Origin of the sequence: Arthrobacter sp. MYb227 (assembly GCF_002975435.1) — a bacterium.
Taxonomy (GTDB): domain Bacteria; phylum Actinomycetota; class Actinomycetes; order Actinomycetales; family Micrococcaceae; genus Paeniglutamicibacter.
The window spans coordinates 1-57,671 of the sequence record NZ_PCPT01000001.1 but is presented as its reverse complement, the minus strand read 5'-3'; the positions used below and the strand labels follow the sequence as shown (position 1 = coordinate 57,671).

Sequence of the window (57,671 nt, the reverse complement as noted above, 5' to 3'; positions counted from 1 at the left end):
TATCTTCCTTGGCGCTGGACGTCCAAGTATTGGAGATTTAGGCATCAATACACTGAGCGCTGCCCAAAGATTCCGGCTTGATCCCATCGATGGAGAGTCCGTACAGATTCTTGGCGTCGACACACTTACTCACCTTGAACCACTGCCGGCAACGCTGCCCTGAACGCAGCCACGGTATTTGAAAGGGATAACTCATGTTTACAGGAATTATTAGCGGCATGGGCCGCATCGAATCGGTAGCTCCATCCCCAGAAAAAGATTCGGTAGTGCTAGAAATTAGTGCACCAAACCATACCGAAAATCTCGATTTGGGTGGCTCGATAGCCATTAACGGTGTGTGCCTGACAGCGACGAGCATCACTGGGGATGTACTGTCCCTAGATGTTATGGGTGAAACGCTGCGCCACACGACCATTGGTGAACTTGCCGTCGGGGAATCAATTAACCTTGAGCGATGTGTCCAAGCCGGCGGGCGTCTTGACGGTCACGTGGTCCAGGGCCACGTGGACGGAGTTGGCACACTCATCGAGCACGAATCACTTGGAGATTGGGATCGATTCAGGTTCTCGATTCCCTATGATCTAGCTAAATACGTGGCCAAGAAGGGCTCCATAGCTATCGATGGTATTTCCCTGACCATTACCGAGGTCTCCGCGGCAACCGAAGAAAACCAATGGTTCGAGGTGGGGATCATTCCAACCACGCTGCGCGAAACTACCCTTGGGCAACGCATCGTGGGTAGCCACGTCAACCTCGAAGTTGATGTTATGGCCAAATATGCCGAACGACTCGGCTCATTCAACCCAACAGTTTCCAACGAAGAAAAGGCAGTCTAGCGATGAGCAACGAAACTATTCGCCTGGATTCAATTGCAGAAGCCATTGCGGCGATGGCCGCGGGCAAGGCAGTTGTCGTCGTCGACGACGCCGACCGTGAAAATGAGGGCGATATTATCTTCGCCGCCGAATTTGCCACACCGGAACTCATGGGCTGGACCATTAGACACAGCTCAGGTGTTGTCTGTGTACCAATGACCGGTGAGCGCGCCGATGCCATGGGGCTGCCCCCCATGGTTGAAGACAATCAGGATGCCAAGGGAACCGCCTACACGGTCTCCTGCGATGCCGCCCACGGAGTGAGCACCGGCATTAGTGCCGCCGACCGTGCGCTTACCTCTCGCGTCCTAGCCGATCCGACTTCCACAGCCTCGGCTATCAACCGTCCCGGACATATTTTCCCGCTACGCTCGGTTGATGGGGGAGTGCTTGTGCGCCGCGGACATACGGAGGCAAGCGTTGATCTCTGTGTTGCCGCGGGACTCGAACCCGTTGGTGTGATTGCAGAACTAGTTCATGATGATGGCTCGATGATGCGTTTGCCTGCACTACGTGAGTTCGCCGACCTGTGGCAGATCCCCTTGGTCAGTATTGAAGACTTGGCCGCCTGGCGCGCCTCGAGCGATGCCGAACCAGTCATCACCACCAAGGCCGCAGCAGTTCAGTCTGGGCCCGAGGTCAGGGTTCCTACCCCCTACGGTGAATTCACCGTCAGGGCATGGACCGAACGCTCCACCGGGGTAGAACACCTCAGCCTGAGCGCCAACGGACCCGATGGCGCCATGCCCGGTGAACCCCTAGTGCGCGTGCACTCCGAATGCCTGACCGGGGACGTCTTTGGGTCTTACCGTTGCGACTGCGGCGAACAACTTACCGCAGGGCTACAGGCAATCAACGAATACGGCGGTGTGCTGATCTACCTGCGCGGTCATGAAGGCCGGGGGATTGGTCTTGCCAATAAAATCCGCGCCTATGCCTTACAAGATGGTGGTGCCAATACGGTTGCCGCCAACGAACAACTCGGACTGCCGGTGGATGCCCGCAACTATGATGCCGCAGCAGCCATCTTGGATGCGCTTGGGTTCAACCACATCCGTTTGATCACCAACAACCCGCTGAAAGAACAATGGCTCGCCGAAGCCGGAATAAATGTCAGCGAACGCGTGCCCACCAGAGTTGCGGCACGTCCGGAAAACCTTGAATACCTACGTACTAAGCAGGAGCTGTTGCACCATTCGCTGCAGCTTCCCTCCACCACAACACCAGGAGTTGAATCATGAGCGGACACGGCGCACCCATCATTGGCGCAGAAGAACTTGTTGCAGCGGGCAAGGCTGGCATTCGTGCGGTAATCGTTGCCGCAAGCTGGCACACCCAGATCATGGACGGGCTTATTGACGGAGCCCTGCGTGCTGCACGCGATGCAGGGATCGCCGAACCAGAGCTGGTTCGTGTGCCGGGGACCTTTGAGCTGCCGGTGGCTGCCGCCCGATTGGCACCAGAATTCGATACGGTCATCGCACTGGGCGTTGTCATTCGTGGTGGAACCCCACACTTTGACTATGTCTGCCAGGGAGCCACACTAGGACTGACTGACGTTTCGGTACGCACCGGGGTTCCTGTTGGTTTTGGCGTGTTGACCTGTGACACCGAAGAGCAGGCAATTGCCCGTGCGGGTCTTGAAGGTTCTATCGAAGACAAGGGCTACGAAGCCATGAGCGCGGGACTGCAGACCGCAACGGTACTTGTGCGTCGCTAAAGAGCTGAGATTCTTCTGGCCATGATGAGATGCAAGAATCTGGGTACTACGAAGCACCACACGTAAGTATTGTGGCCTAACGGTCGCGGGGAGCGATATAAGCTCTCCGCGACCGTTCCACGTTAACGTTACCGAGTACGATGCGCCTCACAATTCTGTGTCATATGAAATTGCACTGATGGTCATAAAGTTGAATCCTTGCGCCGAACGGGGAAGTATCCGGCAGTAGTGACTTAATCAGCAAGCAGCTAGCGAAGCTAAAGACGTAAGGAACACGGCAGTGAATAACCAGATCCCAGTGGCCCACGAAGTCGCATTTGAAACGGCTGAGCTTCGTGACTTCACGGTTCAATGCATGAGCGCGGTAGGGGCTAACCAAACCGACGCCCACTACATGGCAGATCAGCTACTTTCGGCCGAAATTGGTGGCCACGCCTCCCACGGCTTACGTAAACTTCCCGAGTATATCGATCGTGCCCTTGAGGGCAACGTCAACCCGGCAGCCACGGCAACCATCGAGAAAGACACCGGCGCCTTACTGGCAATGAATGGAAACCGCACCCATGGTCACTTTGCCCTGCGCGATGCCACGGCGCTGGCAGTGCAGCGTGCCAAAGCTCACGGCGTTAGTGCGGTAAGCGTGCGTGATAGCGATTTCGCCGGACGCTTCGCACCATTTTGTGAAGAAGCCGCGGAAGCCGGGGTCGTGACCTTGATCTTTGGAAACAATAACGGCTCGCTTCAGTCGATGTTGCCACCGGGTGGTACTCAGCCACGCCTTTCCACAAATCCAATTGCCGCTGGGGTGCCGCGCGCCCAAGCACCACATATGGTCATTGACTTTGCCACCAGCCAGGTAGCTTCCTCACGCCTGCACTTTGATCGGGAAGGTGGGAATGAAACTCCCGGTGACTGGGTAGGCGCAGACGGGCATCTCAAACCCTTTGGTGGGTTCAAGGGCTTTGGCCTCGCGTTGTTAGTGGAAGCTCTCGGTGGAGCGTTGTCAGGATCGGACACCGTCTCGGCACGAGAAAGCAAACAAGCCCAAGGAACGCTGATTATTGCCCTTGATGTTGCTCAGGTGCGTGACCTCAACGATTACACGGCGCAGGTTGAAGAGTTTATTGAGCATGTGAAGAACACTGAATTAGAGCCAGGGGCCAGCCCGGTGCGTGCCCCGGGAGAAAACACCCCCACCGCTGCACAGTTAGCATCCGTAAAATCGATAAATCTCCGCGAGTCCACCGCGCAGAACCTCGAACGGATTGCCCAGAAGTTAGGTCTTGTGGCTCCACAAGCGTTGTGATCGTTACCGGTGTGTGGTCGCGTAATTCCTACCTCGACCACATGCCGGCGCCTTACCTAGCCTGCATCGGCAGAATGCTTAGGATTCCGCGCCGAGCCAACGCACTAGACGTGACGCCGCGTAATCGTCCTTTTCTTGCGAAATGGCCGCGGTTGGGGCATCGAAAATTCCGTAGGGGCGCTGTCCGGTAATAAAAGTAACGTCGAATCGTGCGACACGCTGCGCATCGAATCCCACATAGCAAATGCCGTTGCCGTTGTACTCAACACCCGTCGGAGTCCCGTTGAGGTGTGCGGTGATCCTTTCCACCACCACCCGGCCCTGGCCTTCGGCGAAGATTCCGGCCTTCGGGGTGCCCACACTCGTGACATCCCCGATGGCGTAGACCTGCGGATAGTTGGTTTCCAGGCCTAGCGGATCGACAGGAATCCAACCATCAGATGCCATGCCCGAATTCGCAACAACCTCGGGAACCACATGTGTGGGCACGCCAAGAAAAAGATCAAAGGGAAAGACCTGACCATCGGCACAAACTACCTCTCGGGTTTCTGGGTCCAGCCTCTCGATACTGTGCTTGGGAAACCAGCGAATTCCACGGGTCGCAAAGGCTTCCAAAAGGGCTTGGGAACCTTCGTGCAAGGGCGGAACAGGGGTTGGAAGAGGCATAACCAACGAAATTTCTGATTCCTTACGGATCCCACGAGATTCCAAATAGTCGTGAAGCATAAGAGCTGTTTCGCTGGGAGCAGGCGGGCATTTAAACGGAGTACCGGTAACTCCAATGACTATGCGCCCGCCGGTGAAATTTTCTAGCGCGGTCTGGGCGGCTACGGCCCCGGCATAGCTGTAGTACTCGTAGCCTGATTCAACGAGACCCGGTGTTGCCGAAGGATCCAGGTCTGCGCCCAAAGCAACCACCAAGAAATCTGCCTCAAAAGTACCCACGTCGGTTGTGACGCGCTTGGCTACCGGATCAATTACTTCGATGCTTGCCCGTACGACGCGCACACCGGGCTTCTCAAGTGTGCCGTAACCATGTTTGATTGCGGACTTGGTACGTTTTCCAAACATGAAATCAAGCTTTGAGAAGCCAAAGACAAAATGCTCGTTGCGTTCGATGAGCGTGATTTCAATGTTTGAACCAAAACGTTCCGAGAGCCCGGCCGTGACTTCGAGCCCGCCGAAGCCAGCTCCCAACACCAAAACGCGCGTGGACATGCAATCAACTCCGTCGGAGGTGTCGAGGGATCATCTGTCTTTGACGCTACGACCGGCCAGAAGCTTGGTCAAGAGTGCTGTAGCTTCTGGCTAGTGTCCCCGGGGGCGTGGCCACCAAAATTCGAGCTGGATATTATCGGGGTCGCGGAAAACCAGCGCCGAACCATGAGCGGTGTCCTCGGCTGGTGAATGCGTCACGTTGAGGGAACTGAGGTGTTTTTCCCACTCATCAAGCTCGGCACGCTCAGCAACGCCGAAGCCAATGTGATCGAGTCCCACATTCCGATCATCAAATACCGTGATGGGGAGTGCTGTGTGCTGGTTCAGGCCAATGATCAACCCGGTTTCGCGATGCACGAGCACCACCATGATTCGGTTATCTAGATCCACACGCAGAGCACGTCTGAGTCCAAGGGCATCGCAATACCACTGGGAGCTTGCCTCAACGTCGGAGACGGATCAATCAATATGCGATGGCAAGCCGAAGCTGGGCATTGAAACCTCCTAGGGTCTATTTTCCTGAGCATAGCCCCGTACATCATCGCCAGGGAAGGGTCGGCTAGCTGGCGACCGCAACCGCAACTACGCGGAAAGTAGCCGGGCTGTGGCAGCTAGCGCGCCGTGGCCTGGTCGCGCGATTGGTGGCTCGACTCGACCAAGCCCATCGCCGATCAGGCGTGGCACCACATGAAGATGCGCATGAAATATAGATTGCTCGGCGGCGGCGCCATTGGACATCTCCAAGCTGATCCCATCGCAGGGTAGCTCGGAGGATTTCAGCTTATTGGCAACCTGCTGCGCAAGATTAAACATTGCGGCACTGGTTTGTTCGTCCATTGAGTGCAAGTCTCTATGGTGTGCGCGCGGTACGACCAAGGTGTGTCCGGGATTTAGCGGCCGTGCGTCAAGAAAGGCAACACACAACTTGTTTGCTGCAATGACGAAACCTGTCACTCGGCCGGCAATAATCTGGCAAAAAATGCAGTCTTCATCCATGCTCATGAGCCTAATCGCAGATTAAGAGGTTTCTGGGGCAACAAATACCCGCAGTTAGTCATGGTTGCGTCATCTTTGGCGCTGGGCGCGAGTCCTTCGTCACATTGCGGGGGTGGTTGTGAGTCGGATGGGTACACCGGGCTAGTCTGTTTATGTGAAAACTTTTGACACCCTCTTCGCCGAGCTTTCCGAGAAAGCCAAGGCCCGCCCCGAAGGTTCGCGTACAGTCGCCGAACTGGACTCGGGCGTCCATGGCATCGGAAAAAAGGTAGTCGAGGAAGCCGCCGAAGTGTGGATGGCTGCCGAATACGAAAGCAATGAAGCAGCAGCGGAAGAAATCTCCCAGCTGCTCTACCACCTTCAGGTGATGATGATCGCCAAGGGGCTAACTCTGCAGGACGTTTACAAGCATCTCTAGCCGCCGCTTTCGGGATCGATTTTTCCATTTCTTTGATCCCCATGCAGCGGCGGCCAACAAGCCACAATTTGTTGTCCTCATGCCGTAATACCCCCCCCAGAGTCTGAAACGAGAAACGCCTTATGTTGCGAGTAGCACTTCCCAATAAGGGAGCCCTTTCCGAAATCGCCTCGACCATGTTGCTGGAGGCCGGATACGTCCAGCGCCGCGACAGCCGTGAACTGGTCATGGTCGATCCGGATAATGATGTTGAATTCTTCTACCTGCGTCCACGCGATATTGCCGTGTACGTCGGCGGCGGCATCCTCGATGTTGGCATCACCGGACGCGATCTTTACCTCGATGCTGAGGTCAACGATCATGTAGATGAGGTCCTGCCGCTGGGAATCGGCAACGCAACCTTCCGCTTCGCCGGCCCCGCAGGTTCCTTCACCCACCAGGATGAGCTCAATGGCAAGCGCATTGCCACCAGCTACGACGCACTGCTGCGCAGCTACCTGAAAGAAAACAACATTGACGCATCGGTGGTCCGCCTCGATGGCGCCGTCGAATCCTCGGTACGCCTGGGCGTTGCCGACGCGATTGCCGATGTTGTTGAAACCGGTAACACGCTCAAGGCCGCGGGCATGGAAGTCTTTGGCGATCCCATCTTGAAGTCCGAGGCAGTACTTATTGGCCGTACCGGAACCAATCCGGCGGGCCTTGAGGTGCTCAAGCGCCGCCTGATGGGTGTGCTGGTGGCCCGCCGCTATGTCATGCTCGACTACGACGTGCGCCGTGACCAAGCCGATGAAGCCTGCCGCCTGACTCCGGGCTTGGAATCCCCAACCGTTTCCCCATTGCAGGACTCGGATTGGGTTGCGGTACGTGCCATGGTGAAGAAAAACCAGACAAACAACATCATGGATGAGCTCTACGACCTCGGTGCCCGTGCCATCTTGGTCAGCCAGATCCACGCCTGCCGCATCTAACTTTCCGTCCCCTGACGCATAGCGCAGTACACCTCGAAGATTCACAGATCTTCATTACTTTTCCAGGAGTTGATCCTTCATGACTGTTGCGATCCGAGTGATCCCTTGCCTTGATGTTGATGCCGGACGAGTCGTGAAGGGTGTGAACTTCGAGGGGCTGCGCGATGCGGGAGACCCGGTAGAGCTGGCCAAGCGTTACAACGCCGCCGGTGCAGATGAAATCACCTTCCTCGACGTCACTGCCTCTTCGGGCAACCGTGAAACCACCTATGACGTAGTTGCCAAAACTGCCGAAGAGATCTTCATCCCACTCACCGTCGGTGGCGGCGTGCGTGCCGTTGAGGACGTTGACCGGCTGCTGCGTGCCGGGGCCGATAAGGCCTCGATCAACACCGCAGCGGTTGACCGCCCCGAGGTTATTAACGAAATTACCGCGCGTTTCGGCTCGCAGGTCTTGGTGCTTTCGCTTGATGCACGCCGTACCGATAACCCGGATGTGGCTTCGGGTTTTGAGGTCACCACCCATGGTGGCCGCACGGGTACCGGACGTTGCGCCGTTGCCTGGGCCAAGGAAGCTGCCGAGCGTGGTGTGGGAGAAATCCTGCTGAACTCGATAGACGCAGATGGTACCAAGGACGGCTTTGATCTTGAAATGATCCGCGCCGTACGTGCCGAGGTCAGCGTTCCGCTGATTGCCTCCGGTGGCGCCGGGGGACCGGAGCACTTCCCACCGGCCATCGAAGCTGGCGCTAATGCTGTACTTGCCGCATCGATCTTCCACTTTGGCCCAGATGACATGATCAAGCAGGTCAAGGACGCGATCCGTGAAGCAGGATTCCCGGTTCGCTAAGCCCAACGCCCTGGATGAAACCATGTCCAGGGGATGGCGGGCACTTAGTGAACAACCCGTTGATGGTGGGGTAGCCCGCTTCTCGCACGGTGTCACCAAACGTGCAAATTCAGTACTTCCACTTTCTGAACCGTCGGACGTCCTTGGCACACTCGTAGAAGTTGAAAATCTCTATGAGGCCCGTGGGCTGCCGACGGTTTTTCAGATTAGTGACGATTCATTGCCGCAGAACCTAGATAAAGTTTTAGCGGCGCGTGGATATCTTGCCGACTCTCCAACCCTGGTTCAATATTTGGCCTTGGATGGAGAGGCCCACGATGAAGATGATGATCAACGACTGATTTTCTCGAACCAACCAAGCCCAGCGTGGTTGGAAACCTTTTGGAACGTTGAGGGTCCACGCCTCGCCGCAGAACAATCGATAAGCGTACAAATTCTCACAAACACTGAAGCAATCTACGCTTCACTCATCCATGAAAACATCGTGGTAGCCGTGGCGCGGCTCGCTTTAGTTGGTGAGCTTGGTGGAATTTATTGTGTTGTGACCCGCGAGCATTTTAGGTCTCGTGGATATGCGCGAGCCCTGCTACTTGGCCTGATCAAGGAAGCGGCTCGCCACAAGCTCTCTGGGCTTTGGCTACAGGTCACCGCGTTAAATGACGTTGCCCGCGGACTTTATGAATCCCTCGGCTTTGAAACCGTTTCTCGGTATCACTACCGCGTGCAACCGCGGCAAGACTCCTGAATGAACCATTATTTCCTCGAGGCAGCCCTTTGCGGTGCCGTACTTGCTTGACCTTTGAAGCCAGCTAGGAGTATTTCTAGACCGTACTCAAAGGTCTTCCAGGCCCTATCCTGCACGGCCAGCCCTGCTTCAAGTGCGGTATTCAGGGCCGCGGAGTTTTCCTCGGTTGACGCCCAAACCTGCGCGGGCGCCGCGGCATCGAGTGCCGAGCCCAGCACGAATGAGTCAAGCACCGTGATGGCGGCCAGCGAGTCAACTGCGTCGAACCCGCCGGTAGCGAAAGCCTCTGCCAAATGGTCGTATACCCGCAAGGTACCGCGGTCGCGGACCGTGTGGGCGGTAAATAACGGAATGAGCTTTGGGTGCTTGGCGTAGGAACGCATATAGCCCTTGGCAATTAGCCGTAGTGTGTTGACCCAATCCCCGTCTGCCTGCGGTAGCTGAATCTCACCCATGGCTCGACCACGCATCATTTCAATGATGTCGTCCTTGGATGTGACGTGATTGTAAAGCGATGAAGGGCTCACGGACATGGCCTTGGCTAGGGCGGGAATTGTGAATTCGCCGTGCTTGTCCACTAGTGCAAGTGCCGCATCTGCGATAGCGGGGGCCGAGAGCTTGGGGCTGAGTGGGCGAGCCATGGCGGGTATTGTGCTCCTGCGTGCGTTGGGATTTTGACATATCAATTCTAACGAATCAAATTCGTTTAACCCCTTGCGCCACGTGAGCTGAACCACCATAATTAAACGAACGACATTCATTTAATGTGATGGCCCTCTCCACTCCTCGAAATTTTTCCCGGAGTATCCGGAGGAATCGTCGCCCACCAAGCATTTGCAGGAGAAATACCATGAGCTGGAACATGCCCGCCGAGACCTCGGCCCAGAAACGCGTCTGGATGGCATTCCCCCATGAGGGCTATGCCCTGGGGGAAACCGCGGAGCAGGCCCACGCCGCACGGCAAACCTGGGCCAACGTCGCCCATGCCGTTGCGGAGTTTGCCCCGGTCATCATGGTTGTAGACCCGGCAGATTCTCAGGCAGCTAAGTATCTCGATGAACGCATTGAGATCCGCACGGCGGAACTCAATGATGCTTGGATGCGCGATATCGGGCCCACCTTCGTCACTAATGATGCAGGCGAACTCGCAGCCGTTGACTGGATCTTCAACGGTTGGGGAGCCCAAGACTGGGCGGAATGGGACAAGGACGCGAAGGTAGGCGCCGCGGTAGCCGACTGGGCAGGCGTCCCACGTATTTCCTCCGCCCTAGTCAACGAGGGCGGTGCCATCCACGTCGATGGTGAAGGCACCGTGCTGGCCACCGAATCGGTCCAGCTGGATCCGGGACGCAACCCCGGAATCACCAAGGTAGAAGTCGAGGCCGAATTCGCCCGCACGCTGGGAGCTACCAAGGTGCACTGGCTGCCACGCGGTCTGGCCCGCGACACCGAGGAGTTCGGTACCCGCGGACACGTCGACATCGTCGCCACAATTTCCTCCCCGGGAACCGTACTCATCCATTCCCAGCAAAATCCCGAGCACCCGGACTATGAAATCTCCAAGGAGCTGATCTCCACCTTCCGCGGTGCCACCGATGCCAAGGGACGCGAGTTCACGCTCATCGAGGTTCCTGCACCCACCGTCCTGCGCGATTCGGAAGGCTTTGTCGACTATAGCTACATCAATCATCTGGTTATCAACGGCGGCGTGGTTGCCTGCACTTTCGATGACCCGAACGATGAAAAAGCGCTCGCGCTGCTGGAGCAGGCCTACCTCGGACGCAAGGTCGTGGGCGTCGATGCCCGCGAACTGTACGCCCGTGGTGGCGGAATCCACTGCATCACTCAGCAAGAACCAGTAGCCGGAAAGCAACAGTCATGAGTCTTTCAACGGCACGGCGCCCCAAGGCGCCGGTACCCGCCTCGGATTCGGGACTGATCCGCTCCAAGGGTCTGGCCGCCGGTCAGCTCGGACTCTTCGCGGCGGTCATGATCGGTATTTCTACCATCGCGCCGGCTTACGTTTTGACGTCTTCGATTGGTCCCACGGTTCAAGCCATTGGCACCCAGCTGCCGGCCATCTTCATTATCGGGTTCATTCCCATGTTCCTGGTGGCCCTTGCCTACCGCGAACTAAACGCCGATACCCCGGACTCGGGTACGACCTTCACCTGGGTCTCCCAGGCCTTCGGTCCGGTGCTGGGTTGGCTGGGTGGCTGGGGACTCTTGGCGGCAAACATCATTGTGCTCTCCAACCTCGCCGGGGTCGCGGTTGACTTCTTCTATCTCTTCTTGGCCCAGGCCACCGGAAACCCCGCACTGGCCGAGCTTTCGGCACACAAGGGCATCAATATCCTGACCTGCCTCGTGTTCGTTGGCGCTGCGGTATTCATTGCCTGCCGCGGACTGACCACCACCCGCATGGTGCAATACGTACTTGTCGGCTTCCAATTGGCGGTGCTGGCCTGGTTCACCATCGGAGCCATGTCCAAAGCTTCGGCGCAACCAGGACACTTGGCCTTCGACGCCTCATGGTTCAACCCCATGCATATTGATTCGTTCTCCGCCTTTGCCGTGGGCCTGAGCCTTTCGATCTTTGCCTTCTGGGGCTGGGACGTATGCCTGACCATGAACGAGGAAACCAAAAACGGTGAGAAAACCTCCGGTCGTGCCGCGGCGTTGACAGCTATTGGTGTTCTTGCCATTTACCTGATCGGTTCCATTGCCATGGTCATGTTTGCCGGCATTGGCGAGACCGGGCTGGGGTTGCGCAACCCGGAGAACGCAGAAAATGTGTTCACCTCAATTGCAGCTCCGGTGATGGGTCCGTTCGCGATTCTGCTCTCGCTGGCTGTGCTTTCCTCCTGTGCCGCGTCGCTACAGTCCACCATGATCTCCCCGGCCCGTTCACTGCTTGCCATTGCCCACCACGGTGCATTGCCCAAGCGCTTTGCCTCGATCAACAAATTCAAGTCCCCGGCCTTTGCCACGATAGTTGCCGGTGGTGTGTCGGCCGGTTTCTACGCGTTGATGCGTGTGCTGAGCAATAACGTTCTTAATGACACGATTTTGGCGCTGGGCATGATGATCTGCTTCTACTATGGGCTCACCGCCCTGGCTTGTGTCTGGTATTTCCGGCACACCGCGCTGGACTCCGTGCGCAACTTCATGTTGCGCCTGCTCGCTCCACTGCTCGGTGGCATCGCGTTGGTTGCAGTGTTCATTCAGACCTCAATTGATTCCTGGGACCCGGCCTATGGCTCGGGGTCCGAGATTTTTGGAATCGGACTGGTCTTTGTCATCGGAGTTGGCATTATTGCCCTCGGTGCATTGTTCCTGATCGGGGCCGTGGTACGCAGACCCGAGTTCTTCCTCGGGCGCAGCCTGCCACGTCGGGCCGCGACTTCGACCAAGGACCGGGCCTGACCGGCATTCGGATTAACCGAAGCAACACATCTATTCGCGTCGGGTTGCTCGCTCATCCCCTGGGCAAAGGGCAACCCGACGAATCAAGAAAGCATTAGAAAACCCTCATGAAACGACAGTTCACCATCCACGAGGCCTCAATCGAAGACACCCTCGGTGCCTTGGAAAACGGGGACGTGACGGCCGTCGAGTTGGTGGCCGCACATCTGGCTCGCATCGGGCGCTTCGACAGATCCTCGGTGCGACTCAATGCCGTAGCGGTGCTCAACCCCAAGGTCTTCACCGAGGCTGCCGCCTCCGATGCTAGGCGCCGGGCCGGTACCGCCGGGGCACTGGAAGGAATTCCCTACACCGTCAAGGACAGCTACATGGCTCGTGGCATGAGTGTGGCTTCTGGCTCTCCGGCGTTCAAAGATCTGATAGCTCAAGATGATGCCTTCACGGTGGGGCGCATCCGGGACGCCGGGGGAGTGTTGCTGGGTAAAACCAATATGCCGCCCATGGCAGATGGCGGCATGCAACGCGGAATTTATGGCCGTGCAGAAAGCCCCTACAACACGGACTACTTGGCCGCTGCCTATGCCTCGGGCTCCTCCAATGGCTCGGCGGTAGCCACCGCATCCAGCATGGGTGTCTTTGGCATGGGCGAAGAAACGGTGTCTTCCGGTCGCAGCCCGGCCTCCAATAATGGACTGTGTGCCTATACGCCATCGCGCGGTGTTATATCTATTCGGGGAAACTGGCCGCTGTTCCCCACCCGCGATGTGGTGGTGCCACACACCCGTTCCATGGATGACATGTTCGCACTGCTCGATGTCATAGTCGCAGATGACCCGGAAACCAGCGGGGACTTCTGGCGAAACCAGCAAGTGGTGAAACTGCCCGTGGCTTCCGCGGTGCGCCCGGCCAGCTACGCGGAACTTGCCGATCCGCACTCATTGCGAGGCAAACGTTTTGGAGTACCACGGATGTACCTGGGCCAAGACTCCAACTTCCCGATTCAGGTGCGCGAATCCATCCTTAAACTTTGGGTTGCGGCACGTAAACGGCTCGAATCCTTGGGTGCCCAGGTCATCGAAGTTGATCTGCCGATGATTGAAAAATATGAGGGTGATACCCCCGGTGGTGAACAGCTCGCCTCATTGGGGGTGCTTCCAGAGGGGTGGATGGATACCGAATTCAACGAAATTCTCGCTCACGGTTGGGACACCTTTCTGCGGACGAATAATGATCCGCTTCTCAACCAGTTGGCAGATGTTGACCACCTACAGATTTTTCCCGCACCCGCAGGATCCTTACCAGACCGCTATGAGGAGGTCGAGGACTACGAAAATCGCTACCGCGATGTGGTTGCCATGGCCAAGACCGGGCTGCCACCGGTGGAGGAGCTACCGGGCTTTGCCGATGGACTCAAAACCTTAGAAACGTTGCGTAAGGAACTTTTCGAAGAATGGCTTGAATCCTTAGGTCTAGACGGAATCGTCTTCCCGGCCAATGCAGATGTTGCGGCACAGGACTCTGATATCAGCCAAGACTCCGCGGACCGCGCCTGGGCCAATGGGGTGTTCTTCTCCAATGGCAACTACGCGCTACGCCACTTTGGTATTCCGACAATTACCGTTGCCATGGGAACCATGGAAGATATTGGCATGCCGGTGGGCCTAACCATTGCCGGGCCCGCCTATGAGGACAATGAAATTCTGTCCTATGGCTATGCATTTGAAGCTGCCAGTTCGCTGCGTACAACCCCGCCGCTGGCTCCAACGCTGGTATCGGATTGCTTGCCACACGAAGAGGCCCCGTTGATGGACACCGCGAGTCATCTTGAAAACAAAGACCCCAAGGTCACCATTGATGTGAGGTCCGTTCTCGCGAACCAAAACGAGGGTGCGCGCGTGGTTCAGCTTTCGGGAACCATTCATGGCCGGGAGGAACTGCAGATCTTCTTGAGTGTTAATGGGGAAAGGGTGTTCGTACACCGTGAGCGCACCCAGTGGAACGCAGAGGTTGTTTTGCCAGCGGAGGTGCAACCGGCGGAATTTGGCTCGAATCCCGTCACGAGTTCGCTGGCCGTGATTCATGTGCGGAGCCTTGATGGACTGACAGCCGGGGCGTTTACCGAATTCTAGGAAATGCTTTGTTCAAGCGCATTGATACCTGAACTCGCGATGCCAGTGTGCCACAGTTGAAAGCTACACGTACGCTGCGCTCTCTGGTTGAATGAGCGTATGGCGGACTGGGAAGATCTCGCAAATGAAGAACTGCGTGCCATCGGCGACTTGTCGGTTGGTAAGACCATCTGGCAAATTGCAGATACGCAGTTGCGTCCGGATGCAGACGACGAGATCGAAGGCCCGCTGGATGGGGACATTGATTCTAGATTTAGACGCTGTATCTGGGTCTCTGAACTGCCCGAATATCTATCGTTCGATCTGGATGGTGACGATCAGCGTGGCCCTGCGGCTCGTGACTATTGTTTGGTCTATCGCGCGCTTACGCTCGATGAGCAGATCAGACATGGGTTGGAACCTGGATTTGTAAAACGTCGGGTTGTTCCAAATGCGGAAATGCGGCGTCTCCTTATGCGCAATGGGCTTAGTCGATGAGACCAAGGTCCCGGCCAACCTCTTCACTAGGGTGGATTTTGCCTACAGATCCTGCGGTATTCATGGCCGATACGCTTTCTAGGGCAGCAGCCAGCACCGCAGCTTCCACGCGTGCGTTGGCCAAGGGGGTTAATAGTGCTACCAGCCTGCCCTGGCGGGTGATAAGTGCCGGTTCACCTGACTCGTTGATCTCCCTGATGACCTGGGCAGTGTTTTGGTTCAGCTCGCGCATGCTGTATGTATGCGAACTTGCTACGTGGGCTAGGGGAGACATGGCTACTTCTTCCTCGTGTTCGACCTGACGCATTGTTAATGCATGAGGCTAACACGTGTAGTACATGCGTAGTACATGTTTCAACTAAAGAAATCACGTGGATATTCCAGAAGTGACCGAAACACCAACCTCGCAACTCGATTATTTTGAACTCAAGACCGAAAGTCTTGCCGGAACCCTGAAATGGCTTGTGGCCTCCACCGGTGCCCTTGCCGTGGCAGTTATTGCGGGGCCGCAATTGACATCAATACAGGACCTGCGGCTCTGGGCTGCACTGATTGCGATACTTGGTGCCGTCGTGGCGCTTAGCGCCGTGGGGATCGTGCTGTTTGGGGCTGCCCGAGTACTTGCCCTGGATGCGCCCACGGTCACCGAATTATCTAACCTTGAATTGGATCTCGGCCTATTGCAAACAAATGAACTCGCAGCCACGGAGAACATTGGTGCTGAGGCGCCAATGCTGAAATGGGTGTACGAACGGCGCACCCAGCTACGAGGGGAATCCAGAAGCATCACGGAGCTGTATACCGATGAATTCGTTGGAAGTTCACTTGCACTTGCGGCCCTAGAACGGAAGCAACCATTTGCCCTAGCTGGTCGGAAACTGCAACCAAGTGAGCCCTCGGACATTGCCTGGGTTAAGGCCAAACGTGCTCAAGGCATTGCGTACATCCAGCAACTCGAGTCAGCGGTTGCCTACCGGCAGCGGCTTGAGGTGTACCAACGTTTGGTCAAACGTATCCGAGGGTTATCGATTTGGTTCGTGGCAGGGATCTTTGTCTTTGCGCTGGCTCCGGTGTTGGGATCGGCGCCAAAGAGTGCAGAGTTCACACCCGGTGCCCGCCCGAATTCATGTTATTGATGCCCAGGTCGCCGGGCTTCCGGCAGGCTGTCCCGAGATATTGAAGGGGCAGATTGTTGGTGGGTCACTGCAGTATCCCGTGGTGGTCACCGATCCTGTGGGAACGTGCCCGGCGTTACGCCTTGCGGATCATCACGAGGCATTGATCGTTGTACCCGAGACAGCCCCGCGGCACGGTACATCAAAGTAATGGGCAGCTATTAAGGTGCGGAAGCGCTTACCTGGATGCCTCGAGAATTGCGATTGCCTCGTGAGCGCCCTCAAATGTCACCAAAGCCTCGTTGCGGCGCCCGGAGGCATGCAACAATAATTCGCCAGGCCGGCCCGTAATGGCCACGGAGGTCGGGGCCTTGCGCACCACATGTCGGCGTCCATCCGGACGCACAAGAATGATGCCAACACTGGTGCCACGGTAATAAAGCGAGGCACGTCGAATGAGGTCATTCCATAACAGTTCTTCATACGCGGCATCCAACGCCCGAGGTACCCAACGATCGGTTGCCCGACGCACATCCTCGGTATGAATGAAAAACTCGGAAAGATTCGCCGCATGCTCAACACGCTGTAGCGCAAAGGGGGAACGCTTAGGCGGACCGGCAAGAAATTCATGGACGAGAACCGCATAATCGTTCTTGTTCAAGGCGCGTTCTGCGCGTTGTTCAAGGACCGATTCCATCTTGCCGGTCAAAGGTTTGAAAACGATACCGGCGGCGAGCAGCGAATGCTCACGCAATACAAGGTGTGCAGCTAAATGGCGAGTCTGCCATCCGGCGCACAATGTTGGGGCCACCGGCCCTGCAGCGAGCAGGACTTCGGCCAATACTTCACGCGAGGCTGGGACGAAATGCATCACTATGAAACTAACACGTTCTGCTGCTCTTGTGTCCGATTGAAACAGTGCATACTGCTCGGCGTGTGCCGAATCATGACGCGTAGGTCCGCTGCATGAATCGCGTACAACGAATTAACGGTCCGTGGCACTAGACTTGGGGGTGATGTCGCAGAACCCAGCCTTCGCCACGCCAGTCACAGTAGATGGCAAATTGTCCGCAGAAATTTCCGCAGCCCTGAAAAAGGACGACTCGGGATTAGTCGCTGCCATTATTCAGCAGCATGGAACCTTGGAGGTTCTCATGCTCGGATGGATGGATGAAGAAGCTCTGCGCCGTACCCTCACCACCGGCCGCGTCACATTCTGGTCCCGCTCACGCAATGAGTATTGGCGTAAGGGAGATACCTCCGGACATTCACAGCTGGTTCGCTCGGTAGCCCTAGACTGCGATGGCGATGCGCTACTGGTGGTAGTAGACCAGATTGGTGCCGCCTGCCACACCGGAGCCCACACCTGCTTTGATGGACGCGAAATCCCGGCCGTTGTTGGCCGCCGCGTTTCCTGACCCAACATCGATTTCTTTTACGCAAGGAATATTAGTCACTTATGCAAGCTCTCGGTGAACTAACACCTACCCGCGAACAATTTCGCGCCCTAGCAGCCGATCGCCGCGTCATCCCGGTTAGCATGCGTGTCCTAGCGGATTCGCTAACGCCCATCTCGATTTATCGTCGGCTTGCTAACGGCCGCCCGGGCACTTTTCTGATGGAATCGGCTGCGGCCGGGGGAGTCTGGAGCCGCTACTCGTTTATTGGCACCAACTCACCGGCAACGCTCACCACCCGCGAGGGGCAAGCACATTGGCTGGGAAACCCACCGATTGGCATGCCCACCGAAGGTAACCCGGTAGAGGTATTGCGTGACACAGTACGAGCGCTACGCACCGAACCTCTCGGGGATCTTCCGCCGCTGACCAGTGGCATGGTCGGGTTCATTGGCTGGGAAGCGGTTCGGCACTGGGAAAAACTCCCCAATCCACCCGCCGATGATCTGCACTTACCCGAACTTGCCATGAACCTCGTGGGCGACATGGCGGTACATGACAACACCGACGGCACGCTGACACTTATTGCCAACGCAATTAACTTCAACGGAACCACCGACGGTGTTGACGGCGCTTATGATCACGCAGTTGAGCGCGTGAGCAAGATGCTCACAGCGCTCACCGAAGCCGCCGAAACCCCAGTTTCGGTACTCTCCGGCACCGATGTCCCGACCGATGAACTCATGAATGCCGTCACCCATTCATGGGATGAAAACTCATACCGTCAAGCGGTCTTGCGCGGCAAAGAAGCCATCGTCGATGGCGAGGTATTCCAGGTAGTTATTTCACGCCGCTTTGAACTTGAATCCCATGCAGACCCGCTTGATGTGTACAGGATCCTGCGGGCCACCAACCCCAGCCCCTACATGTACTTGTTCAATCTCGAAGACACCCACGGTAAGTCATACTCAATCGTTGGCTCCTCACCTGAGGCACTCGTTACCGTCAACGATAACCACGTAGTAACCCACCCGATTGCTGGCTCACGACCACGCGGGGCAAACTACGAGGACGACCAGCAGCATGAAAAAGACCTGCTCAATGACGAAAAAGAACGCGCCGAGCACCTGATGCTCGTTGACCTATCACGCAATGACCTCTCCAAGGTCTGTGTTCCTGGTTCGGTAGAGGTCACCCAGTTCATGGAGGTCGAACGCTTCAGCCACATCATGCACTTGGTTTCCAACGTGGTTGGCAAGCTCACCCCGGGAACCGACGGCTATGACGTGCTTGCCGCAACATTCCCCGCAGGGACACTCTCGGGTGCACCTAAACCACGTGCGCTGCGCTTGCTTGATGAACTAGAACCGCACCGCCGTGGCATTTACGGCGGGGTAGTCGGTTACCTTGATTTCACCGGGGACATGGACATGGCAATAGCCATCCGTTCGGCACTGCTCAAAGGCAATCGCGCCTACGTTCAGGCCGGCGGAGGCATTGTCAACGATTCTGATCTTGATGACGAAGCTCTTGAAACCATCAATAAGTCGGCAGCGCCCCTGCGTGCCGTCTGGGCTGCTGGCACCATGAAAAAAGCCGGCGAGGAAAGCTAAAACTTATGAGCACCACACAAACCCCGATCTGGGGCACCAAACGCATGGTCATGCTCCTGGGCGTGATTGGAGGAGTGCTGGGTCTTGCCACCAGTACCCGAATCTGGATCACTGTCCAACCTGAAGTTGGCTCCGTGAAGATCCCGCTGATTGAGGTCGCCGGTGCAGATGCCTCGGCAGCCATTGCAGCACTATCGATCGTTGCACTTGCTGGTTCGCTCGCCGCGCTGATAGCTGGACCTGTAGCCCGCTACATTATTGCCGGAATCCTATTGATTGTCGGTGGGGGAATCGTGGCCTCGGCAATCTCGGTGCTCGCCGATCCGGTTGCGGCGGCAACCACTAAGGTTGGTGAAGCCACGGGCCTCAGCGCCGCCGGCGGTGACTATGAGGTTTCCTTCTGGCCATACGTAACAATTCTTGCCGGGATCATCCTGGTAGCCAACGCCCTGATCTTGGCAATTGCTTCACGTACCTGGAAGAGCAGTAAGAAGTACACCCGGGATGCCGCGGCAACTCCGGGCGATGAGGATTCACTGACCCCCAAGGGTCAGATAGATGAGATCACCGGCTGGGACTCACTCTCCCGCGGCGATGATCCCACCTAAAACGCGCCTTGGCGAGCAATATGGCACGCCACAGCGTTAAAGAATGGCAGAATAGACAGAAGTTATTCGTCGGGAGAATTCCCGATTGGCACTAGGTGAGTAGGAGTATCCCACCATGGCTAACACCAACACCCAGATCGACCCGATGCACGCAGAAGAAATCGGTCACGGCAACTCGATTGCAGCATGGACCCTCGTCGGCATTTCGCTGATCGGCTTCATCATCGGTGGCATTTCCTTTGCCGCGCACAACCCAACCATGGTTTACATCTCCTCGGGCATCGTCGTGCTCGGTCTGATCTCAGGCTGGGTTATGAAGAAGGCCGGTTACGGCGTCGGCGGTTCCAAGTCGGGTTCCGCACACTAGTCGTGAGCGTACTTGAGGATATTATTGCGGGCGTTCGGATTGATCTGGACGCCCGCCGTTCCATCTGTGGCCAGGCCCAGATTGAAGCTGACGCGGCTGCCGCACCTGCGGCCTTAGACGCCTTTGCCGCCTTGGGCGGCAAAGCCATCCAAACCCAGCGTGATGGGATCATGCGGGTCATTTCCGAAGTTAAACGCAAATCTCCCTCCAAGGGTGCTCTTGCCGATATCCCGGAACCCGCAGAACTTGCGGCCGCCTACGCAGCAGGTGGTGCCTCGGTCATCTCGGTACTCACCGAAGAACGCCGTTTTGGCGGATCGCTTGCCGACTTTGATGCTGTACGTGCTGCGGTTGACATTCCCTTGCTGCGCAAGGACTTCACAGTTGACGCGTACCAGATCTATGAGGCACGCGCTCACGGAGCGGACCTCATCCTGCTCATCGTTGCGGCCCTTGATGATGCCCAAATGCGTGAATTCCTCGAACTCACCCATGCTCTTGGCATGAACGCCCTGGTTGAAACGCACACCGAGGAAGAAATTACGCGCGCGATCAACCTTGGCGCCAAGATCATCGGCGTGAACGTGCGAAACCTCAAGACCCTTGAGGTGGACCGCAACAACTTTGCCAACCTCGCAGATCTGATTCCGCACGATGCCATCATCATCGCCGAATCCGGCGTACGTGGAGTTGACGACGTTCAGCACTATGCCTCCCACGGAGCCGACGCCATCTTGGTAGGCGAAGCCCTGGTGAAGGACAACGATCCACGTGCTGCCATTGAACAGTTCATTAGCGCAGGAACCGCCGCTAAACCGGCACGCTCCGGCGACTAAACTATTTTCCCCTCAGACCTCCTCAGCTAGATAAGGATGCCCCCAGATGAACCCGACTACAGGTGAACCGGCCGACGGTTCCCAGCAGCCCGTGCCAACTCCGGGGGAATCCCTGCGGCACGCCCCTGGCCCCTACTTTGGGGACTACGGGGGACGCTGGATGCCCGAATCGTTGATCGCCGCCATGGACGAACTCAACGAAACTTTTGAAGCGGCCAAGGCCGATCCGGAGTTTGTGGCCCAGGTCAAGGATCTGAACAAAAATTACTCGGGCCGCCCGTCAATGCTTACCGAGGCCAAGCGTTTCTCCGAGGTAGCCGGCGGCGTACGCGTTTTCCTCAAGCGTGAGGATTTGAACCACACGGGAAGCCACAAGATTAACAATGTGCTTGGCCAAGCATTGCTTGCCAAGCGCATGGGCAAGACCCGCATCATCGCCGAGACCGGAGCAGGGCAGCATGGCGTTGCCTCCGCGACCGCAGCTGCCCTGATGGGCCTTGAATGCGTTGTCTACATGGGTGCTGAAGATACTCGCCGACAGGCACTGAACGTGGCGCGCATGCAGCTGCTCGGCGCCACAGTCATCCCGGTAACCGCAGGCAGCCAGACGCTGAAGGATGCCATCAACGAGGCATTGCGTGACTGGGTAGCCAACGTGGAAAACACCCACTACCTGCTGGGAACCGCAGCCGGGGGACACCCATTCCCTGCCATGGTGCGTTACTTCCACGAAGTCATTGGCGAAGAAGCCCGCGAACAGATTTTGGCGCAGACCGGCCGTCTACCAGACGCTGTTGCAGCATGCATTGGCGGCGGTTCAAACGCGATCGGTATCTTCCACGGCTTTCTCGACGACAACGAGGTGGAACTTTACGGCTTTGAGGCCGGCGGCGACGGCATCGACACCCCACGCCACGCGGCAACCATCACCTTGGGCCAGCCCGGAGTGCTGCACGGAGCCAAGAGCTACCTGATGCAGGATGAAGATGGCCAAACCATCGAGTCCCACTCGATTTCTGCGGGCCTTGACTACCCCGGCGTCGGCCCGGAACACGCCTACCTTGCTGACATCAAGCGCGTGAACTACGAGCCAATCACCGACACCGAAGCCATGGACGCTTTCTCGCTGCTGTGCCGCACCGAGGGCATTATCCCGGCCATCGAATCCTCGCATGCCCTTGCCGGAGCGCTAAAAATTGCTGCCCGCAAGATTGCGGCCGGGGCAACGCCTGAAGAAACCATCATTATCGTCAACCTTTCGGGGCGTGGCGATAAGGATGTGGGAACCGCAGCGGCATGGTTCAACCTTCTCGACGCCGATTCCACCACCGAGCCAAAGGACGCCAAGTGAACATCGTATCCAAGAGCGCCGCAGCCATCGAGGCTGCCCGCGCCGAAGGCCGCCCGGCACTGATCTGCTACCTGCCTGCAGGATTCCCCGACGTGCAGGGAACTATCGACGCGGCGGTTGCCATGGCAGAAAACGGTGCCGACATTATTGAGGTCGGCGTCCCCTACTCGGACCCGGTCATGGACGGCTCGGTCATCCAGGCAGCCACGGTCCAGTCCCTGGCTCAGGGCTTCAAAGTTGCCCAGGTTTTTGACATCGTCAAGGGCATCACCGAACGCTGCGATGCAACTGTCATGATCATGACCTATTGGAACCCGGTGCTACGCATGGGCGTTGATGAGTTCTCCCGCCGCCTGGCAGAGGCCGGCGGCGCCGGGCTCATCACCCCGGACTTGATCCCCGATGAGGCAGCCGAATGGTTTGAAGCATCGGATAAGTACGGACTGGATCGAGTCTTCCTCGTGGCGCCGTCCTCCACCGAGGCCCGCATGAAGGCAACCGTCGAAGCCAGCCGCGGTTTCGTCTACTGTGTCTCGGTCATGGGTGTTACCGGTGCACGCACCGAAGTCTCCGATGCCGCAGCCTCGGTAGTTGCCGCGGCCCACGCGGCAGGTGCCACGAACGCATGCGTCGGTTTGGGTGTTTCACAGCGCAAGCATGTCGAAGAAATCGGTGCCTACTCCGACGGCGTCATCGTGGGTACCGCACTTGTGGCGGCGCTACGCGATGGGGGAGTGGAAGCGGTAGGCAAGCTAACGGCCGAACTTAGTGGGCGGCACGTTAACGCATGAGTGCCCTGCTGACGGCAAGCGCCAGCGTACTTGCCTCAATCCCTAGCCCGCCAGCAGAATTCTCCAAGCTCACCATTGGTCCGCTGACCATCCATGCCTACGCCCTATGTATTTTGGCGGGCATTGTTGTTGCGATGTGGATGACCAACAAGCGTTGGTTGGCCAAGGGTGGGCCAGCGGAGGTCGTATGGGATATCTGCATTTGGGCAATTCCCTTTGGCATCGTGGGCGGCCGGCTCTATCACGTGCTGATCACCGATCCCGAATACTATTTTGGGCTCAATGGGCAGCAGGCCCACCTAGGTGAAATCCCACAAATCTGGGCCGGTGGCCTAGGAATTATGGGGGCAATATCCCTCGGTTCGCTGGGTGCGTGGATTGCTTGCCGTCGTGCAGGTGTCCGTTTGCCGGCGTTCCTCGATGCAGTAGCCCCCGGTGTGTTACTGGCGCAGGCCTTCGGACGGTGGGGAAACTGGTTCAACCAGGAGCTCTTTGGCAAGCCAACAACGTTGCCGTGGGGTCTGGAAATCGATCCCAATAGCTACAATTTCCCACCCGGACTACCGCCGGGAACCTTGTTCCAGCCAACGTTTCTCTACGAATCATTATGGAATGTTCTTGGCGTCTTCCTGCTGCTGGCCCTTGACCGTAAGTTCAAGTTGCGCCGCACTGCAATGTTCTGGTGCTACCTGATCTGGTATGGCATTGGCCGCACCATGATGGAAACTATGCGCATTGATGCTGCGGACACCATCACTATTTTGGGTGTTGGTCTGCGCGTACACATGTGGCTAGCCATTGCCATGGTGATCTTGGGTACCGTGGGGCTCATCTACGTATTGACCAAGCTACGCCCGCAACCCTACCCAGGAATCTACCTGCCAGGGCGTGCTCCCAAGGAAGAGATCGAGACCAAGGCTTCTTCGGAATCGGCTAGTGAAGCCGGAACCGGCACCGAGCAAAGTAAGAGCGTGGATAAAGAATCCAAGCAAGGTTCCGAGGACTCTGACGACTAGCAAGTCGCCTTGTCCAGGGCACGAGGCCCCCGCACAACAAAAATATTCGTGAAGCCACGAATACGAAATGTTGCGTGGGGGCCTTGTCGTTTTCTTCAGGTAGTCAGCCGAGACCTAAACGTACAAGTCAGGTAGCAATTAGCGGCGCATACGAAAACTGTTGGAAACAAAACTACGCCTAAAAACGAAACATTAGGGTGCTACGATTTTTTCACCCTGACACCAAGGGCGGCCACGGCTCACCAGCATCCCGCTCGTCAACCACAATGACGTGGAAGCCCTTTCCCTCACCCGGCTCTAGGGCGAGAGAAAAAACACGCACACAACAGTGGTGAAGTCCCACCGGAGCTTTTCACAACGACCGCGAGCGAAAGCAAGCGGCTTTTTGCGACCCCAAAATATCGTGTCCAAGCCAACTACACTTAAGGATTACCAATGAGCATGACCGGAGTGCAACTGAACGCTTCACCCGATTGTGGCGAGGAATTCTCCTCGCCCTACACCCGGTTCGCTGCCATTCCAGACCCACAAGGTCTCTATGATCCTGCGAACGAAAAAGACGCCTGCGGTCTGGCCATCATCGCCACCCTCACCAAAGAACCAAGCCACACTATCGTTCTGCACGCACTCGAAGCACTGCGCCGCCTTGAACACCGCGGAGCCGTCGGAGCGGATGACGGCACGGGAGATGGTGCCGGAATCCTCACCCAAATCCCCGATGAATTTTTCCGCGCGGTCACCGACTTCACCCTCCCGGCCCCCGGTCAATACGCAGTGGGAACAGCATTCTTACCGCAGGATCCAACTGTGCGGACAGCGGCACTCGACGGTCTTGAAGAACTCGCCCTCGAAGAAGGCCTGCACGTCCTAGGCTGGCGCGAACTACCCATCAATGCGGAGCATATCGGCCCCACGGCACTTAATTGCATGCCGCATTTCGCCCAATTATTTTTGGGCACTAGTGAAGAAACCCTCAACGAGCTAGACGCCCGTGTCTTTCGTGTCCGCAAACGCGCGCAGAATAAGTACGGCATCTATTTCCCCTCGCTGTCCAGCGCCAGCATCGTGTACAAGGGAATGCTCTCCACCGAGCAGCTCTCACGTTTTTACCCAGATCTAACCGATGTCCGCTTCGCCAGTGCCTTCGGCATTGTCCACTCGCGTTTCTCCACAAATACCTTCCCGTCCTGGCCGCTTGCCCAACCATTTCGCACCATTGCACACAATGGAGAAATCAATACGGTCAAGGGCAATAGGAACTGGATGCGCGCCCGCCAATCCCTGCTGGCCTCACCGCTGTTGGGCGATGTCCCGGAAGAACTCTTCCCCATCTGCTCGCCCGGGGCTTCCGATTCCGCATCCTTCGACGAGGTCGCGGAATTACTCATGCTCTCCGGACGCCCCATAGCCCAAGCCATCATGATGATGATTCCTGAGGCCTGGGAAAATCACGCAACCATGGATGCCGATCGCCGGGCCTTCTACGAATACAACTCAATGATCATGGAACCCTGGGACGGACCGGCAGCGGTGTCCTTCACCGACGGCAAACACGTCGGAGCGGTGCTTGACCGCAATGGTCTGCGCCCGGCCCGCTACTGGGTCACCACCGAGGGACTCGTGGTTCTCGCATCCGAGGTTGGCGTCATTGACCTAGCCCCGGAACAAATAACGGCCAAGGGCAGGGTTGCCCCGGGCAAGATGTTCCTCATCGATACCCAAGCCGGACGAATCATTGATGATGCAGACATCAAGGAACAGATCGCCACTTCCAATCCCTGGGCCCAATGGGTTGCCGAAAACAAGATCAACTTGAACGAACTTCCGGATCTTGAGCACGTTAAACACAACTCGGCCTCGGTCCAGTTGCGCCAGCGCACCTTTGGCTACACCACCGAGGAGCTACGCATCCTGCTCGCTCCCATGGCCGCTACAGGTGCCGAACCGCTGGGGGCCATGGGCACCGATACCCCGATTGCGGTGCTCTCCGAACGCTCCCGACTGCTCTTTGACTACTTCACCCAATCCTTTGCGCAGGTCACTAACCCACCGCTTGATTCAATTCGTGAGGAGCTCGTGACCTCCCTTGCCACAAGCATTGGCCCGGATGGGAATCTGCTGGCCACCGGCAAAGTTGAGGCACAACAGGTAGCTCTTGACTACCCGGTGATCACCAACGATGAGCTGGCCAAGATCGCAAACTTGCGTCAGGTAGACGGCGGCAAGATCGCACTGAAGGTCCGCGGCCTCTACCGTCCCGAAGGCGGGGAAACCGAGTTGCGGACCCGTATCCAAGAAATTTGTGAAAAGGTTTCGGCAGCCATCAACCGAGGAGTGAAATTCATTGTGCTCTCGGACCGGGACTCAAATGCCCAATGGGCCCCCATCCCATCCTTGCTGCTCACTTCCGCCGTTCACCATCACCTGCTCAAAAGCGCCAATCGCACCAAAACCTCGCTGATCATAGAGGCAGGAGATGTCCGCGAAGTTCACCATGTTGCGGTGCTCATTGGCTACGGTGCCTCAGCCATCAACCCCTACCTGGCTCTCGAGTCAGTTGAAGACATGGCAAACCGCGGCGAACTCGGTGACATCGGCCCGGCCCAGGCCCAACACAACCTGATTAAGGCACTGGGTAAGGGAATACTGAAGATTATGTCCAAAATGGGCATCTCTACGGTTGCCTCCTACTGTGGGGCACAAACCTTTGAGGCGCTAGGGCTTTCCAAACGCGTGGTTGACCAGTTCTTTACCGGAACCCAAAGTCAGCTTGGCGGCGTTGAACTAGAAATCATTGCCGCCGAAACGGCAATGCGTCACGGTGCTGCCTATCCGGCAGATCTCACCCCGGAACCACACCGCTTACTGGAAACCGGCGGCGAATATCAATGGCGCCGCGAGGGACCACCGCACCTGTTCAACCCGGAAACCGTCTTTAGGCTCCAGCACGCAACCAGGGAACGCCGCTATGACATTTTCAAGGCCTATACGGCAGGGGTAGATGACCAAGCCAAGGGACTGCTGACGCTACGCGGATTACTCGATTTCAAGATTGATCCGGAAACCTCGATCAACATCGATGAGGTCGAACCCGTGTCCGAAATCGTCAAGCGCTTCGCCACCGGTGCCATGAGCTATGGCTCGATCTCCGCCGAAGCGCACGAAACCCTGGCCATCGCCATGAACCGGCTCGGCGGCAAGTCGAACACCGGTGAGGGCGGCGAGGACGTGGAGCGCCTGCTGGATCCTGCACGTCGCTCGGCAGTCAAGCAGATCGCCTCGGGCCGCTTCGGAGTCACCAGCATGTATCTCACGCACGCCGATGATCTGCAGATCAAGATGGCTCAGGGCGCTAAGCCGGGGGAGGGCGGCCAGCTCATGGCCAACAAGGTTTACCCGTGGATTGCCCGCACCCGCCATTCGACCCCAGGGGTCGGACTTATTTCCCCGCCGCCGCACCACGACATCTACTCCATCGAAGACCTCGCCCAGCTGATCTACGATGCAAAGTGCGCCAACCCCAAGGCACGCGTGCACGTGAAGCTGGTCTCCGAGGTCGGCATCGGTACCGTAGCAGCGGGCGTCACCAAGGCCAAAGCCGATGTAGTACTGATCTCCGGGCACGATGGTGGCACCGGTGCTTCGCCGCTGAACTCGCTGAAGCACGCAGGGGTCCCCTGGGAACTCGGCCTGGCCGAAACCCAGCAGACGCTGATGCTCAACGGATTGCGCGAACGCGTCACGGTACAGGTTGACGGCCAGCTAAAGACCGGCCGCGACGTGGTCATTGCCGCGCTGCTGGGCGCCGAAGAATTCGGCTTTGCCACGGCCCCCCTGGTGGTTACCGGGTGCATCATGATGCGTGTCTGCCACCTTGACACCTGCCCGGTGGGCGTGGCAACCCAAAACCCCGAGCTGCGTGCCCGCTTCACGGGTCAGGCGGACCATGTGGTGAACTTCTTTGAATTCCTCGCCCAGGAAGTGCGCGAACTCCTAGCACAACTGGGGTACCGCACCCTTGCCGAAGCCATCGGGGCTGCAGAACGCCTAGATACCCGTGCCGCGGTAGGACACTGGAAGACCGCGGGCCTAGATGTTTCAAAGATCTTTGAAACCCCACGGACCCCCGAGGGCGCCGCACGCCAACGCACCACGGTGCAAGATCACCATCTTGAAGATCACCTAGATAACAAGCTGATCGAACTCGCACAAGCCGCACTGGCACGCCGTGAGCCGGTAGCCATTGAAGTTCCGATTCGCAATACCGACCGTGCCGTGGGAACCATGCTGGGGAACAAGGTCACCGCAACCTTTGGCATCGATGAGTTAGCACCCGGCACCATCGAGGTCACCCTGCGTGGGCATGCAGGCCAATCCCTTGGCGCCTTTATGCCAGCCGGTATTCTCTTGCGCCTGATCGGAGACGCAAATGACTATGTGGGTAAGGGGCTATCCGGGGGACGGATCATCCTACGCCCCGATACGCGCAGCAGCTTTGAACCCGCGGCGCAGGTCATTGCGGGAAACGTCATTGGTTATGGTGCTACAAGCGGTGAGATGTTCATTAACGGCATTGTTGGTGAACGCTTTGCGGTACGTAATTCAGGCGCCACGGCAGTGGTCGAAGGAATCGGTGATCACGGATGCGAGTACATGACCGGTGGCACGGTACTGATCCTTGGAAGCACGGGTCGTAACTTTGCCGCGGGTATGTCCGGTGGCACCGCCTACGTCGTTGACCTGGATCCAAGCAAACTCAACCCGCTGGCGGTGGCGCAGGATGATCTCATCTTGGAAGGCCCCGCGGACGCTGACTGCGAACTGATCAGGGATCTACTCATTGAACACGTTGCTACCACGGGCTCTGCGCTCGCCGAAAGCCTGCTTGCCGATTGGCCGGCAGCCGCGGCACGCATTACCAAGGTATTGCCGCGTGACTATGCGGCAGTATCCAACGCACGCACCAGTGCCACCCATGAAGGATTCGACCCCGATTCAGCAACTGTCTGGAACAGGATTTTGGAGGTGACCCGTGGCTAATCCACGTGGATTCTTAGATGTACGCGAACGCAATACCGCCCCCAAGCGTACGGTGCCCATCCGACTGCTTGACTACCGAGAGGTCGTGCAACGTCAGGAAGCCGGCGAACTGAGAAAACAGGCTGGCCGTTGCATGGATTGTGGCATCGCCTTTTGCCATAATGGTTGCCCGCTGGGGAACCTGATCCCCGAATGGAACGCGCTGGTGCAACAGGACCGCATGGATGAGGCATCCGAACGCCTGCATGCAACAAATAACTTCCCGGAATTCACCGGGCGGCTCTGCCCGGCACCGTGTGAGTCCTCCTGTGTGCTGTCAATCAACCAACCGGCCGTAACAATTAAGCAGATTGAGGTGGAAATCGCCGACACGCTCTTAGCCAGTGGCGAACTTGTTCCGGTGCTGCCCACCAGACATACCGATCAACGTATTGCCGTTGTTGGTTCGGGCCCTGCGGGGCTTGCCGCTGCTCAACAGTTGACCCGCGCCGGTCATACCGTTGCGGTGTATGAGCGCGATGAGAAGCCCGGGGGATTGCTACGTTATGGGATCCCTGACTTCAAAATGGAAAAGCAGGTATTGGAGCGCCGGCTGGCCCAAATGGAAGCCGAGGGAACCGTATTTCGCAATGGGGTTTCGGTGGGTGAGCAAGTGAGCTGGGAACGCCTGCATCGCAGCTATGATGCGGTGATCATCGCCACAGGGGCCACGGTTCCGCGCGATATGCCAATCACCGGGCGCGAGTTAAATGGCATCCATTTTGCGATGGATTACCTTGTCAATTCCAACCGGGTGGTTGCCGGAGAAGACAAAGAATTGCGCATCAACGCAGCAGGAAAACACGTGGTGATCCTCGGCGGCGGGGATACCGGAGCCGATTGTTTGGGCACCGCACTACGCCAAGGAGCGGCCAGCGTTACCACCCTTGCCATCGGTGCTCAACCACCCACCGAGCGGCCCTACAACCAGCCATGGCCCATGTTTCCCAAGCTCTTTGAGATCCAATCCGCTCACGAAGAAGGGGGCGAGCGCAGCTATTTGGCGGCCACCGTAAACTTCACGGGTAAGCACGGAAGCGTGATGGGTGTTACTGTGGCAGAGACCGAATTTATAGACGGTCAGCGCCTTCCGAAGCCGGGTAGCGAGCGGGTTATCCCCGCCGACCTAGTCTTCCTGGCTCTTGGGTTCACTGGAACCGAAGATGCCGGTCTTATGGAACAGGCCAACATCGAGTTTGATGACCGGGGCAGCGTCGCCCGCGATGGTTACTACAAAACCAACACCCCTGGGGTGTTCGCGGCAGGTGATGCCGGACGCGGACAATCCCTGATTGTGTGGGCCATTGCCGAGGGACGTTCCTGTGCCGCGGCGGTGGACAAATACCTGATGGGCGAAACCCGCCTACCGGCCCCCGTTGCACCAACGGATCAGGCCATCAGCATGTTGTGAGACGGATTCACCACTTTTACGGTGTTTTCCCGACCTGAGAAATGGAAAGGCAGATAGGCTGACCGTATGAGACGCGCAAAGATTGTGGCCACCTGGGGCCCGGCGATCGGTACCTACGAGAAGACGTTGGCAGTGCTCAAGGCGGGTGTTGACGTAGCTCGTTTGAACATGAGCCACGGCGATCACTCGCTGCACGCCGAAAACCTGAACAACGTCCGTGCAGCGGCCTTGGAACTGGGCCGTCCGGTTGGCATCTTTGCCGACCTGCAGGGACCAAAGATCCGCTTGGGTCGCTTCATTGACGATGCAAAGCACATCCTCAAGGTTGGCGATACCTTCACCATCGTGATCGCCGATGTACTTGGCGATGAAACCTTCTGCTCCACCACCTTCAAGGGCCTGCCACAGGACGTCAACGTTGGGGACATCCTGCTGATCAATGATGGCAAGGTAGCGCTGCGCGCCACCGCCGTTGATGATGAAAAGGTTGTCACCGAGGTCGTCGTTGGCGGCGAAGTATCAAATAACAAGGGCATTAACCTGCCCGGTGTTGCCGTCAACGTTCCCGCCTTGAGCGAAAAGGACGAGGACGATTTGCGCTGGGCCATCCGTGCCGGCGTCGACATGGTTGCCCTGTCCTTCGTGCGTAACGCGGCAGATATTGAGCGTGTTCACGAAATCATGGATGAGGAAGGCCGTCGCCTTCCGGTCATTGCCAAGGTCGAAAAGCCGCAGGCAGTTGATGCTCTCGAAGAGATCATTAACGCCTTTGATGCGATCATGGTTGCCCGTGGCGATCTGGGTGTTGAGCTTCCGCTCGAAGAGGTCCCGCTGGTCCAGAAGCGTGCCATTGAACTTGCACGTCGCTGGGCCAAGCCGGTCATCGTCGCCACCCAGGTGCTCGAATCAATGATTGAGTCTCCGACCCCGACCCGTGCCGAGGCCTCGGACTGCGCCAACGCCGTGCTTGACGGTGCAGATGCCGTGATGCTTTCGGGTGAAACCTCGGTGGGTGAATACCCCATCGAGACCGTTGAGACCATGGCACGGATCATTTCCTCCACGGAAAAGCATGGCCTTGATCGTATTCCGCGTCTTGGGTCCAAGCCGAAGACCCGTGGTGGCGCTATCACCCGTGCAGCAGTTGAGATCGCAGATCAGCTCGATGCCAAGTACATTGTCGCCTTCACCCAGTCCGGTGACTCGGCACGTCGCCTCTCGCGCTTGCGCCCGAAGAAGCCGGTACTTGCCTTCACCCCGTTGCCGCAGACCTACAACATCATGACCCTGATGTGGGGCGTGCAGCCACGTCTTGTCGAGTATGCGGATCACACAGACAAGATGACGGCACAGGTTGACCGTGCACTGCTTCAGGAGGGACTGGCCGAGATCAACGACATCGTCTGTATCGCAGCCGGTTCACCTCCAGGACAGGCCGGCTCGACCAACTCGCTGCGCATCCACAAGGTCGGCGACCTTGCCGATGCAGGACAGCTGGTTGAAGGTAAGCCAATGCCTGCCCGTGAGAAGGTAGGCCCGTGGGCAACAGAAAACGTTGTTGGCGAAGGCACCCGCGACATCTAGTCGCTGAGGCTACTTAATGCATCAGGGCCGGGGTTTGGTTGATTCCTTTGGGGGATCAGCCAGAACTCGGCCCTTTTGTTGTGTTGTGGATTAGTCAATGACTGCGGCTACCGCTTCGATCTCCACTAATTGATGGTCATAGCCAAGCACCGTGATACCTAGTAGGGCGCTGGGGGCCGCGTGAGTGCCAAATGCCTCGCGCACCACGTTCCACGCACACACTAGATCTTTTTGGCTGCTAGAGGCCACCAAGACCCGTGTGGAGATGACATCAGTGATGCTGGCACCGGCTTCTGCCAAAGCAATATTCATGTTTTCAATACATTTGGCCGCCTGCGCAGCATAGTCCCCGATGCCCGCCGTGCTGCCATCAAGGTTTAACGGACAGGATCCGGCAAGAAAGATCAGTCGTGCATTGCTTGGTGCCGTGGAGGCATATGCATATTGCGCTGAGGAACTTAGATTCTGCGTATGGATCAGTGATACTGCACTGGGCATACCGACTCCTTGAATTGCTGTGTTGCTGCTTACATGTTTGGCAACGATAGCCCGGATCTCGTGGCGCGGCACCGAGCGGACTCACCTACAGCATGTGCTTTGAAGCCAGTTCACCGCGAACCATACGAATTTCAGGGTGAGAGAGGGCGCCGGGGTGCTCGATCGACAGCAGTTAGTGTGAGCTAACTCGCGTACAAATTAATGGCTGCTGAACTGATGTGTTTTGGGAAAAGAAAAGCTCCGGCTTCTCCTAGAGTCTAGGGGAAGCCGGAGCTAAAATGTGCCCGAGGTGGGACTCGAACCCACACACCTTGCGATACTGCATTTTGAGTGCAGCGCGTCTACCATTCCGCCACTCGGGCGGGCACATCATTTGGAGCAAGATTTAGCATAATGGATAATCTCTATCTTGAGAAATCCTCGCGTCCTTGCGGTTATCAACTGTACATGCAGATAGGCTTAACAGTGAAATCGAGTATTGCAGAAGCCCCGGTCATCCCGGGAATGAAGGAGCACCAATGAGTGACCTGCCCGAAGTAACCCGCATCGAGGCCGAACCAAACACCGGTGCACCACGCCGCGTGATTGTCGCAGAAGACGAAACACTGATCCGTCTGGACATTGTGGAGATCCTACGTGGTGAAGGCTATGACGTGGTTGCCGAAGCCGACAATGGCGAAAAGGCAGTAAATCTCGCCCGCGAGCACAAGCCCGATCTGGTCCTCATGGACGTGAAGATGCCCGTCATGGACGGCATTACCGCGGCCGAGATCATCGTGAAGGAACGCATTGCCCCGGTAGTTCTCCTGACCGCATTCAGCCAGAAAGAATTGGTTGACCGTGCACGTGAAGCCGGTGCCATGGCCTATGTCGTCAAACCATTCACACCTGCGGATCTGGTTCCCGCGATTGAAATCGCGATTTCACGTCACGAGGAAATTACGGCCCTTGAAAAAGAAGTCGGGGACCTCACCGAGCAGTTCGCCACGCGCAAGCTTGTGGAACGTGCCAAGAGCCTGCTGACCGAGAAGATGGGTCTGACCGAGCCCGAGGCATTCCGCTGGATTCAAAAGACCTCAATGGATCGTCGCCTGTCCATGCGTGAAGTTGCCGAAACAGTGATTGATCAGGTCAAGTAACTTTCCGTAGCTACTTGTGGCCGCGCCGTACCTCCGCACTGTTGTGGCAATGGCGTGGCCATAGTATTTTCACGTGATGCTTTTCCGCCAGGAGCCCCAGCACTGAGCTAGATTCAACGCCCCGCCGCCGCGGTGGAGGGATAGAACTTTTGATGAAAGGTTGACGATGCCACACCAAGACTCCCCGGTGGGTGCTCACTTCGAATTGGTGACCGAGCTTGCAGGCCACACGCAACGGGTAGTCGTTACCGAGTTGGGTGCTTCCCTGCGAGCGCTTGAAATCGATGGGGTGGGACTGGTGCAGGATTATCCGGCCGAGCTGCCGGAACCGATGAGTGCTGGTGCCGTGTTGGTTCCTTGGCCTAACCGGGTTGCCGGGGCACGCTGGGAACTTGAGGGGGTTCTCCAGAGATTGCCTGTCAATGAGCCTGCGCGGGGTCATGCGATTCACGGGCTTTTGAGAAATTCTCGTTACACACTCGCCGAGCGAACTGAAAACACGATCGTTTTGTCTGCCACGCTGCGGGCTCAGGCGGGTTATCCCTTCGATCTTTCAACGCGTGTCGAGTATGAATTAGTGGCCGATGGACTCAGAGTGCGCCACATGCTGGAAAATATTGGGGCACGACGTGCGCCGGTCGCCGTGGGTACCCACCCGTATTTGCGGGTGGGGGACGTTCCGGCAGCCGAGCTGACATTGTTAATCAATGCCGATTCTCATCTGGTGCTCGACGAGGTATTGATCCCTACCGGTGAAGTAGCACCGGTGGTGGGTACGAACCTGGATTATCGTGCCGGTGCCGTACTGGGTGAGATTGCCCTGGATGATGTGTGGACCGATGTAGTGCGTGAACCAGATGGTGGGTCTGTGCATTATTTGCAGGCACCCGATGGAAGCCGTGTCGAGTTGCGCATGGATGCCGCTTTTGGATTCATTCAGGTGTACACCACTGATCATTTCCCGGGACCTCGGGGTGTGGTTTCGGCTGTTGCTCTTGAACCTATGACCGCGCCGGCAAATGCCTTCAATAGTGGTAATGGTTTGCACTGGATTGGGCCAGGGGAAAGTTGGAGCATTGAGTGGGGGATTGGCTATAGGCCATCCGCCGAGCAAGATAAGACTGAAGACTAGGGCGGGAGCAACGAAATGAAAATTCAGGGAGTCGTCCTGAGCCTAGCGATTACTGATGCGTCGGCTAGTTTTGATTTCTATGTGGCGGTCATGGGCCCGGATCAGGTCAGCTTCGCAGGTGGAATCGTTGGACTGCAGCTTCCGGGGATGGCGGTGTTTTTGGCCGAGATAGCGGAGTTCACCAAGTATTCTCGTGAGGCTAAGCGTGCACCGTTGCTTCCGGTCCCGGCAACCGACGCATTCTTGAGTTGTGCCATCGAGACAATCGACGAGGTTGGTGAGATTCTCCGGAGCGTGAAAAGCGCCGGTGGCAAGATTTATGAACCGCATGAGATTGAACATGCAAGTGGTCGGGTGCAATATATTGGCACCTTTGCCGATCCGGATGGGCACCTCTGGCAATTGGTCTGTAACCTGACCGATCCCCAGGGCGCACCCGTCTCGTAATGCTTATTCGAAGCGTGAAGGATCTCCAAGACCCACGCGAGCGATCACGGCTTCTCCACTTGAATAATCGATAACGGTTGTTGGCTCGGTCCCACACTCACCGGAATCAATGACGCCTTCAACGACATTATCGAGAGCTTCCTTGATTTCCCAACCCTGAGTCATTGGCTCCTCTTCACCGGGCAGCAGCAGGGTGCTGGAAAGGATTGGCTCGCCAAGTTCCTCAAGAAGTGCCTGAACCACAGCGTTATCCGGGATCCGCACCCCAATGGTCTTCTTCTTTGAGTGCATCAGCCGGCGGGGAACTTCCTTGGTGGCTGGCAAGATGAACGTATAACTGCCGGGGGTGACGGCCTTGATATTGCGGAACACCATGTTATTGACCTCAACGTACTGGCCCAGTTGAGCAAAGTCCTTACAGACGAGCGTGAAATGGTGTTTGTCGTCGAGCTGACGGATTTGTTTTATCCGATCGAGCGCCTCACGGTTACCAATCTGCGCCCCTAGGGCGTAGCAAGAATCGGTGGGGTAGGCGATAAGTCCGCCATTGCGTAAAAGATCAACTGCCTGCGCAATCGAGCGAGCCTGCGGGTTTTCCGGGTGAACATCAAAAAATCGTGCCATTGAACGAGTTTACGGCTCCGCAACACCAATATGCACCGGGTTACTCAAGAATTTTGTGCAGCGAACGCAAATCCTTCACAAAAGTTCTATTAGACCTAGTGAAATACCTCATATTGGTGCGTACACTCCAACTCATGAGCACAATTGAGCGGCCGCTGCCCCGCCGTAGCGTCATGACCTACGCACTGGGTTCCATGGGGACAGGAGGATTCACAACGCTTCCCGGGCTTGTGCTCATCTACTACATGACCGACACCTTGGGGATCAGCGCACTATTTGCCGGCCTGATGGTGACATTGGCAAAGATCTGGGACGTCGTTATCGACCCAATCATTGGCGCACGCAGTGACCATTCGCTAGCAAATACTGGATCACGGAAACGCTTCATGCTCCTAGGCGGAGTTTTGCTCCCGATTTTCTTCCTTCTTACCTTCGCGGTGCCAGTAGCGATTGGCCCGGTGGCTGGCGGAATCTGGGTACTAATTGCCTTCACCGCAACCGCAACAGCATTTAGCCTCTTTCAGGTCCCATACATCGCCTTGCCCGCGGAGCTCACCGCTGGCTATGACCAGCGCACCAGACTCCTGTCGGTGCGCGTCTTGGTGCTCTCAATAGCAATACTGCTCTTTGGCGCCGGGGGGCCGGCCCTTCGATCACTTGGCGGAGAGAATAAATGGCTTGGGTACTTTCTCATGGCGTTGCTCAGCGGTGCACTCATTGGGGTGTGCATGATTATTACCTCCCGTGTGGCACCGCAACAACAAGCAATTGAATCGAAAGTATCTTCGATTCGGAGTAGTTATGCCCACGGATTCAACGCACTGAAGCGCAGCCAGCCATTTAGAGCACTACTGCTGACCTTCGCTTTGCAAGGACTTGCTACCGGAGGAATGCTCGCCGGCGCTCAATACATAGCAACCTGGATCCTGGGTGATGAAGCCGCGGTGACATTCTTGTTTATTGCACTGATTGGCCCGGCCCTGCTCTTTGTCCCGGTGTGGCGCACACTAGCCAAACGACTGGGCAAGGAACAATCGTTCAATTACTCAAGCATCCTCTTTGGACTTTCGGCATTTGCCCTGACCTTCATGCTCATTGCCCCCGGACCCTGGATCTACATTCCCGTCGCGCTCGCCGGAGCCGGGTATGCGGGAATGCAATCCCTACCCATGTCAATGCTCCCCGACGTCATCCACCACGACTCACGCACCCACGGAGAAGGTCGGGCCGGAATTTTCGGTGGTGTCTGGACCGCCGGAGAAACCACGGGAATGGCCCTAGGCGCCACGCTATTGGCCCTCATGCTCTGGGCCAGCGGATACATCGAATCGGTAACCGGAGAAACCGTCATCCAACAAACAAGCGCCACCAATGGCATCATCCTGAGCTTTAGCCTGATGCCAGCCCTGATCATCGTGCTCTCACTGCTCAGCTTCCGCAGATACCCGCTACGCGAACACGACATCGCCCCAAATGCACCCTCATCGACGTAGGAGAACACTAGCCGTGGCAAGCCCCGAAGAAATCCTGAACCGGCTCGAAACTCTGCGCTCCAACGACGCACCAACACACGGCGGCCGAGTCCTGTCCTACGTTTACGACTCCGGTCTGCCCGAACTCGACGCCCTTGCCGCCAGCGCCATGGAATTGGTCCAACCCGTCAACGGACTCGATCCCACAACCTTTACCTCGGTAGCCGCCATGGAACGCGAAGTCATTGAATTTGCCAGAAACCTCCTGCACGGAGATCAAAACACCGTGGGAACAATCACCAGTGGAGGCACCGAAAGCTGCCTGCTCGCAGTCAAACGTGCACGCACCAACTATCAAGGCGCCGGGGCACCCAAAATACTTGCACCAAGCACCGTCCACGCAGCCTTTCACAAGGCTGCCGAATACTTTGAGCTTGAACTCGATCTCGTCCCGGTGCAAGCCAACGGACAACTACAGGCCGCACGACTCATAGAACGCATGGATGAGAACACCGCCCTGGTGGTGATCTCCGCACCCGCATACCCCTACGCAACACTTGACCCCATCACCGAGATCGCCGCAGTAGCCAGCGTCCGGGGCATCGAATGCCACGTGGACGCCTGCATCGGCGGATGGATCCTCCCCTTCTGGCCAAATCTTCCGGAGTGGGATCTACGCGTCCGCGGAGTTACAAGCATCGCAGCAGACCTACACAAATACGGGTATGCGCCCAAGGGCATTTCGGTACTACTCACCCAAGGTCGTGACACCCAACGATCCCAATACTTCGCAACCACCAACTGGCCCGGATACCCGGTAGTGAACTCAACATTGCTCGGCTCCAAATCCGCAGCCCCACTCGCCGCGGCCTGGGCCATCATCAACTACCTAGGAGAAACCGGATTCCAGGCGCTCGCCGAATCGACCCACAACTCAACCCAAACACTACTGACCCACATTTCATCAATCAAAGGTCTACGCGTCTTGGGTTCACCCACCGGACCACTCTTTGCCGTGGCGCAGGATGACTCCCTCACGCCCGAGACGCGCATCGACCCACACCTCTGGGCAGACCGGCTCGGGACCTTGGGATGGCGTGCCCAATTACAACCCGCATACCGGCAGCCAGATGGCACCACCCTGCCGCGCACCACCCACTTGACTATTACCCCCGTCACCGCAGCGTCCGTGACCGAGCTCTGTTCGGCCATGACAGTCGCGGCCCAGGACGTCAGGGGAGTGCCTGGCATTAATCCCCAGGAGGTGCTCGCATCACTGGATTTAGAGGTGCTGCCGGAATTGAACTCCCAAAGTGCTCAAGAACTACTCACTGGGCTGGGCCTGGCAGATAATTCTGCGGGGTTACCCGCGGCAATGGCACAAGTCATGGCATTGATCGAAGCGTTGCCTGCCAGCTTTTCGCAGCGACTGCTCGTTGAACTCATGGCCCGCCTGATCGAACCGTAAGCCATATGAACTCGCTCACTCCCAGCTCCTCGCAAGGAGCTGCCAACGCTTGATCACACGCGCAAATGGCGAAACTGTGAGGTAATCGGGAATTGACTAGTTCCCCACAGGCCATATGATGAATTGGCGACTTAGGTGACCAGAACCGAAACATTGGGTAAACAATGCTGAAATACAGGGTGACCGTTTGCGCCTCGGCCCCCTAGCCCGTAACCCAAGATTGGTTTTTACATGGATCTGACGCTTATCGTCGTCCTAGTCATTGCACTTGCCTTATTCTTTGACTTCACCAATGGCTTCCACGACACCGCGAATGCGATGGCTACGCCCATCGCCACCGGAGCCATCAAGCCCAAGACCGCTGTGGCGCTAGCCGCAGTTTTGAACCTCGTCGGTGCTTTCCTCTCGACCGAGGTTGCCAAGACTATTTCCGGCGGCATCATCAAGGAAGGCGGAGAAACCGGTGTGCAAATCATGCCGGCCATGATCTTCGCGGGCCTGATGGGCGCCGTGATCTGGAACATGCTCACGTGGCTCTTGGGTCTTCCCTCTAGCTCATCGCACGCACTTTTTGGCGGCCTGATCGGTGCGGCAATCGTCGGTGCCGGCTTCGGTGCCATCGATTACAACGTACTGATGTCCAAGGTTCTGCTGCCGGCACTTGTGGCCCCGGTCATCGCGGGAACTTCCGCGTATCTGTGTACAAAGCTTGCCTACTCGGTCACCAAGCGCCAGTCCGGACTTGCTTCCCCGAAGCGTGGCGGATTCCGTTATGGCCAGATCTTCTCATCCTCGCTCGTGGCCTTGGCACACGGCACCAACGATGCACAGAAGACCATGGGTGTTATCACCCTGACTCTGGTGGCCTCCGGCCTGCAGGACGCAAATACCGGCCCACACTTCTGGGTCATCGCAACCTGTGCACTTGCCATTGCTCTGGGCACCTACATGGGTGGCTGGCGCATCATCCGCACCATGGGTTCGGGTCTCACGGACGTCAAACCAGCACAGGGCTTCGCCGCAGAAACATCAACTGCAGCAGCAATTCTGGCCTCCTCACACCTAGGCTTCGCCCTATCAACAACACAGGTTGCCTCCGGCTCGGTGATCGGTTCCGGTCTGGGGCGTAAGGGTGCCGAAGTACGCTGGGGAACAGCAGGAAAAATCGCTGTTGGCTGGCTCTTCACGCTTCCGGCGGCAGGTGCCATTGGTGCCGCGGCTGCAGGTCTTGCCCACTTTGGAACTCCGGGTCTTGTCATAGTGACGGTTCTAGGACTCGGCTCTCTGCTGGTGATTTGGGTACTTTCACGCCGCGAAATCGTGGGGCACAATAACGCGATCAGTGACGTTGATGTATCGGGTGCAGCAGTGAACATTCCGACCAAGAAGGAACGTCGCAAGATTGCGCGTGCCAAGGCAAAGCAGGAGAACAAGTAATGAACATCGAATGGGATGCATTCCTCATCGTTGCGATTGTCACCTGGATCTCGGCACTGTTCATCGTTGGCGCATACTCTCTGGGCGTGCGACTGCTGGCAGTAGCGGAAGATGAAGGACGTTCACCGGCCGTGGCCAAGAGCGCCGCATACTTGTGCTTCACGCTCTGTGGGGTAGTGGTGCTCTTTGGCATCATCCTCATCGTTCCGCAGCTCAGCGAGGCAATTCTCGGCGCATAACCCGCCGCAACCTGTCGTTTCATGGATAGGATGGGCATCATGACGCAATTCAGGTATTACGTAGCAGCCTCAGTTGACGGTTACATCGCCGATGAAAATGATCAACTTGACTGGCTCATGGAATTCGACGGATTCGAGGGGCAAGAAGCTGCCTATAAAGAATTCTTCGAAGGTATCGGTGCCATTGTCTTAGGCGCCGATACCTATTCGTGGATGCTGCGTGAAATGGACGACGAGTGGCCCTACCCCGGGCTACCCGTGTGGATTTTCACGCACCGTGAACTTGCCGCATTCCCCGGAGCAGATCTGACCTTCGTCCGTGGCGAGGTGACATTCTGGGCCGGAGATATCGCGCGAAGCGCCAATGGCAAGGACGTCTGGGTTGTTGGCGGTGGCTCCATAGCCGGACAGTTTATTGATGAAGGATTACTCGATGAACTTTTCCTCTACACCATGCCGGTGCTGCTCGGTGGAGGTCGACCGTTGGCCGCGATGCGTGGCCGGGGCAAGCTGAAGCTCACCTCAAGCCGGCAATTTCCTGGCAGTATCCTCGAGAACCGCTTTGATGTCATCAAGGCACCGGGTCAAGATCACGAGTACTAAAATTTAGCTTTCCCAAGGGTGGCTTGCTTCTAACGAGGCAAGCCACCCTTGTGTTTCCCTCGCGCTGCTGAAACGTAAGACTCGCGCCGAACCCAGTTCTTTTTCCAGGGCACGCATCTGCCGACGTTTCATTGAAAATGTTTTGAAGTGCCAGCGCAAAATCGATTCGTGACCCAACATTCGGCCCCATGATTCATAGTTTCCATTGCACATGGGTTCGTGGAATACCGCACGGCGGATACAGCGGCGCAACAAACGTGCCAAAGAAAATAGCCGTGGGTAATCGAGACAAACAACCAGCTCGGCCCGCTCGATGATCTCCTGGCGATAAAAGCTGTAGGCCGAATCGAAGACCCAGGAATCACCGGAGGCGGCCTCTGATGCCAAGCGTTTCTGCTCATCCGGATCGCGGCTCACCCAACCCGGAAGCCAGCCAAATTCCTCATCAACCAGATGGATCGGCAGCCCCAGGGCGCTACCGATCCCACGTGCTAGCGTGCTTTTGCCGCTTCCGGTAACGCCCAGACAAATAATCCGGCGCGGAAAATCGTTCAAGTGCGCCTAGCCATCGAGGAGCATATTGGTGATCCGCGAGGTGCAAATACGGCGTCCCTGCTCATCGGTGATCACAATCTCATGGGTGGTCAGTGTGCGACCCAAATGAATCGGGGTACAAACGCCGGTCACCAGACCCGTGACCCCGGCACGGTGATGGGTAGCCGAAATATCAACACCCACTGGTTTCTTCTTTCCCGCACCGTGCACGGCAGCGGCAAAAGAACCCAAGGTTTCGGCCAAAACCACCGAGGCACCCCCATGCAGGATTCCAGCGACCTGCTGGTTACCTTCAACGGGCATGGTTGCCACCACCCGATCGCGGGTAATTTCGGAAAATACAATCCCCATTTTTGGCAATAATGTTCCAACTCCATGACCGGTGAGCATTGGCCACATGGGTTCCGGCACCCCATGATCGGCAAGCTGCTGCGCAAATGGATTCGGATGTTCTGCCCCCACCGTGGCAAAGGTGCCGTTTATCTCTGCCTTGGGGGTGTTGTTGTGTGTGAAATTTTTGCTCATGCCAACTAGGCTGGCATCTGTGAGCGATTCAACCAAACTTGTGGCAACCGAACCCCAGCGTCTTCTCGTCATTGACGGGCACTCGATGGCCTTCCGCGCCTTCTATGCATTGCGTGCCGAGAACTTCGTTATCAGTACCGGACAGCATACAAACGCCGTCTACGGATTCACTTCAATGCTGCTGACCATGATCCGGCAGCAGAAGCCAACCCATGTGGCTGTGGCCTTTGACCTTGACACCCCCACCTTCCGCTCGCTGGAATACACCGAGTACAAGGGCGGGCGTAATAAAACTCCCGAAGAGTTCTATGGGCAGATTGACCTGATCCAAAAGGTCATGGAAGCCATGAACATCCCCACCATCACCATGGACGGGTTCGAGGCAGATGACATCATCGCCACCCTCGCCGCCCAGGGCGAGGCAGCAGGCCTCGACGTGCTTGTCGTTTCCGGTGACAGGGACGCCTTCCAGCTGATCACCGAAAAAACCCTGGTGCTCTACCCCAAGAAGGGGATCTCCGACATTCCGCCGATGGATGGTGACGCTGTCGAAGAAAAATATGCTGTCCGCCCCGAAATGTATTCGGACCTTGCCGCTCTCGTGGGTGAAACAGCAGATAACCTCCCCGGTGTTCCCGGTGTGGGCCCCAAGACTGCTGCCAAATGGCTGAACATGTATGGGGGCCTACAGGGCGTCTATGACAATGTCGATGCCATCAAGGGCAAGGTCGGTGAGTCGCTGCGTGAGAATCTTGACAACGTCAAGCGCAACCGCCACCTCAACCACCTGCTACGTGACCTTGAACTGCCGGTGGCACTTGAGGCAATGGTGCTCGAGCACCCGGACCGCGATGCCGTTGAAGAGCTCTTTGATGCCCTTGAATTCAATACGCTGCGCAAGCGCCTCTTCGAGCTTTTCGCCGTCATGGATGAGGAAGAAGCCCCGAGCATCGAGACCCCCGATGCGCAGAAGCTCACCAACGCCGAGGACATCACTACCTGGTTCTCCACTCACGGAACACAGCTGTTGGGCCTGCACCTAGCCACCCCGCCGGTCACTGGCGGCACCGAGGTACTTGGCATTGGCTTTGCCGCTGCCGAGGCTACGGCATTCGTGTCCCTGGAAGATCTTGATGCGCAGACCAAGGACGCACTTGGCACGGTGCTCGCCTCCAAGGATTACAACAAGGCAATCCATGACTACAAGAGCACCTTCAAACTGCTCGCCGGGCTGGGCCTTGACCTTGACGGAGTAGCCGATGACACCATGATCACCGCCTACCTGATCCAGCCGGATCGCCGCAGCCACGAACTTGCCGAGATTGCCCAGGTACACCTGAAGGTAGAGCTGGATACAAAAACGGAGCCGGCTAGTGGTCAGCAGGCCTTCGATCTTGAGGGTCCAGACCTGGCAACCCCTACCACCCGGGCCGCCCATGTCGTGCGCGAACTCTCGCTCTTCCTGGCTGGCATGCTGGTGGAGCGTGGGGGCGATAAGCTGCTCATCGAGCTGGAAATGCCACTCTCCAAGGTGTTGGCCACCATGGAAATGGCAGGCATTGCCATTGACACCGTGAAGCTCGATGAACTCTATGCCGACTTCACCAAGTCCATCGATGCGGCAACTGCCACGGCTTTTGCCTCGATTGGTCACGAAGTAAACCTTTCTTCACCCAAACAACTACAAGTTGTCCTCTTTGAAGAACTCGATTTGCCCAAGACCAAGAAGATCAAAACCGGTTATACCACCGATGCCGAATCCCTGGCAGACCTGCTGGAAAAAACTGATCACCCATTCCTCGTGGCGCTGATGGCCTACCGCGATGCGACAAAGTTGCGTCAGACAGTTGAAGGCCTGCGCAAGGCAGTTGCGGGAGATGGCCGCATTCACACCACCTACGCGCAGACCGTTGCCGCCACCGGACGCTTGTCCTCGCTTAACCCAAACTTGCAGAACATCCCGGTGCGTTCAGAGGAAGGGCGTCGCATCCGCGAGGTCTTCGTCGTAGGTGAAGGCTACGAGACCCTGCTAACCGCCGACTACTCGCAGATTGAAATGCGTATCATGGCGCATCTGTCCGAGGACGAGGGTCTGATCCAGGCCTATCAGGACGGCGAGGATTTGCACCGCTTTGTTGGCTCGCACGTCTTTGATGTGGAGCCGGCCGAGGTCACCAACGAGATGCGATCCAAGGTCAAGGCCATGAGCTATGGCCTGGCCTACGGGCTAAGCTCCTTTGGGCTGTCAAAGCAGCTGAAGATCTCCGTCGATGAGGCCCGCAACCTCATGAAAGATTACTTCTCCCGCTTCGGCGCCGTGCGCGACTACTTGCGTGCGGTTGTGGATCAGGCCCGCAAGGATGGCTATACGGAGACCATCTTTGGCCGTCGCCGCTACCTGCCAGAACTTGCCAGCGATAACCGTCAGCTGCGCGACATTGCCGAACGTGCCGCGCTGAACGCCCCCATCCAGGGCTCGGCCGCGGACATTATCAAACGGGCCATGCTCGGCGTGCAGGAAGGCCTCGAAACCGCTGGCCTGAAATCCCGTATGCTGCTCCAAGTCCATGACGAACTCGTCATTGAGGTCGCCCCCGGCGAACTGGAAAGTGTTGAGGCGCTGCTGCGCGAGAAGATGGGCGCCGCGGCAGAACTTAAGGTTCCGCTGGATGTGCATGTGGGCATCGGCAAGTCCTGGCAGGACGCCGGACACTAATGCGCTCCGGGCACCTGCGCATCGACAATGTTCCGCTCACCCGAGGTGAGGACGGAACGCCCTCTGACGCCTATGCGGCGTGGCTCAATTCTGTCGGGGAAGGCTTCTATGGGAAGCCCTCCACAGGGGAACGTCTTGAACAAATGTTCCAGAGCCACCAGATCGATGCACGGGTGCTCACCGCGGTTTATGATGACTCGCGCGATACAAAACTCGTCGATTCTTTGGTGCCCGTCGCTACCTACGCCTCTTTCACCAAGACGCTCAATGTTGGCGACGGGCTCCTTCCGGCGCACCTAGTCACCACGGTGACGGTGCGCCCCACACACCGGCGGCGCGGAATCCTCCGCAAGCTCATGAGCGATGACCTTGCCAAGGCCAAATCTGCCGGTTTCGCCGTTGCGGCGTTGACCGCTACCGAAGCAACAATATATGGCCGATTTGGTTTTGGCCGTTGCACCGAAGCCCAACGCATGAACCTTGATGTGCGCGGCGAGGTGCGTTTTCATGCGGTGCCCGTGGGCTCGGTGGTTCAAGTAGTACCGAGCAAATTATCGGACATCGCCGCAGAAGTCTTCGAGCGTTTCCACACAACCCAACGTGGATCGGTTGGCAGGCAGGAAGCCTACCAGCGCCACGCAACCGGAGCTTGGGGACCGGATGGGCAGGAACCGGATCCCAAAACACGTGCGGCAGTGTATCTGGATGATGCAGGTGTCATCCAGGGGTTCGTCACCTATGCATTTACTGGATGGGAACCGGCACCCATCACCCTAGAAATTCGTGATCTCGTGGCGGCAACCCCCATCGCTCGACGTGAACTTTTCAGGTTCATGACGGCCCATGACCTGATTGAACGGGTCAGCTACCCAGCTGCCGCCGCAAACGACCCACTGGGGTGGGCTCTGGAAGACCCCGCACGGCTGAGCTATCTTGAACGCGAGCACGGACTGTGGGTGCGAGTCCTCGATGTCCAAGCAGCCTTCGCCGCCCGCAAGTACACCGGCAGTGGTTTCTTCACGCTGCGTGTTGCTGATGTACAGGGGCTAACCTCGGGCAGCTACGCCTTCGAAATCACCGAGGGTACACCGGAGATTACGCGGATTGAAGATTCGAGCAAGGCGAGCATTGCCTGCGACGTTCAAGTACTTGGCCCGCTCCTCTTGGGCACTGCACCAATCGCCGATCTGCTCGCCGCGGGGATAGTGACACTGGATGATCCAAGCGATCTTGGCAGACTCGCTGCCTTAGTAGATCTTCCCGGAATACCGCATGCCATCAACGGATTCTAGAAGGCCAGAAGTAGCATTGTGGATATGAGCGAGAAAAATCCAATCCGCATCGAACGCTTCGGCCCCGAAATCATTGAGGGTGCGCCAAGCTCTCGAACCAATGATTTCAACATTGCCATCAGCCGTGGTTTTCACGAACGCGCCCAAGAAGCCGAAGGCCTAGCAGTTCTGGCGCAAATTCACGTTGCCGACGGGTCCGAGTTCACCGCTGTATACGACGATGATGTTGTAGTTCCGTCGTGGCATGCGGGAAAACCGGTGGCCACCTATGCCGCCTACCCCGGCACTCTCAATCTGGGTGGAAAAGAATTATTGCCCGCACACCAGATCACCGCGGTCACCGTGAGCCCCACACATCGGCGCCGGGGCATTCTACGCAGCGTCATCACCGAGGATCTGCAGGCTGCGCAGGCCAACGGTCTTCCGGTAGCGATTCTGACGGCATCCGAGGCAACAATTTATGGGCGCTTTGGGTTTGGAGCGGTGACCGAACGGGCAAGTTTTGCCTTGACAACTGCCCGCGGTGCCAACCAGCGTGGTCCGGTGACCGGAAATGTTATTGCTGTAGACCCGGCGGAACTTGAAATTTGGGCACCCGAACTCTTCGCCGCTGCCCACGCGAAAACCCTAGGGTCTGTGAGCCACTCGCGCTTTGATATTGGAAATTCAACAGGGATCTGGGAAGAATTTGATTCGCTCACACCCATCAAAAATCTGCGCGCGGCATTGCACCTCGATGCGCGGGGTGAGGTTGATGGTTTTATTACCTATGAATTCTCCGGCTGGAAAGCCAAAACTCCGGCACTGTCCATTGGACAACTGAGCGCCCTGAACGGTGCTGCGCGACGCGAACTGATCGGATATCTGGCAGCTCACGACCTCATTGAGGAGATCACCGGTCGTGGGCCAGTCGATGATGTGCTGCGCTCAGCGTTGGTCAATCCTCGCGATTACAAAGTCACCCGGGTGGGAGATCACCTATGGATGAGAATTCTCGATGTTCCGGCAGTACTCGGTGCTAGAAGTTACACGAATGATGGAAAAATATCCTTGGGCGTGCGAGATGACCTCTCACTTGTTAACGGTGTTTGGGAGCTTAGCGTTGAAAACTCGGTTCCGCAGGTTCGCCGTGCCCCTGCCGATAAATCTGTCGATGCAACCCTTGATGTTCGTGACCTAGCAACCCTTGTCATGGGCATGCGCACCGCAACCCACTTGGAACAAGCAGGTCTGCTGAACGCACACCACGGGCAGGCTCTCGAAATCCTGGACCTACTTTTTAGCACAACAGCAACTCCATATTGTCAGGCGGATTTCTAGTCCCGATGAACGAACCATCACTTATGCCCAGGTCTGTCGGCCGCCGAGTCCTGCTGAGCGCAGCCTTGGGATTGGGAGCCGGCCTGCTGAGCTCTTGTGTTGCCGACCCCAACTCTCCAACCTCACCACAAACTCCAAACCAGACCCCGAGTTCTTCTCCCTCCTCGGCGCCCAACCCCACGGCAAGTCCAACGCCGGCGCCCAGTCCCACTGCCACGCCAGAATCCGCGTCAAGTGTCCCGAGCCGAAAACAGGTTCTGAACTCCTACCCGGGACGTCCCGCAGGCGCTTTTGGTCTTGAAGTCAAGGGAATTGCCTTAGGGCTCCCAAGTAAGGCTAAGGGTGCAGCATTGACCTTTGACGCGTGCGGGGGAGCCAATGGAGAGGGGTTCGATGAGGTACTGATCGAGGTACTTCGCAAAAATAAGGCACCAGCAACGCTCTTTATCAATCAGCGTTGGGCCAAGGCCAACAAATCCTTGACCCGGGAGCTTGCCGCTGATCCGCTCTTTGAGATTGCCAATCATGGAACCACTCATGCACCGCTGGCTAGCAGGGGACAGGCTGCCTACGGCATCCCCGGAACCGCAAATATTGGCGCTGCCTACGATGAAATCATGGGAAACCAACGCTACCTGTCCGATGAATTTGGTGTTGAAGCCAAGTTCTTCCGCTCTGGAACCGCCCACATGGACGAACTCAGCGCCGCTTTGACACGTGAGATTGGACTCATCCCCATGAATTTCACGGTGAATCTAGACGCCGGAGCAACCTTCCCTGCGGCAACGGTGGGTACCCAAACCCTGAGTATGCGGGCCCGTAGCGTGGGAATCGGTCACTTTAATCGGCCCAAATCCGGAACCGGGAAGGGCGTTGCCGAGGCACTTCCCAGACTCATTCAGGCTTTAGATTCTCAGAGTTTGCGGCTCTTGAAGCTCTCCGACGCATTCTAGGCTCGGCCACTGCGTCGAAACCCCTTGGCACCCCGCGTCACTTGACAAAATGGGGCACGATCCGTTTTGACCCGGCAGGGTGTCTGGGAATAGACTAAGGGGGCGTGTTTCGGCCTTGCCGTGCCCGCATAAGTTTAAATTCGGATTATGCCGGGACTTCCGGCTAACCGACCAACCAGACTATCCACATCGGAGTCCCTACTACATGACCATCACCTCCAACGAGAAGACCAGTGCTCCAGTCGTTGCAATTAACGACATCGGCTCTGCTGAAGACTTCCTCGCTGCCGTCGACGCAACCATCAAGTACTTCAACGATGGCGACCTCGTCGAAGGCATCGTCGTCAAGGTTGACCGCGACGAAGTTCTGCTCGACATCGGTTACAAGACCGAAGGTGTCATCCCTTCCCGCGAACTTTCCATCAAGCACGATGTTGACCCGGGCGACGTTGTCGCCGTTGGTGACAACGTCGAGGCCCTCGTCCTCACCAAGGAGGACAAGGAAGGTCGTTTGATCCTGTCCAAGAAGCGTGCTCAGTACGAGCGTGCCTGGGGCGACATCGAAAAGATCAAGGAAGAAGACGGGGTCGTTACCGGCACCGTCATCGAGGTGGTCAAGGGCGGCCTTATCCTCGACATCGGCCTGCGCGGCTTCCTGCCGGCATCGCTGGTCGAAATGCGCCGTGTGCGCGATCTGGCTCCGTACATCGGCCAGGAAATCGAAGCCAAGATCATCGAACTGGACAAGAACCGCAACAACGTTGTGCTGTCCCGTCGTGCATGGCTCGAGCAGACCCAGTCCGAGGTTCGCTCCACCTTCCTCAATAAGCTGGAAAAGGGCCAGGTTCGTCCGGGCGTTGTTTCCTCCATCGTCAACTTCGGTGCATTCGTGGACCTTGGCGGCGTAGACGGTCTCGTCCACGTTTCCGAGCTGTCCTGGAAGCACATCGACCACCCGTCAGAGGTTGTCGAAGTTGGCCAGGAAGTCACCGTCGAGGTTCTCGAAGTGGATCTGGACCGCGAGCGTGTTTCGCTCTCGCTCAAGGCCACCCAGGAAGATCCATGGCAGACCTTCGCCCGCACCCACGCCCTTGGGCAGGTTGTACCGGGTAAGGTCACCAAGCTGGTTCCGTTCGGTGCGTTCGTTCGCGTCGAAGACGGCATCGAAGGCCTCGTGCACATCTCCGAGCTTGCAGTTCGCCACGTTGAGCTTGCAGAGCAGGTTGTCTCCGTTGGTGACGAGCTGTTCGTCAAGGTCATCGACATCGACCTCGAGCGTCGCCGTATCTCGCTGTCCCTCAAGCAGGCCAACGAGGGCGTCGATCCGGAAGGTACCGAATTCGATCCGGCACTCTACGGCATGGCTGCAGAGTACGACGAAGAGGGCAACTACAAGTACCCAGAGGGCTTCGACCCAGAGTCCAACGAATGGCTCGAAGGCTTCGAGACCCAGCGTTCGGCTTGGGAGCAGCAGTACGCTGACGCCCAGACCCGCTGGGAAGCACACAAGAAGCAGGTTGCTCAGCACTTGCTCGACGATGCAGCAGCAGAGTCGGCTCCGGCCGAGTCCGCAGCCAACAGCTACTCCTCGGATGCTCCGGCAACCGAGGCTGGCACCCTGGCATCCGACGAAGCACTCGCAGCACTGCGCGAGAAGCTGGCCGGCGCCTAAGCCTTCCTCTCCTTGTGAATCGCTGATTCACTCGAGGTAGCTTGATCGAATGGTCCGGTTTCTCACCCATTGGTGAGAAACCGGACCATTCGACGTTAACGCTCGGGTAGGATGGGTAGTTTGTATTCCATTCCTGACAAGGACTTTTGTGGCAAAACGTGGCTCAGTTCCGGAGCAGCTTCCACTGTTCACCCTTTCCACCTCCGTGCCGGGGAGATTGCCGCGGCGAGGCAACTCGTCAACCATGACGTTTCTTGCCCTGTTCCTGATTGCCGCGGGTCTGCTGGCCCACATGCTGCTCACCCGGAACACCGGGTCATTGACCTTCACCGATTACCTGCGTGCGGTCGAATCGGAACAGTGGATGCTCTGGGCATATGACGGGTTACTGATCTTGGCCAAAATTCTTGCCTTCAGCGGTTTCATCTTTGGCCGTCGGCTCGCCGGGATGGGTCTGCTCATCACCGCGAGCATCGCAATATTTGGCTATCAGCTTGCCGAGTCCTCGGCCTGGAGCTGGGCCATTGCCGCAGGCTTGTTGTTCGTGTTAGTCGCCAGGGACAGGCTGCTGCGGCTGAGACAGCTCCGTTTCTTTTCCCCACGAGATGCTCAGCGCGCGTGGCTTACCAAGTCTCAATCCCCACGCGATACTGAATCCCTGACTCCAGATTCCGGCGGCGTCTCGATGGTGTGGACGTGGCTCGGCACCCTCGCCACGGTGATAGGGGCATTGCTTCTTGCCGGTCCCTATCGCTCCGCATTGTTGCCGCTTACCGCCGGTGCAACGAGGCAGGTAGCCGGCCACTGGCCACTGGCGCTTGTTGCGTTCGGACTGGTGCTGCTGGTCGTCGGTGCATTGGGACTGATCTGGTACGTGATGGTTGAACCACATAAGGAATGGGTGCTGCTAGATACCGGCGACACCGATCCATTCGAAGTCTTCGAAGCAGTTGAATATCAGATTCCACCGCTAGCGCTTGCAGAAGTTCACCGCACCAGCGGTTGTATTTGTGCCAGAGAGCTCGAAGGAGAAGCCGAAAAAGACCTGCCAGAGGGGATCTGGCCGGAACCCGACTGCCCACGCCACGGCATCAAATACCTCAATTCATTGCCTGCTGCCAGCTTTCTGCAGATCGCCGATCAACCATGGGTGTATGACGAAGAGTATGAATTACAGATCCCCGAGCGCAACTACCCTAAACAGCGTAGGGTGCTGTTCAACATAGTTGGAATGAAGGGTTCCTCATTGCGTGAGACTTCAGCTATCCCACGCCCAGGGCTTTTGCTTAGCGAGCGGCTGAAAAAACGCTCAAAGGCAGACGCAGAACCGGAAACAGAATTACTCTCCGAGACGCTGGAATATCTAGAACGCGAGGAAATCATCGACATTCTCGATCTCCGTTCGAACGGAATCCACGGCTGCGTGCTGCGTAGTAGGGAAAGTATGCCGCATTTCTATCCCGAACCCGTCCCGGCTGAATACCGCCGGCACATTCACTTCTAATGCTTTCCAGCCAAGGGTTACTGCACGCCGGAATCCGTATCTCCATTTTTAGCCATGACCGTAATAATCTTCGGCCTTGTTTGGCTCCGGTTCCGCGACAGCAGCTGGTGCGCTCTGCTGAGCCTGTGGAACAGTTCCGGGCTCTGGTGCTTGGGTGAGACCCGCAGCTACATCAACGGAGAATTATTCGAGCTGGTGACCCTGCTGGACTGGTTCTGCCCATGATTCACCTCTCCGGAATCCCGTGGCTTCACAGAGCAATGCGGCGACGTCAGCTACATGAGGAGTTGCTATCGAGGTGCCGCTAATGGTGTTGTAGCTTTTGTGCATCGGCCATGAAGAATAGGCATTGACACCCGGTCCGGCACTGTCCACCGGTCTGCCACGGCCAGATGGTGTGCGTGGCGAGAAATTTGCAACGGTAAGCGTCGAATCCAGGGCCTCTACAGACATGATGTAGGGGCTATTGGCAGGGGGGGGCTCCAACAAATCCGGGATTACTCGATGAACGCTGGGCATTATTCCCAGCCGCTGCAACAAACAAGTTGCAACACCCTATCCACGAGCACCAGGCAAGAAGCATGGCCCACACGAAGTACCAATGCAGTGTGGTCCGTGTCCGTTGTAGGGAATCTTCATCTAAATCACATGATTCCGCGGTCTTATGGTGACCCACGAAATCCGTGACCCAAATCCGGTTAGATGCCTCGGCGGTGAACTCTCAGTTCAGCAGATCGCCGGCCCAGCGGCCGTCAGTGCTCTCACCTCACCGGAGCCGATCCACGGTGTTTTTGGGAGGCCTGCGGGTGGCCGTCGCGCCGTGGCCAAGCGGTCATCTTCCGCCGAGCCTAAGAGGCTTCCAGTTTCGGTCTTCCTTTACTGTCCAGCTCTTTGAGGCTGCGTAACGTGTCGAGGATCTTCGTATCCTCAAGTGCGCGCAGAGCAGACAAACGTCTTTTCCAGGTTCTGTAGGTTCGCACGTCTTCCTGCACGCCCCGCAATCGCAGAACGGCGCAGATCGACTCGCACCGCTCCGCCTTCAGCCCGCTGCTCATTAATGAACCTGAAATTAGCGAATGGCCTGCGGTAGAGCTCCCTGAGCTCAAGAAAATCGAGGCAGCTTTCAAGATTTCGTTTACTTCCTTCAAATCCTGAGCTTCAGCCCACAGACGCTTGAGCTCTTCCTGCTCAGTCAGCTGCCCAACTGTCACTAGAAACAGGCCCTGAACTCATAGGAATGCTCAAAACTGAGCTTAAGCGGTTGGAAACCAAGATCGTTGAACTGTTCCTCGGAATCCGGCCGAATTCGTGCTAAATGTTGCGCAATGAAGCAATACGCCCGCTCCCCAAGACGTACGTAGTTAGACGTTAGTAAAGTAAGATCGGTGTTTGAGCTTGCACGATAAGGAGTCCGCGTTGCTCTCTGCAAAACCACCGCTGATGCTCCCCATACTGAAAATGCCCGCCACGTTGTGGAATGCACTTCCCCTGCGCGTCGGGACCGGGACGATTCTCGCTCCCGCACTAGCCGTCTATGCGCTATTCCTGCTGGCCGGCTGGATCTGGGGAGACTACGGGTATTTCCAAGAGCAGGCACGACTCAAAGATGATCTTTATTCCACGGTTCTAGCCAAATGGGTCCCGGTCGGTTTGCTCTGGGCGTTGCTACTACCGGTTATGGCCGAACGAAGAACAGCCTGGGCGCTGAGTGGAGTTTGTGTGGCTGCGGCGCTATACATACCGGCCGAAGTAGTCCCTTTTGAGGCATTCTGGTGGATTGCCGCGGCCCTGCTGTTGAGCTGGGCCATCATTACCTCACTGCCCAGCGCCACGAGATTGGTGAAGCTGGCATTGTTTTCTCATCGAGAACGCTCAAAACCCTCGCTGCAACTCGTCCCGGTCAGACGCGGTCAGACCCGACGAAGATTCAGCGATGGTTTGCTCCGTTCCTTGGCACCGATCTGGATGCTTCCGCTGGCCGTCTTCAGTGCGGTAATCCAGCGAGATGAATATTTCTTCATGAAAGACAGCCTCGAAACGCGCGACATTGCGTGGGAGTCTCTGGGCTCTAGCACATGGTCGGCAACCGGACCGATATTCCTTGTCGGTGGTAGTATCTGGTGCACCGTGGGGCTGTTTCGCATGGTGATGGAACGACTGATCGGCAACGTTGTGTGGCTACTTCCCGAAACCGCCGACGGACACCTAGACGTTCCAACAAACCCCACGCATGTGAACGGCTCATGTACCCCGCAGGACGTGGTGATCACCCCGGATAAGGCAGACTGTCCTATGCATAGCCGTGAAAAGATGTGGCTCGGCTTCACCGGAAGCGATAGCCAAGGTCATCTGCTGCACTGGTGTGATCGGTACTGGAGTGACCAACGAGAACTGGCGCGGCATCGTTGCGATGAATCCGAGGTGACCGAGAAATTTCGCGGCATCCGCTGGCTTGAGGGTCATGGCACCAAAGACTCAAAAGGTACCGTCTCCGCTACTGAATCCCTGACTCCGGGGGAGCGATAACTATCCGCCGCTCCGGAACCACCGACTCGACACCGGAGACCCCGCTAAGCCCACTGACACGTGGTTCAGTTGCATGCCCAATCACCTGACCGAGTGTTCCTAACACCTGATCAACTGTGAGACCGACGTTCTCCAGTTCCTGCACAACTTGCTGAACTCGATTCAAGTATTGTTCCTGCACGGTGATGATCACGCTCACCGATTCCGGAACGATACCTCCTGTTTTAGCCATGACCGTAATAACTTTCATCCTCGGTATTCCCGGGTTCGGTACCTGTTTCTGGTGCAGCCTGTGGCGGCTGTGGGACGGCGCCCGGTTCCGGAGCTTGGCTCAGGCCAGCGGCGACATCAACGGAGAACCGTTCAAGCCGGCGAGCTTGTTGAACGAGTTCTGCCCACAATTCACGCCCGCGGAATCCCGTAGCCTCACTGAGCAGCGCGGCAACACCTGCAATATGTGGGGTTGCCATTGAGGTACCACTAATGGTGTTGTATCGCTTGGGCATGGGCCACGAAGAATACACATTGACTCCGGGACCTGCAATATCAACTTGTCCGCCGCGCCCCGGCAATGTCCGTGCCGAGAAATTCGCGACTTCGAGCGTCGAATCCAGTGCGCCAACGGCCATGATGTACGGGCTGTTGGCCGGCGCGCCAACAAAGCCAGGATCTCCGGCGGAACGACGGGCATTATTTCCGGCAGCCGCAACAATGAGTGTTCCGCGTTCCAAAGCACGACGCCCCGCCGCGACATAGGGTGGGTGCACCTCGCGGACGTCGGCGCCCAAAGACATAGAAATAATGTGGCAATCATGTTGTAGCGCCCAGTCGATGCCGGCCAAGATCCCCGAGTCGGAGCCTGACCCATCGCTGCCAAGGACCTTACCTGCATAAATCGATGCACCGGGAGCCACCCCATACCCACGCGCATCGGGCAAGGAACGTGGACCACAAGACGTACCAATGCAGTGAGTTCCATGACCGTGACCGTCGTGGGAATCTTCACCCGGTATGAAGGACTCGGTGGTGATATCACGACCGACAAAGTCTGGGTGTCCGATATCAAAACCAGTGTCCAGAACCGCAACTCGAATACCGTTACCGGTGTATCCGGATTCAACGGCAAGTACGGCTTGGACACCCCAGGTTAGCTCCGGGGTGTCGGCAAAATCTGCGGCTGTTGTGCCCTCGGGGATCGATGACTCGGGTCCGAGAATCTGATAACGCATCTCCGGAACAATACGCATCGGCATTCCCTCACGGCTGCAACGCTCTCTTAGTTCACGTAACTGGGGTGAATCAGAGTTAACGACTGCCACACCCAAGCGAGGAAAATAGTCGCCTAGGTCGAAGCCTTGTGCTTCAAGAACCGAAGGAACTTCATTCTCCAAGGCCCTAACACCAAAGCGCCCGGGTTCGGTGGCCTCGGGTGAATCAAAAACAACAACATAGCGCCCGGGAATGGGTGTTGCTGCGCTGGCGACTGAGAATGGTGCATCTGGATCAAACATGGTGTGCCCCCGAGGATCAAGACGTTGCTGCTCAGAGCATCGGGTGAGGTAACAACGTATGCTGACTATCGAATAATGTGAACTCTACAGTGCCGGCAATGCTCCCGAAAGGGGTATTAGCACCAACGGATAGACTCAGGGGGTGCCCGGAAAACGAGTCGTCTTGAGAAAGCCTTACCCATGAACACGGAACAATGGATCGCGGTTACCCGTGATGATGGTGAAACAGTCGGATATTTAGAACCGGTGACAGCCGACTACGATCGGGTGCAACCACGATCCGTTCTTGGACATGCCGTGGGTGAGGCGCTGGACTATCTGAGTGCCGAAGAACTATTGTGCGACCGCGGTATTGCCGAGCTCATGGAACAGTGGACTCTGATTGACGAGAATGATGCCTCGAGAACAAACCTGAGTATCTTGGAAGTTTCTCCTCACGGAATCGTTCTCGCCGATGCTTTACTGACCAAGGCCTTGGTTCCGACCGAGCGGTTTACTGTGGCATGGCCAGATATTGAAGCAAAGCTCGTTCGTTCAACGCACGTTTAGCTCGGTGCCGGAAGTCAACGCCAGTAACTCGTTGTAGCTCAGGGATACCAGCGAGTCGGCGGTTCCCGCAGCAACCCACAGTGGGTCGTAGTCGCGCAATGCGAGATCAATAATTGTCTTGAGCGGCTCGGGATGTCCCGCCGGGGCGTCCCCACCAATCACTTGTCCAGTCACCCGCTTGACGAAATCTGGGCTGGCACGCTTGATGCTTGCACCACCCAAACTCTGGGCGACGAGTTTGCTATTGCCGCGACGTCACAGCCGAGGTGCTCGGCTGTGACGTCGTCGTATGAGTTCCAGCATTGTGCAAATTGATTTCACGAGTGCTCCCGACGCGTTCAAGATCGGCTATGAAACGGGCATGCTGGGGGAGCATCTGATGAGTTTCCTCTGCGAAGTCTTCTCATGGTTGGCCTTGCTGACACTAATGCTTGCCCACACCCTAACCAATTAGCGTGCCGAGCACCACAAATGAGAAGATCAGCCGCATGACTACACAGCCGCAGGCACCACTCCCAAAAGCAATTGTGGAGCAGTGGCACAGCTCCCACGAGTTTTCTCAGCTGCCATTTTGCCTAGGGTTCTCGTCATTTGCTACGCAGCACCATTCGTCGCCAAGCTTTGGGACAACGTAGGGCAATGGAGCGAGGGCCAAGTAATTTCTGGGGGCTAAACCCGGCAGAACTTTTGCTGGTGCTCATTCTGATACCTGTCTTGGTAGCACCGGGCTTTGGGTAGCGTTGGGGGCATTTCAAAGTTCTTGCTTACTCGAGCCAGGCTTTGAACCACAGTGGTCATACTTCTTAGGTAGCTGCATTTTGGGAATTGCGGCAGTGACCGACCAATTCATGGGTCTTCGGCAACGTACTGGCATAGGGGCTTTGGCTCACAAACTGCGAGGCTCATCACCGATTATAGTTCCACTGAGTCAAGAACACGCCTCAAGTATCCGAAGAGACGCACGTGAAGGATGGTGGTTAGTTCCCGGATTTCTTGCTGTTCTCGGAGTAACCACTACTTCTGATATGTCGCCAGCCATTTCCTTCGGTACCGTTCTGTGGCTGTGCGTGCTGACTCTCCGCACCACCTGGACAGCGCTCACTATTAGGAGGGATGGATGGGCCCGATACCGTGGTTACTACCGCAAACTAACCAAGGTCCAATTACAGTGCTGGGGGGGGGGGGGAAGG

General features: G+C 57.0%; 56 protein-coding genes, 1 tRNA gene and 2 pseudogenes (1 of these 59 running past the window's edge). 43 read left to right on the top strand and 16 right to left on the bottom strand.

Translation table 11 applies throughout. From position 1 onward, the window contains the following. The 5 genes from ribD to CQ018_RS00260 all read left to right on the top strand — a co-directional run. Positions 1-163 carry the final stretch of a bifunctional diaminohydroxyphosphoribosylaminopyrimidine deaminase/5-amino-6-(5-phosphoribosylamino)uracil reductase RibD gene (gene ribD, locus CQ018_RS00280; protein WP_105547997.1) on the top strand. The gene continues 884 nt to the left of window position 1, outside the view, so the window shows 163 of its 1,047 coding nt (coding positions 885-1,047); its start codon lies off the left edge, out of view; its stop codon occupies positions 161-163. 31 nt (positions 164-194) lie between these two features. Beyond that, the gene (locus CQ018_RS00275; RefSeq protein WP_105547996.1) at positions 195-836 is read left to right on the top strand and encodes a riboflavin synthase; all 642 of its coding nucleotides are present in this window, start codon (positions 195-197) and stop codon (positions 834-836) included. 2 nt (positions 837-838) lie between these two features. Next, positions 839-2,116 carry a 3,4-dihydroxy-2-butanone-4-phosphate synthase gene (gene ribB, locus CQ018_RS00270; RefSeq protein WP_105547995.1) on the top strand — a complete coding sequence of 426 codons (1,278 nt, stop codon included), beginning with the start codon at positions 839-841 and terminating at the stop codon, positions 2,114-2,116. Further along, on the top strand, positions 2,113-2,595 hold the full coding sequence (ribH, locus tag CQ018_RS00265) for a 6,7-dimethyl-8-ribityllumazine synthase (RefSeq protein WP_105547994.1): 483 nt from the start codon (positions 2,113-2,115) through the stop codon (positions 2,593-2,595). The genes ribB and ribH overlap by 4 nt, the downstream gene beginning before the upstream one ends. Positions 2,596-2,875: 280 nt before the next feature. Next, entirely contained in the window at positions 2,876-3,901 is a 1,026-nt protein-coding gene (locus CQ018_RS00260) for an Ldh family oxidoreductase (protein WP_105547993.1), read from the top strand. A gap of 78 nt (positions 3,902-3,979) precedes the next feature. Here CQ018_RS00260 and CQ018_RS00255 read toward each other — a convergent pair whose 3' ends face one another. The 3 genes and pseudogenes from CQ018_RS00255 to CQ018_RS00245 all read right to left on the bottom strand — a co-directional run bounded on the left by CQ018_RS00255 (position 3,980) and on the right by CQ018_RS00245 (position 6,115). Beyond that, the gene (locus CQ018_RS00255) at positions 3,980-5,119 is read right to left on the bottom strand and encodes an FAD/NAD(P)-binding oxidoreductase (RefSeq protein ID WP_105547992.1); all 1,140 of its coding nucleotides are present in this window, start codon (positions 5,117-5,119) and stop codon (positions 3,980-3,982) included. Between the two features lie 90 nt (positions 5,120-5,209). Further along, positions 5,210-5,563, bottom strand: a pseudogene (locus CQ018_RS00250) (VOC family protein); the annotation flags it as partial. A 138-nt stretch (positions 5,564-5,701) separates the two neighbouring features. Continuing rightward, a complete protein-coding gene (locus tag CQ018_RS00245; RefSeq protein ID WP_219843974.1) occupies positions 5,702-6,115 on the bottom strand; it encodes an HIT family protein in 414 nt (137 codons plus the stop codon). A 154-nt stretch (positions 6,116-6,269) separates the two neighbouring features. On the opposite strand from CQ018_RS00245, the gene CQ018_RS00240 reads away from it, so the two are divergent. From CQ018_RS00240 to CQ018_RS00225, 4 genes are all read left to right on the top strand, one after another. Next, positions 6,270-6,533 (top strand): phosphoribosyl-ATP diphosphatase, encoded by a 264-nt coding sequence (locus tag CQ018_RS00240; RefSeq protein WP_105547989.1) that lies wholly within the window; start codon positions 6,270-6,272, stop codon positions 6,531-6,533. Between the two features lie 122 nt (positions 6,534-6,655). After that, positions 6,656-7,504, top strand: a complete 849-nt coding sequence (gene hisG / locus CQ018_RS00235) for an ATP phosphoribosyltransferase (protein ID WP_105547988.1) — start codon at positions 6,656-6,658, stop codon at positions 7,502-7,504. A 79-nt stretch (positions 7,505-7,583) separates the two neighbouring features. Next, entirely contained in the window at positions 7,584-8,354 is a 771-nt protein-coding gene (hisF, locus tag CQ018_RS00230) for an imidazole glycerol phosphate synthase subunit HisF (RefSeq protein ID WP_105547987.1), read from the top strand. Beyond that, positions 8,329-9,099, top strand: a complete 771-nt coding sequence (locus CQ018_RS00225; protein WP_105547986.1) for a GNAT family N-acetyltransferase — start codon at positions 8,329-8,331, stop codon at positions 9,097-9,099. Before hisF ends, CQ018_RS00225 begins: the two co-directional genes overlap by 26 nt. Positions 9,100-9,107: 8 nt before the next feature. Here CQ018_RS00225 and CQ018_RS00220 read toward each other — a convergent pair whose 3' ends face one another. Continuing rightward, positions 9,108-9,740: a TetR/AcrR family transcriptional regulator C-terminal domain-containing protein gene (locus CQ018_RS00220; RefSeq protein ID WP_105547985.1), complete on the bottom strand. Its 633-nt coding sequence runs from the start codon at positions 9,738-9,740 to the stop codon at positions 9,108-9,110. A gap of 209 nt (positions 9,741-9,949) precedes the next feature. Here CQ018_RS00220 and CQ018_RS00215 point away from each other — a divergent pair, with 209 nt between their 5' ends. The 4 genes from CQ018_RS00215 to CQ018_RS00200 all read left to right on the top strand — a co-directional run bounded on the left by CQ018_RS00215 (position 9,950) and on the right by CQ018_RS00200 (position 15,131). Beyond that, a complete protein-coding gene (locus CQ018_RS00215; protein WP_105547984.1) occupies positions 9,950-10,981 on the top strand; it encodes an agmatine/peptidylarginine deiminase in 1,032 nt (343 codons plus the stop codon). Beyond that, entirely contained in the window at positions 10,978-12,525 is a 1,548-nt protein-coding gene (locus CQ018_RS00210) for an APC family permease (RefSeq protein ID WP_105547983.1), read from the top strand. The genes CQ018_RS00215 and CQ018_RS00210 overlap by 4 nt, the downstream gene beginning before the upstream one ends. Before the next feature lie 107 nt (positions 12,526-12,632). Further along, positions 12,633-14,654, top strand: coding sequence for an amidase (locus CQ018_RS00205; RefSeq protein ID WP_105547982.1), 2,022 nt, complete (start codon positions 12,633-12,635; stop codon positions 14,652-14,654). Between the two features lie 99 nt (positions 14,655-14,753). Next, positions 14,754-15,131 (top strand): hypothetical protein, encoded by a 378-nt coding sequence (locus CQ018_RS00200; protein ID WP_105547981.1) that lies wholly within the window; start codon positions 14,754-14,756, stop codon positions 15,129-15,131. Here CQ018_RS00200 and CQ018_RS00195 read toward each other — a convergent pair. Further along, positions 15,121-15,438 (bottom strand): type II toxin-antitoxin system Phd/YefM family antitoxin, encoded by a 318-nt coding sequence (locus CQ018_RS00195; protein ID WP_105547980.1) that lies wholly within the window; start codon positions 15,436-15,438, stop codon positions 15,121-15,123. The two genes, CQ018_RS00200 and CQ018_RS00195, sit on opposite strands and share 11 nt — an antisense overlap. A 64-nt stretch (positions 15,439-15,502) precedes the next feature. Between CQ018_RS00195 and CQ018_RS00190 the strand changes: the two genes are divergently transcribed. Beyond that, positions 15,503-16,267, top strand: a complete 765-nt coding sequence (locus CQ018_RS00190; RefSeq protein ID WP_105547979.1) for a hypothetical protein — start codon at positions 15,503-15,505, stop codon at positions 16,265-16,267. Next, positions 16,242-16,457, top strand: coding sequence for a hypothetical protein (locus tag CQ018_RS19760; RefSeq protein ID WP_146111781.1), 216 nt, complete (start codon positions 16,242-16,244; stop codon positions 16,455-16,457). The genes CQ018_RS00190 and CQ018_RS19760 overlap by 26 nt, the downstream gene beginning before the upstream one ends. A 27-nt stretch (positions 16,458-16,484) precedes the next feature. On the opposite strand, the gene CQ018_RS00185 is transcribed toward CQ018_RS19760, so the two are convergent. Further along, positions 16,485-17,117 (bottom strand): TIGR03085 family metal-binding protein, encoded by a 633-nt coding sequence (locus CQ018_RS00185; RefSeq protein WP_105547978.1) that lies wholly within the window; start codon positions 17,115-17,117, stop codon positions 16,485-16,487. A gap of 145 nt (positions 17,118-17,262) precedes the next feature. Here CQ018_RS00185 and hisI point away from each other — a divergent pair, with 145 nt between their 5' ends. From hisI to pyk, 11 genes are all read left to right on the top strand, one after another. Continuing rightward, entirely contained in the window at positions 17,263-17,664 is a 402-nt protein-coding gene (gene hisI / locus CQ018_RS00180) for a phosphoribosyl-AMP cyclohydrolase (RefSeq protein ID WP_105548636.1), read from the top strand. A gap of 41 nt (positions 17,665-17,705) precedes the next feature. Then, positions 17,706-19,256, top strand: a complete 1,551-nt coding sequence (locus tag CQ018_RS00175) for an anthranilate synthase component I (RefSeq protein ID WP_105547977.1) — start codon at positions 17,706-17,708, stop codon at positions 19,254-19,256. 5 nt (positions 19,257-19,261) lie between these two features. Then, entirely contained in the window at positions 19,262-19,864 is a 603-nt protein-coding gene (locus CQ018_RS00170; RefSeq protein WP_105547976.1) for a Trp biosynthesis-associated membrane protein, read from the top strand. Positions 19,865-19,979: 115 nt separating this feature from the next. After that, entirely contained in the window at positions 19,980-20,231 is a 252-nt protein-coding gene (locus CQ018_RS00165) for an HGxxPAAW family protein (protein ID WP_181149670.1), read from the top strand. A 2-nt stretch (positions 20,232-20,233) separates the two neighbouring features. Continuing rightward, entirely contained in the window at positions 20,234-21,067 is an 834-nt protein-coding gene (gene trpC, locus CQ018_RS00160; RefSeq protein ID WP_105547975.1) for an indole-3-glycerol phosphate synthase TrpC, read from the top strand. 46 nt (positions 21,068-21,113) lie between these two features. Beyond that, the gene (gene trpB, locus CQ018_RS00155) at positions 21,114-22,418 is read left to right on the top strand and encodes a tryptophan synthase subunit beta (protein WP_105547974.1); all 1,305 of its coding nucleotides are present in this window, start codon (positions 21,114-21,116) and stop codon (positions 22,416-22,418) included. Continuing rightward, positions 22,415-23,209 carry a tryptophan synthase subunit alpha gene (gene trpA / locus CQ018_RS00150; RefSeq protein WP_105547973.1) on the top strand — a complete coding sequence of 265 codons (795 nt, stop codon included), beginning with the start codon at positions 22,415-22,417 and terminating at the stop codon, positions 23,207-23,209. The genes trpB and trpA overlap by 4 nt, the downstream gene beginning before the upstream one ends. Beyond that, positions 23,206-24,225, top strand: coding sequence for a prolipoprotein diacylglyceryl transferase (gene lgt / locus CQ018_RS00145; protein ID WP_105547972.1), 1,020 nt, complete (start codon positions 23,206-23,208; stop codon positions 24,223-24,225). Before trpA ends, lgt begins: the two co-directional genes overlap by 4 nt. Before the next feature lie 435 nt (positions 24,226-24,660). Continuing rightward, positions 24,661-29,265, top strand: a complete 4,605-nt coding sequence (gene gltB / locus CQ018_RS00140) for a glutamate synthase large subunit (protein WP_105547971.1) — start codon at positions 24,661-24,663, stop codon at positions 29,263-29,265. Next, a complete protein-coding gene (locus CQ018_RS00135; protein WP_105547970.1) occupies positions 29,258-30,715 on the top strand; it encodes a glutamate synthase subunit beta in 1,458 nt (485 codons plus the stop codon). The genes gltB and CQ018_RS00135 overlap by 8 nt, the downstream gene beginning before the upstream one ends. Before the next feature lie 66 nt (positions 30,716-30,781). Then, positions 30,782-32,299, top strand: a complete 1,518-nt coding sequence (gene pyk, locus CQ018_RS00130) for a pyruvate kinase (RefSeq protein ID WP_105547969.1) — start codon at positions 30,782-30,784, stop codon at positions 32,297-32,299. A 90-nt stretch (positions 32,300-32,389) separates the two neighbouring features. Here pyk and CQ018_RS00125 read toward each other — a convergent pair whose 3' ends face one another. Further along, positions 32,390-32,797, bottom strand: a complete 408-nt coding sequence (locus tag CQ018_RS00125) for a RidA family protein (RefSeq protein WP_105547968.1) — start codon at positions 32,795-32,797, stop codon at positions 32,390-32,392. Between the two features lie 281 nt (positions 32,798-33,078). Then, positions 33,079-33,159 (bottom strand) — tRNA-Leu (locus tag CQ018_RS00120). 156 nt (positions 33,160-33,315) lie between these two features. Between CQ018_RS00120 and CQ018_RS00115 the strand changes: the two genes are divergently transcribed. The 3 genes from CQ018_RS00115 (at position 33,316) to CQ018_RS00105 (ending at position 35,515) form a co-directional block, all read left to right on the top strand. Next, positions 33,316-33,936 (top strand): ANTAR domain-containing response regulator, encoded by a 621-nt coding sequence (locus CQ018_RS00115; RefSeq protein WP_105547967.1) that lies wholly within the window; start codon positions 33,316-33,318, stop codon positions 33,934-33,936. Between the two features lie 166 nt (positions 33,937-34,102). Further along, the gene (locus CQ018_RS00110) at positions 34,103-35,068 is read left to right on the top strand and encodes an aldose 1-epimerase family protein (protein WP_105547966.1); all 966 of its coding nucleotides are present in this window, start codon (positions 34,103-34,105) and stop codon (positions 35,066-35,068) included. 15 nt (positions 35,069-35,083) lie between these two features. After that, on the top strand, positions 35,084-35,515 hold the full coding sequence (locus CQ018_RS00105; RefSeq protein ID WP_105547965.1) for a VOC family protein: 432 nt from the start codon (positions 35,084-35,086) through the stop codon (positions 35,513-35,515). Positions 35,516-35,518: 3 nt separating this feature from the next. On the opposite strand, the gene CQ018_RS00100 is transcribed toward CQ018_RS00105, so the two are convergent. Further along, complete coding sequence (locus CQ018_RS00100) at positions 35,519-36,139, bottom strand: L-threonylcarbamoyladenylate synthase (RefSeq protein ID WP_105547964.1); 621 nt, start codon at positions 36,137-36,139, stop codon at positions 35,519-35,521. A gap of 134 nt (positions 36,140-36,273) precedes the next feature. On the opposite strand from CQ018_RS00100, the gene CQ018_RS00095 reads away from it, so the two are divergent. The 5 genes from CQ018_RS00095 to CQ018_RS00075 all read left to right on the top strand — a co-directional run bounded on the left by CQ018_RS00095 (position 36,274) and on the right by CQ018_RS00075 (position 41,358). Next, on the top strand, positions 36,274-37,632 hold the full coding sequence (locus CQ018_RS00095; RefSeq protein ID WP_105547963.1) for an MFS transporter: 1,359 nt from the start codon (positions 36,274-36,276) through the stop codon (positions 37,630-37,632). Between the two features lie 13 nt (positions 37,633-37,645). Further along, complete coding sequence (locus CQ018_RS00090) at positions 37,646-39,079, top strand: aminotransferase class V-fold PLP-dependent enzyme (RefSeq protein ID WP_258142343.1); 1,434 nt, start codon at positions 37,646-37,648, stop codon at positions 39,077-39,079. Positions 39,080-39,310: 231 nt separating this feature from the next. Further along, the gene (locus tag CQ018_RS00085; protein WP_105547961.1) at positions 39,311-40,516 is read left to right on the top strand and encodes an inorganic phosphate transporter; all 1,206 of its coding nucleotides are present in this window, start codon (positions 39,311-39,313) and stop codon (positions 40,514-40,516) included. After that, positions 40,516-40,755 (top strand): hypothetical protein, encoded by a 240-nt coding sequence (locus CQ018_RS00080; RefSeq protein WP_181149669.1) that lies wholly within the window; start codon positions 40,516-40,518, stop codon positions 40,753-40,755. Before CQ018_RS00085 ends, CQ018_RS00080 begins: the two co-directional genes overlap by 1 nt. A 39-nt stretch (positions 40,756-40,794) precedes the next feature. After that, positions 40,795-41,358, top strand: a complete 564-nt coding sequence (locus tag CQ018_RS00075) for a dihydrofolate reductase family protein (RefSeq protein ID WP_105548633.1) — start codon at positions 40,795-40,797, stop codon at positions 41,356-41,358. Positions 41,359-41,361: 3 nt separating this feature from the next. Here CQ018_RS00075 and CQ018_RS00070 read toward each other — a convergent pair whose 3' ends face one another. Both CQ018_RS00070 and CQ018_RS00065 read right to left on the bottom strand, forming a co-directional pair. Then, positions 41,362-41,913 carry an adenylate kinase gene (locus CQ018_RS00070; protein ID WP_105547960.1) on the bottom strand — a complete coding sequence of 184 codons (552 nt, stop codon included), beginning with the start codon at positions 41,911-41,913 and terminating at the stop codon, positions 41,362-41,364. A 6-nt stretch (positions 41,914-41,919) separates the two neighbouring features. Then, positions 41,920-42,438: a hotdog fold thioesterase gene (locus CQ018_RS00065; RefSeq protein ID WP_308728832.1), complete on the bottom strand. Its 519-nt coding sequence runs from the start codon at positions 42,436-42,438 to the stop codon at positions 41,920-41,922. 85 nt (positions 42,439-42,523) lie between these two features. Here CQ018_RS00065 and polA point away from each other — a divergent pair, with 85 nt between their 5' ends. The 6 genes from polA (at position 42,524) to CQ018_RS00035 (ending at position 51,895) form a co-directional block, all read left to right on the top strand. Beyond that, positions 42,524-45,154: a DNA polymerase I gene (gene polA, locus CQ018_RS00060; RefSeq protein WP_258142389.1), complete on the top strand. Its 2,631-nt coding sequence runs from the start codon at positions 42,524-42,526 to the stop codon at positions 45,152-45,154. Beyond that, a complete protein-coding gene (locus CQ018_RS00055; protein WP_105547959.1) occupies positions 45,154-46,446 on the top strand; it encodes a GNAT family N-acetyltransferase in 1,293 nt (430 codons plus the stop codon). The genes polA and CQ018_RS00055 overlap by 1 nt, the downstream gene beginning before the upstream one ends. Positions 46,447-46,470: 24 nt before the next feature. Further along, entirely contained in the window at positions 46,471-47,766 is a 1,296-nt protein-coding gene (gene eis / locus CQ018_RS00050) for an enhanced intracellular survival protein Eis (RefSeq protein ID WP_105547958.1), read from the top strand. Between the two features lie 23 nt (positions 47,767-47,789). After that, on the top strand, positions 47,790-48,719 hold the full coding sequence (locus CQ018_RS00045; protein ID WP_258142342.1) for a polysaccharide deacetylase family protein: 930 nt from the start codon (positions 47,790-47,792) through the stop codon (positions 48,717-48,719). A gap of 205 nt (positions 48,720-48,924) precedes the next feature. Further along, complete coding sequence (rpsA, locus tag CQ018_RS00040; protein WP_105547956.1) at positions 48,925-50,391, top strand: 30S ribosomal protein S1; 1,467 nt, start codon at positions 48,925-48,927, stop codon at positions 50,389-50,391. A gap of 244 nt (positions 50,392-50,635) precedes the next feature. Further along, entirely contained in the window at positions 50,636-51,895 is a 1,260-nt protein-coding gene (locus CQ018_RS00035) for a hypothetical protein (RefSeq protein ID WP_146111780.1), read from the top strand. A 183-nt stretch (positions 51,896-52,078) separates the two neighbouring features. On the opposite strand, the gene CQ018_RS00030 is transcribed toward CQ018_RS00035, so the two are convergent. Next, the gene (locus tag CQ018_RS00030; RefSeq protein WP_258142341.1) at positions 52,079-52,348 is read right to left on the bottom strand and encodes a S8 family serine peptidase; all 270 of its coding nucleotides are present in this window, start codon (positions 52,346-52,348) and stop codon (positions 52,079-52,081) included. A gap of 395 nt (positions 52,349-52,743) precedes the next feature. Beyond that, a complete protein-coding gene (locus tag CQ018_RS00025) occupies positions 52,744-53,106 on the bottom strand; it encodes a hypothetical protein (protein ID WP_105547954.1) in 363 nt (120 codons plus the stop codon). Between the two features lie 178 nt (positions 53,107-53,284). Here CQ018_RS00025 and CQ018_RS00020 point away from each other — a divergent pair, with 178 nt between their 5' ends. Continuing rightward, positions 53,285-54,421 (top strand): hypothetical protein, encoded by a 1,137-nt coding sequence (locus CQ018_RS00020; RefSeq protein WP_146111779.1) that lies wholly within the window; start codon positions 53,285-53,287, stop codon positions 54,419-54,421. On the opposite strand, the gene CQ018_RS19755 is transcribed toward CQ018_RS00020, so the two are convergent. Together CQ018_RS19755 and CQ018_RS00015 are read right to left on the bottom strand one after the other, a co-directional pair. Continuing rightward, positions 54,390-54,653 carry a hypothetical protein gene (locus CQ018_RS19755; RefSeq protein WP_146111778.1) on the bottom strand — a complete coding sequence of 88 codons (264 nt, stop codon included), beginning with the start codon at positions 54,651-54,653 and terminating at the stop codon, positions 54,390-54,392. The genes CQ018_RS00020 and CQ018_RS19755 overlap by 32 nt on opposite strands. Then, complete coding sequence (locus CQ018_RS00015) at positions 54,646-55,932, bottom strand: S8 family serine peptidase (RefSeq protein ID WP_105547952.1); 1,287 nt, start codon at positions 55,930-55,932, stop codon at positions 54,646-54,648. Before CQ018_RS00015 ends, CQ018_RS19755 begins: the two co-directional genes overlap by 8 nt. 180 nt (positions 55,933-56,112) lie before the next feature. Here CQ018_RS00015 and CQ018_RS00010 point away from each other — a divergent pair, with 180 nt between their 5' ends. Continuing rightward, positions 56,113-56,481 (top strand): hypothetical protein, encoded by a 369-nt coding sequence (locus CQ018_RS00010; protein WP_105547951.1) that lies wholly within the window; start codon positions 56,113-56,115, stop codon positions 56,479-56,481. On the opposite strand, the pseudogene CQ018_RS00005 reads toward CQ018_RS00010, so the two are convergent. After that, positions 56,467-56,718: pseudogene (locus CQ018_RS00005) on the bottom strand (YbaK/EbsC family protein); the annotation flags it as partial. The gene CQ018_RS00010 and the pseudogene CQ018_RS00005 sit on opposite strands and share 15 nt — an antisense overlap. Before the next feature lie 52 nt (positions 56,719-56,770). Here CQ018_RS00005 and CQ018_RS19960 point away from each other — a divergent pair. Continuing rightward, entirely contained in the window at positions 56,771-56,935 is a 165-nt protein-coding gene (locus CQ018_RS19960; RefSeq protein ID WP_181149668.1) for a hypothetical protein, read from the top strand. Positions 56,936-57,671 lie beyond the last annotated feature (736 nt).

Coding starts and splice junctions, on each gene's coding strand:
- CQ018_RS00275 (WP_105547996.1), top strand. CDS start 195: ATGTTTACAGGAATTATTAGCGGCATGGGCCGCATCGAATCGGTAGCT.
- ribB (WP_105547995.1), top strand. CDS start 839: ATGAGCAACGAAACTATTCGCCTGGATTCAATTGCAGAAGCCATTGCG.
- ribH (WP_105547994.1), top strand. CDS start 2,113: ATGAGCGGACACGGCGCACCCATCATTGGCGCAGAAGAACTTGTTGCA.
- CQ018_RS00255 (WP_105547992.1), bottom strand. CDS start 5,119: ATGTCCACGCGCGTTTTGGTGTTGGGAGCTGGCTTCGGCGGGCTCGAA.
- CQ018_RS00245 (WP_219843974.1), bottom strand. CDS start 6,115: ATGGATGAAGACTGCATTTTTTGCCAGATTATTGCCGGCCGAGTGACA.
- hisG (WP_105547988.1), top strand. CDS start 6,656: ATGTTGCGAGTAGCACTTCCCAATAAGGGAGCCCTTTCCGAAATCGCC.
- hisF (WP_105547987.1), top strand. CDS start 7,584: ATGACTGTTGCGATCCGAGTGATCCCTTGCCTTGATGTTGATGCCGGA.
- CQ018_RS00220 (WP_105547985.1), bottom strand. CDS start 9,740: ATGGCTCGCCCACTCAGCCCCAAGCTCTCGGCCCCCGCTATCGCAGAT.
- CQ018_RS00215 (WP_105547984.1), top strand. CDS start 9,950: ATGAGCTGGAACATGCCCGCCGAGACCTCGGCCCAGAAACGCGTCTGG.
- CQ018_RS00210 (WP_105547983.1), top strand. CDS start 10,978: ATGAGTCTTTCAACGGCACGGCGCCCCAAGGCGCCGGTACCCGCCTCG.
- CQ018_RS00205 (WP_105547982.1), top strand. CDS start 12,633: ATGAAACGACAGTTCACCATCCACGAGGCCTCAATCGAAGACACCCTC.
- CQ018_RS00200 (WP_105547981.1), top strand. CDS start 14,754: ATGGCGGACTGGGAAGATCTCGCAAATGAAGAACTGCGTGCCATCGGC.
- CQ018_RS00195 (WP_105547980.1), bottom strand. CDS start 15,438: ATGCGTCAGGTCGAACACGAGGAAGAAGTAGCCATGTCTCCCCTAGCC.
- CQ018_RS00185 (WP_105547978.1), bottom strand. CDS start 17,117: ATGCATTTCGTCCCAGCCTCGCGTGAAGTATTGGCCGAAGTCCTGCTC.
- hisI (WP_105548636.1), top strand. CDS start 17,263: ATGTCGCAGAACCCAGCCTTCGCCACGCCAGTCACAGTAGATGGCAAA.
- CQ018_RS00175 (WP_105547977.1), top strand. CDS start 17,706: ATGCAAGCTCTCGGTGAACTAACACCTACCCGCGAACAATTTCGCGCC.
- CQ018_RS00170 (WP_105547976.1), top strand. CDS start 19,262: ATGAGCACCACACAAACCCCGATCTGGGGCACCAAACGCATGGTCATG.
- CQ018_RS00165 (WP_181149670.1), top strand. CDS start 19,980: ATGGCTAACACCAACACCCAGATCGACCCGATGCACGCAGAAGAAATC.
- trpB (WP_105547974.1), top strand. CDS start 21,114: ATGAACCCGACTACAGGTGAACCGGCCGACGGTTCCCAGCAGCCCGTG.
- lgt (WP_105547972.1), top strand. CDS start 23,206: ATGAGTGCCCTGCTGACGGCAAGCGCCAGCGTACTTGCCTCAATCCCT.
- gltB (WP_105547971.1), top strand. CDS start 24,661: ATGAGCATGACCGGAGTGCAACTGAACGCTTCACCCGATTGTGGCGAG.
- pyk (WP_105547969.1), top strand. CDS start 30,782: ATGAGACGCGCAAAGATTGTGGCCACCTGGGGCCCGGCGATCGGTACC.
- CQ018_RS00125 (WP_105547968.1), bottom strand. CDS start 32,797: ATGCCCAGTGCAGTATCACTGATCCATACGCAGAATCTAAGTTCCTCA.
- CQ018_RS00115 (WP_105547967.1), top strand. CDS start 33,316: ATGAGTGACCTGCCCGAAGTAACCCGCATCGAGGCCGAACCAAACACC.
- CQ018_RS00110 (WP_105547966.1), top strand. CDS start 34,103: ATGCCACACCAAGACTCCCCGGTGGGTGCTCACTTCGAATTGGTGACC.
- CQ018_RS00105 (WP_105547965.1), top strand. CDS start 35,084: ATGAAAATTCAGGGAGTCGTCCTGAGCCTAGCGATTACTGATGCGTCG.
- CQ018_RS00100 (WP_105547964.1), bottom strand. CDS start 36,139: ATGGCACGATTTTTTGATGTTCACCCGGAAAACCCGCAGGCTCGCTCG.
- CQ018_RS00095 (WP_105547963.1), top strand. CDS start 36,274: ATGAGCACAATTGAGCGGCCGCTGCCCCGCCGTAGCGTCATGACCTAC.
- CQ018_RS00085 (WP_105547961.1), top strand. CDS start 39,311: ATGGATCTGACGCTTATCGTCGTCCTAGTCATTGCACTTGCCTTATTC.
- CQ018_RS00080 (WP_181149669.1), top strand. CDS start 40,516: ATGAACATCGAATGGGATGCATTCCTCATCGTTGCGATTGTCACCTGG.
- CQ018_RS00075 (WP_105548633.1), top strand. CDS start 40,795: ATGACGCAATTCAGGTATTACGTAGCAGCCTCAGTTGACGGTTACATC.
- CQ018_RS00065 (WP_308728832.1), bottom strand. CDS start 42,438: ATGAGCAAAAATTTCACACACAACAACACCCCCAAGGCAGAGATAAAC.
- polA (WP_258142389.1), top strand. CDS start 42,524: ATGGCCTTCCGCGCCTTCTATGCATTGCGTGCCGAGAACTTCGTTATC.
- CQ018_RS00055 (WP_105547959.1), top strand. CDS start 45,154: ATGCGCTCCGGGCACCTGCGCATCGACAATGTTCCGCTCACCCGAGGT.
- eis (WP_105547958.1), top strand. CDS start 46,471: ATGAGCGAGAAAAATCCAATCCGCATCGAACGCTTCGGCCCCGAAATC.
- CQ018_RS00045 (WP_258142342.1), top strand. CDS start 47,790: ATGCCCAGGTCTGTCGGCCGCCGAGTCCTGCTGAGCGCAGCCTTGGGA.
- rpsA (WP_105547956.1), top strand. CDS start 48,925: ATGACCATCACCTCCAACGAGAAGACCAGTGCTCCAGTCGTTGCAATT.
- CQ018_RS00035 (WP_146111780.1), top strand. CDS start 50,636: ATGACGTTTCTTGCCCTGTTCCTGATTGCCGCGGGTCTGCTGGCCCAC.
- CQ018_RS00030 (WP_258142341.1), bottom strand. CDS start 52,348: ATGTCTGTAGAGGCCCTGGATTCGACGCTTACCGTTGCAAATTTCTCG.
- CQ018_RS19755 (WP_146111778.1), bottom strand. CDS start 54,653: ATGGCTAAAACAGGAGGTATCGTTCCGGAATCGGTGAGCGTGATCATC.
- CQ018_RS00015 (WP_105547952.1), bottom strand. CDS start 55,932: ATGTTTGATCCAGATGCACCATTCTCAGTCGCCAGCGCAGCAACACCC.
- CQ018_RS00010 (WP_105547951.1), top strand. CDS start 56,113: ATGAACACGGAACAATGGATCGCGGTTACCCGTGATGATGGTGAAACA.
- CQ018_RS19960 (WP_181149668.1), top strand. CDS start 56,771: ATGAGTTCCAGCATTGTGCAAATTGATTTCACGAGTGCTCCCGACGCG.